The organism is Stenotrophomonas sp. 8(2023), assembly GCF_030345295.1.
Taxonomy (GTDB): Bacteria; Pseudomonadota; Gammaproteobacteria; order Xanthomonadales; family Xanthomonadaceae; genus Stenotrophomonas; species Stenotrophomonas muris.
Genome location: NZ_CP128404.1, coordinates 3,260,362 through 3,317,192, shown reverse-complemented (window position 1 = coordinate 3,317,192; position 56,831 = coordinate 3,260,362). Strand labels below are relative to the sequence as shown.

General features: G+C 67.5%; 51 protein-coding genes (2 of these 51 only partly in view). 28 read left to right on the top strand and 23 right to left on the bottom strand.

The features are described from left to right. Together QP609_RS15555 and QP609_RS15550 are read left to right on the top strand one after the other, a co-directional pair. Positions 1–360: the end of a siderophore-interacting protein gene (locus QP609_RS15555; protein WP_014648017.1), read on the top strand. Its footprint begins 534 nt before the window's first position; the window shows 360 of its 894 coding nt (coding positions 535–894); its start codon lies beyond the left edge, outside the window; its stop codon occupies positions 358–360. 68 nt (positions 361–428) lie between these two features. Beyond that, positions 429–821, top strand: a complete 393-nt coding sequence (locus QP609_RS15550) for a hypothetical protein (RefSeq protein ID WP_014648016.1) — start codon at positions 429–431, stop codon at positions 819–821. Positions 822–941: 120 nt separating this feature from the next. On the opposite strand, the gene QP609_RS15545 is transcribed toward QP609_RS15550, so the two are convergent. The 4 genes from QP609_RS15545 to QP609_RS15530 all read right to left on the bottom strand — a co-directional run bounded on the left by QP609_RS15545 (position 942) and on the right by QP609_RS15530 (position 7,732). After that, on the bottom strand, positions 942–2,906 hold the full coding sequence (locus QP609_RS15545; protein WP_142235298.1) for a M2 family metallopeptidase: 1,965 nt from the start codon (positions 2,904–2,906) through the stop codon (positions 942–944). A gap of 597 nt (positions 2,907–3,503) precedes the next feature. After that, positions 3,504–5,153, bottom strand: coding sequence for a phosphoethanolamine--lipid A transferase (locus QP609_RS15540; protein ID WP_197621824.1), 1,650 nt, complete (start codon positions 5,151–5,153; stop codon positions 3,504–3,506). After that, positions 5,150–5,917: a phosphatase PAP2 family protein gene (locus tag QP609_RS15535; protein WP_069116217.1), complete on the bottom strand. Its 768-nt coding sequence runs from the start codon at positions 5,915–5,917 to the stop codon at positions 5,150–5,152. Before QP609_RS15535 ends, QP609_RS15540 begins: the two co-directional genes overlap by 4 nt. 111 nt (positions 5,918–6,028) lie before the next feature. Continuing rightward, the gene (locus QP609_RS15530; RefSeq protein WP_050483544.1) at positions 6,029–7,732 is read right to left on the bottom strand and encodes a glycosyltransferase family 39 protein; all 1,704 of its coding nucleotides are present in this window, start codon (positions 7,730–7,732) and stop codon (positions 6,029–6,031) included. 131 nt (positions 7,733–7,863) lie between these two features. On the opposite strand from QP609_RS15530, the gene QP609_RS15525 reads away from it, so the two are divergent. Together QP609_RS15525 and QP609_RS15520 are read left to right on the top strand one after the other, a co-directional pair. Continuing rightward, on the top strand, positions 7,864–8,577 hold the full coding sequence (locus QP609_RS15525; RefSeq protein WP_014648011.1) for a response regulator transcription factor: 714 nt from the start codon (positions 7,864–7,866) through the stop codon (positions 8,575–8,577). Beyond that, positions 8,564–9,850 carry a HAMP domain-containing sensor histidine kinase gene (locus QP609_RS15520; protein ID WP_032958989.1) on the top strand — a complete coding sequence of 429 codons (1,287 nt, stop codon included), beginning with the start codon at positions 8,564–8,566 and terminating at the stop codon, positions 9,848–9,850. The genes QP609_RS15525 and QP609_RS15520 overlap by 14 nt, the downstream gene beginning before the upstream one ends. 86 nt (positions 9,851–9,936) lie before the next feature. On the opposite strand, the gene QP609_RS15515 is transcribed toward QP609_RS15520, so the two are convergent. Then, the gene (locus QP609_RS15515; protein WP_134809166.1) at positions 9,937–10,326 is read right to left on the bottom strand and encodes a VOC family protein; all 390 of its coding nucleotides are present in this window, start codon (positions 10,324–10,326) and stop codon (positions 9,937–9,939) included. Between the two features lie 158 nt (positions 10,327–10,484). On the opposite strand from QP609_RS15515, the gene QP609_RS15510 reads away from it, so the two are divergent. After that, the gene (locus QP609_RS15510) at positions 10,485–11,735 is read left to right on the top strand and encodes a DUF819 family protein (RefSeq protein WP_053496043.1); all 1,251 of its coding nucleotides are present in this window, start codon (positions 10,485–10,487) and stop codon (positions 11,733–11,735) included. Positions 11,736–11,852: 117 nt separating this feature from the next. Here QP609_RS15510 and QP609_RS15505 read toward each other — a convergent pair whose 3' ends face one another. Beyond that, positions 11,853–12,077: a CstA-like transporter-associated (seleno)protein gene (locus QP609_RS15505; RefSeq protein ID WP_032958992.1), complete on the bottom strand. Its 225-nt coding sequence runs from the start codon at positions 12,075–12,077 to the stop codon at positions 11,853–11,855. Next, positions 12,077–14,158, bottom strand: a complete 2,082-nt coding sequence (locus QP609_RS15500) for a carbon starvation CstA family protein (protein WP_014648006.1) — start codon at positions 14,156–14,158, stop codon at positions 12,077–12,079. The genes QP609_RS15505 and QP609_RS15500 overlap by 1 nt, the downstream gene beginning before the upstream one ends. Before the next feature lie 215 nt (positions 14,159–14,373). On the opposite strand from QP609_RS15500, the gene QP609_RS15495 reads away from it, so the two are divergent. Next, positions 14,374–15,225: a pirin family protein gene (locus QP609_RS15495; RefSeq protein WP_014648005.1), complete on the top strand. Its 852-nt coding sequence runs from the start codon at positions 14,374–14,376 to the stop codon at positions 15,223–15,225. 128 nt (positions 15,226–15,353) lie between these two features. On the opposite strand, the gene QP609_RS15490 is transcribed toward QP609_RS15495, so the two are convergent. From QP609_RS15490 to QP609_RS15475, 4 genes are all read right to left on the bottom strand, one after another. Next, a complete protein-coding gene (locus QP609_RS15490) occupies positions 15,354–15,812 on the bottom strand; it encodes a hypothetical protein (RefSeq protein WP_049441929.1) in 459 nt (152 codons plus the stop codon). 197 nt (positions 15,813–16,009) lie between these two features. Then, complete coding sequence (gene aqpZ / locus QP609_RS15485) at positions 16,010–16,729, bottom strand: aquaporin Z (RefSeq protein ID WP_197621724.1); 720 nt, start codon at positions 16,727–16,729, stop codon at positions 16,010–16,012. 121 nt (positions 16,730–16,850) lie between these two features. Further along, positions 16,851–17,714: a pirin family protein gene (locus QP609_RS15480; protein WP_005410608.1), complete on the bottom strand. Its 864-nt coding sequence runs from the start codon at positions 17,712–17,714 to the stop codon at positions 16,851–16,853. A 601-nt stretch (positions 17,715–18,315) separates the two neighbouring features. Beyond that, the gene (locus QP609_RS15475) at positions 18,316–20,379 is read right to left on the bottom strand and encodes a 3-hydroxyacyl-CoA dehydrogenase NAD-binding domain-containing protein (protein ID WP_069116210.1); all 2,064 of its coding nucleotides are present in this window, start codon (positions 20,377–20,379) and stop codon (positions 18,316–18,318) included. Between the two features lie 235 nt (positions 20,380–20,614). Here QP609_RS15475 and rpoE point away from each other — a divergent pair, with 235 nt between their 5' ends. The 9 genes from rpoE (at position 20,615) to recO (ending at position 29,275) form a co-directional block, all read left to right on the top strand. Continuing rightward, positions 20,615–21,235 (top strand): RNA polymerase sigma factor RpoE, encoded by a 621-nt coding sequence (gene rpoE / locus QP609_RS15470; protein WP_014038091.1) that lies wholly within the window; start codon positions 20,615–20,617, stop codon positions 21,233–21,235. Continuing rightward, positions 21,232–22,107 (top strand): sigma-E factor negative regulatory protein, encoded by an 876-nt coding sequence (locus tag QP609_RS15465; protein WP_169411371.1) that lies wholly within the window; start codon positions 21,232–21,234, stop codon positions 22,105–22,107. The genes rpoE and QP609_RS15465 overlap by 4 nt, the downstream gene beginning before the upstream one ends. Before the next feature lie 74 nt (positions 22,108–22,181). Further along, a complete protein-coding gene (locus QP609_RS15460) occupies positions 22,182–23,714 on the top strand; it encodes a DegQ family serine endoprotease (protein ID WP_169433036.1) in 1,533 nt (510 codons plus the stop codon). Between the two features lie 180 nt (positions 23,715–23,894). Beyond that, the gene (gene lepA, locus QP609_RS15455) at positions 23,895–25,688 is read left to right on the top strand and encodes a translation elongation factor 4 (RefSeq protein WP_032958997.1); all 1,794 of its coding nucleotides are present in this window, start codon (positions 23,895–23,897) and stop codon (positions 25,686–25,688) included. Between the two features lie 55 nt (positions 25,689–25,743). Further along, a complete protein-coding gene (gene lepB, locus QP609_RS15450; protein WP_014038087.1) occupies positions 25,744–26,538 on the top strand; it encodes a signal peptidase I in 795 nt (264 codons plus the stop codon). A 52-nt stretch (positions 26,539–26,590) separates the two neighbouring features. Further along, entirely contained in the window at positions 26,591–26,974 is a 384-nt protein-coding gene (locus tag QP609_RS15445; RefSeq protein ID WP_014647998.1) for a DUF4845 domain-containing protein, read from the top strand. Continuing rightward, complete coding sequence (rnc, locus tag QP609_RS15440) at positions 26,964–27,644, top strand: ribonuclease III (protein ID WP_046431951.1); 681 nt, start codon at positions 26,964–26,966, stop codon at positions 27,642–27,644. The genes QP609_RS15445 and rnc overlap by 11 nt, the downstream gene beginning before the upstream one ends. After that, a complete protein-coding gene (era, locus tag QP609_RS15435) occupies positions 27,641–28,537 on the top strand; it encodes a GTPase Era (protein WP_005410599.1) in 897 nt (298 codons plus the stop codon). The genes rnc and era overlap by 4 nt, the downstream gene beginning before the upstream one ends. An 18-nt stretch (positions 28,538–28,555) precedes the next feature. Beyond that, positions 28,556–29,275, top strand: coding sequence for a DNA repair protein RecO (recO, locus tag QP609_RS15430; RefSeq protein WP_197621790.1), 720 nt, complete (start codon positions 28,556–28,558; stop codon positions 29,273–29,275). A 521-nt stretch (positions 29,276–29,796) separates the two neighbouring features. Here the strand turns inward: recO and QP609_RS15425 are convergent. Further along, positions 29,797–30,525: a response regulator gene (locus QP609_RS15425; RefSeq protein WP_014647994.1), complete on the bottom strand. Its 729-nt coding sequence runs from the start codon at positions 30,523–30,525 to the stop codon at positions 29,797–29,799. 127 nt (positions 30,526–30,652) lie between these two features. On the opposite strand from QP609_RS15425, the gene rlmD reads away from it, so the two are divergent. From rlmD to QP609_RS15380, 9 genes are all read left to right on the top strand, one after another. Then, the gene (gene rlmD, locus QP609_RS15420) at positions 30,653–31,987 is read left to right on the top strand and encodes a 23S rRNA (uracil(1939)-C(5))-methyltransferase RlmD (RefSeq protein WP_032959001.1); all 1,335 of its coding nucleotides are present in this window, start codon (positions 30,653–30,655) and stop codon (positions 31,985–31,987) included. 34 nt (positions 31,988–32,021) lie between these two features. Continuing rightward, complete coding sequence (locus tag QP609_RS15415) at positions 32,022–32,507, top strand: CYTH domain-containing protein (protein ID WP_014647992.1); 486 nt, start codon at positions 32,022–32,024, stop codon at positions 32,505–32,507. Between the two features lie 115 nt (positions 32,508–32,622). Then, a complete protein-coding gene (locus QP609_RS15410) occupies positions 32,623–33,318 on the top strand; it encodes a DsbA family oxidoreductase (RefSeq protein ID WP_169412739.1) in 696 nt (231 codons plus the stop codon). Positions 33,319–33,447: 129 nt separating this feature from the next. Beyond that, the gene (gene nagZ, locus QP609_RS15405) at positions 33,448–34,455 is read left to right on the top strand and encodes a beta-N-acetylhexosaminidase (protein WP_014647990.1); all 1,008 of its coding nucleotides are present in this window, start codon (positions 33,448–33,450) and stop codon (positions 34,453–34,455) included. Continuing rightward, positions 34,455–35,009: a hypoxanthine-guanine phosphoribosyltransferase gene (locus tag QP609_RS15400; RefSeq protein ID WP_014038078.1), complete on the top strand. Its 555-nt coding sequence runs from the start codon at positions 34,455–34,457 to the stop codon at positions 35,007–35,009. Before nagZ ends, QP609_RS15400 begins: the two co-directional genes overlap by 1 nt. Before the next feature lie 82 nt (positions 35,010–35,091). Then, entirely contained in the window at positions 35,092–35,838 is a 747-nt protein-coding gene (locus QP609_RS15395; protein ID WP_006461208.1) for an S-methyl-5'-thioinosine phosphorylase, read from the top strand. 88 nt (positions 35,839–35,926) lie between these two features. Then, entirely contained in the window at positions 35,927–36,133 is a 207-nt protein-coding gene (locus QP609_RS15390; RefSeq protein ID WP_005410590.1) for a cold-shock protein, read from the top strand. A 125-nt stretch (positions 36,134–36,258) separates the two neighbouring features. Beyond that, a complete protein-coding gene (locus tag QP609_RS15385; RefSeq protein ID WP_014647989.1) occupies positions 36,259–37,527 on the top strand; it encodes an NAD(P)/FAD-dependent oxidoreductase in 1,269 nt (422 codons plus the stop codon). Between the two features lie 180 nt (positions 37,528–37,707). Further along, positions 37,708–37,977 (top strand): hypothetical protein, encoded by a 270-nt coding sequence (locus QP609_RS15380; RefSeq protein WP_014647988.1) that lies wholly within the window; start codon positions 37,708–37,710, stop codon positions 37,975–37,977. A gap of 1 nt (position 37,978) precedes the next feature. Here QP609_RS15380 and pdeM read toward each other — a convergent pair whose 3' ends face one another. Genes pdeM through QP609_RS15360 form a run of 4 tightly spaced genes read right to left on the bottom strand, consistent with a single transcriptional unit; the run spans position 37,979 to position 43,668 of the window. Continuing rightward, positions 37,979–38,620: a ligase-associated DNA damage response endonuclease PdeM gene (gene pdeM / locus QP609_RS15375; protein ID WP_014647987.1), complete on the bottom strand. Its 642-nt coding sequence runs from the start codon at positions 38,618–38,620 to the stop codon at positions 37,979–37,981. After that, positions 38,610–41,069, bottom strand: a complete 2,460-nt coding sequence (locus QP609_RS15370; protein WP_164077926.1) for a ligase-associated DNA damage response DEXH box helicase — start codon at positions 41,067–41,069, stop codon at positions 38,610–38,612. The genes pdeM and QP609_RS15370 overlap by 11 nt, the downstream gene beginning before the upstream one ends. Next, entirely contained in the window at positions 41,066–42,673 is a 1,608-nt protein-coding gene (locus QP609_RS15365; RefSeq protein ID WP_014647985.1) for an ATP-dependent DNA ligase, read from the bottom strand. Before QP609_RS15365 ends, QP609_RS15370 begins: the two co-directional genes overlap by 4 nt. Next, entirely contained in the window at positions 42,670–43,668 is a 999-nt protein-coding gene (locus tag QP609_RS15360) for a ligase-associated DNA damage response exonuclease (protein WP_046431930.1), read from the bottom strand. Before QP609_RS15360 ends, QP609_RS15365 begins: the two co-directional genes overlap by 4 nt. Before the next feature lie 113 nt (positions 43,669–43,781). Between QP609_RS15360 and QP609_RS15355 the strand changes: the two genes are divergently transcribed. After that, the gene (locus QP609_RS15355) at positions 43,782–45,419 is read left to right on the top strand and encodes an acyl-CoA dehydrogenase family protein (protein ID WP_046431928.1); all 1,638 of its coding nucleotides are present in this window, start codon (positions 43,782–43,784) and stop codon (positions 45,417–45,419) included. Positions 45,420–45,531: 112 nt separating this feature from the next. Here the strand turns inward: QP609_RS15355 and QP609_RS15350 are convergent, their stop codons facing one another. From QP609_RS15350 to QP609_RS15340, 3 genes are all read right to left on the bottom strand, one after another. Then, entirely contained in the window at positions 45,532–45,942 is a 411-nt protein-coding gene (locus QP609_RS15350) for a hypothetical protein (protein WP_014647982.1), read from the bottom strand. A 156-nt stretch (positions 45,943–46,098) separates the two neighbouring features. Next, positions 46,099–46,440, bottom strand: coding sequence for a hypothetical protein (locus QP609_RS15345; protein ID WP_005418203.1), 342 nt, complete (start codon positions 46,438–46,440; stop codon positions 46,099–46,101). 124 nt (positions 46,441–46,564) lie between these two features. Then, positions 46,565–47,740 carry a thiolase family protein gene (locus QP609_RS15340; protein ID WP_014647981.1) on the bottom strand — a complete coding sequence of 392 codons (1,176 nt, stop codon included), beginning with the start codon at positions 47,738–47,740 and terminating at the stop codon, positions 46,565–46,567. Positions 47,741–47,922: 182 nt separating this feature from the next. Here QP609_RS15340 and QP609_RS15335 point away from each other — a divergent pair, with 182 nt between their 5' ends. After that, positions 47,923–50,766 (top strand): autotransporter serine protease, encoded by a 2,844-nt coding sequence (locus tag QP609_RS15335; protein ID WP_197621579.1) that lies wholly within the window; start codon positions 47,923–47,925, stop codon positions 50,764–50,766. A gap of 47 nt (positions 50,767–50,813) precedes the next feature. Here QP609_RS15335 and QP609_RS15330 read toward each other — a convergent pair whose 3' ends face one another. Beyond that, on the bottom strand, positions 50,814–51,911 hold the full coding sequence (locus QP609_RS15330; RefSeq protein ID WP_008264553.1) for a Glu/Leu/Phe/Val dehydrogenase dimerization domain-containing protein: 1,098 nt from the start codon (positions 51,909–51,911) through the stop codon (positions 50,814–50,816). A gap of 278 nt (positions 51,912–52,189) precedes the next feature. On the opposite strand from QP609_RS15330, the gene QP609_RS15325 reads away from it, so the two are divergent. Continuing rightward, entirely contained in the window at positions 52,190–53,266 is a 1,077-nt protein-coding gene (locus QP609_RS15325) for an HDOD domain-containing protein (protein ID WP_014647979.1), read from the top strand. 3 nt (positions 53,267–53,269) lie between these two features. On the opposite strand, the gene QP609_RS15320 is transcribed toward QP609_RS15325, so the two are convergent. The 3 genes from QP609_RS15320 to QP609_RS15310 all read right to left on the bottom strand — a co-directional run bounded on the left by QP609_RS15320 (position 53,270) and on the right by QP609_RS15310 (position 56,217). Next, positions 53,270–54,862: a phospholipase D family protein gene (locus QP609_RS15320; protein WP_014647978.1), complete on the bottom strand. Its 1,593-nt coding sequence runs from the start codon at positions 54,860–54,862 to the stop codon at positions 53,270–53,272. 108 nt (positions 54,863–54,970) lie between these two features. Continuing rightward, complete coding sequence (locus tag QP609_RS15315) at positions 54,971–55,669, bottom strand: RNA pseudouridine synthase (protein ID WP_014647977.1); 699 nt, start codon at positions 55,667–55,669, stop codon at positions 54,971–54,973. A gap of 47 nt (positions 55,670–55,716) precedes the next feature. Further along, on the bottom strand, positions 55,717–56,217 hold the full coding sequence (locus QP609_RS15310; protein ID WP_014647976.1) for a M48 family metallopeptidase: 501 nt from the start codon (positions 56,215–56,217) through the stop codon (positions 55,717–55,719). A gap of 62 nt (positions 56,218–56,279) precedes the next feature. On the opposite strand from QP609_RS15310, the gene QP609_RS15305 reads away from it, so the two are divergent. Continuing rightward, positions 56,280–56,831 carry the 5' portion of a DUF2058 domain-containing protein gene (locus QP609_RS15305; RefSeq protein ID WP_014647975.1) on the top strand. The gene runs 6 nt beyond the window's last position, so the window shows 552 of its 558 coding nt (coding positions 1–552); the start codon lies at positions 56,280–56,282; its stop codon lies off the right edge, out of view.

Below are 56,831 nucleotides of genomic sequence, written 5' to 3'. Positions count from 1 at the left end.
GCCCTGCTGGAAGTGGCGCAGGCCGGTGATGCGGTTCGCCTGAAGGCGCCGGCCACGGCCGAGCTGGTCTGGTTGCCGCGCGGGCGGGCGGCGTACGGGGCGCCTCTGTTGCAGGCGGTGCAGGCGCGCCTGGCCGCCTCGAGCGTGGTCGCTGGCGAAGAACTGGAAGAGATCGACGTCGACGCGCAGATCCTCTGGGAACAGGCCGATGCCAGCGTGGCCGGGCCGCTGTATGCCTGGGTGGCAGGCGAGGCGGGAGCGGTGATGGCGATCCGTCGCCATCTGGTCCGCGAGTGCGGGCTGGACCGCCGCACGATCACCTTCATGGGTTACTGGCGGCACGGGAAAGTGTTGGACTGAGGGGGTGTGAAGCGGTGTGGCGGGCGGGGTGCGCTATCCTTGCGCCCCCCTCGCAGCGGTACCGCACCATGTCCACCAGCTCCAAGACCCGCCGCGACCAGCGCCGTCGCCAGGAAAAGCAGGCCGCCAACAAGGCCGCTGCCCAGGCCTCGCCGGTGGAGCCGCATGCGGAACTGCGCGACGCGCAGCGCACCCTGCTGGCCGGTGTCGTGCGCCGCGATGGCGAATGGGTGCTGGGCATGGACGGCCGTATCGCCGGCCACAGTGACTCCGCCGCGCAGGTACTGGCGCTGATCATGCAGGCCGGTGAACTGCACGAGCGCAACGGCACGCCGGTGCGCCTGATGTACTCCGATGCGCTGCGCGACGCCGCACAGGCCGAAGCGAAGGAAAAGGGCCAGACCTTCGAGGAGTTCAAGGCGGACCTGGCCGCGGCGATGGCGGCGAAGAAGGACAGCTGACAGGCATTCCGGTAGAGCCGGCCGCTGGCCGGCTGCCCGCGGGGTCTTCATCGCGTGGTTGCCGGCCAGCGGCCTGGCACTACCAGGAAGGGGCGGATCCTTGCGGACCCGCCCCTTTTCTCATTTCGCCGCCGGTGCCGCGTTGGCCTGCCAGCCGCACATCTGGCCTTCGTTCTGCTGCTTCAGCCACTCGTTGACCGGCGTGAAGTACTCGATCATCGGGCCGGCATCGAGCTTGTCGGTGCCGGTCAGCTCCTTCAGCGTGGCCTGCCACGGCTGGCTGGCACCCTTGCTCAGCATCGCCCAGTATTTCTGGCCGGCTTCCTTGTTGCCGTAGAAGGTGCACTCATGCAGCGGGCCCTTGTAGCCGGCCGCGTCGCACAGGCCCTTGTAGAACTGGAACTGCAGGATGCGCGCCAGGAAGTAGCGGGTGTACGGGGTGTTGCCTGGCACGTGGTACTTCGCGCCCGGATCGAAGAACTCCTCGCCACGGGTACTGGCAGGCGCCACGCCCTGGTACTTGGCCTTCAGGTCCCACCATGCCTTGTTGTAGTTGTCGGCGGTGATCGAACCATCGAACACACCCCAGCGCCAGCGGTCGATCATCAGCCCGAACGGCAGGAACGACACGCCCGACAGCGCCATGCGCATCTGGTTGTTGATGACCGCTTCGCGGCTTTCGGTCGGCGCATCGACCAGGCCGATCGAGCTGAGGTACTTGGGGGTCATCGCCAGCACGATGGTGTCGCCGATCGCTTCATGGAACCCATCGTTGGCACCGCCCTGGAACAGCGGCGGCAGCGGGTTGTAGGCCAGGTCGTAATAGATGTGGCCCAGCTCGTGGTAGATGGTGGTGAAGTTCTCTTCGTTCGGCTTGATGCACATCTTGGTGCGCACGTCGCCTTCCATGTTCATGTCCCAGGCGCTGGCGTGGCAGACCACATCGCGGTCATCGGGCTTGATGAACTGGGTGCGTTCCCAGTACGACTGCGGCAGCGACGGCATGCCCAGCGACACGTAGAAGTCCTGCGCGCGTTCGGTCATCTGCTTGGCGGTGCGCAGTTCGGCCTCGCGCTGCGCCTTGTACTGCGCGGCCACGTTGGCATCCTTGCCGGCCTTGGCCAGTGCCGCGCTCAGGTTGGTCTGGTACTGCTTCTCCAGCGCCGCGGTGATGTCCAGGCTGCCGGCGCCCGGGTACGGTTCCAGCTGGTCCCACAGGTTCGACCAGTCCTGCTGCCACATGTTGCCCAGCAGGTGCGCGGCGATCAGGCCGTTGCCCACTTCGGCCTTGTCCTTGCCGTAGGTCTTGTCCAGCTTGCCGCGTGCGTAGCAGTGCAGCTGCTCGTACATCGGCTTGACCTGTTCCCACAGGCGGTCGGTTTCCGGGCCGATCTGCTCCGGCGGCATGTCATAGCCGCTGCGCCACATCTGGCCGGCATCGGTGAAGCCCATGCCCTTGGCGCCTTCGTTCACCAGGCCGACGAACTTCTGGTAGTCGCCGCGCATGTTCTTGGTGGTGCTGTGCCAGCCCTGCCAGGCGTCGAGCTGCTTGTCGTAGTCGCGGCTGCGTGCCAGCACCTGCTCCAGCTCGCCCAGCTGGCGGCAGGAGCTCGGATCGTTGGCATCGGTGCAGTACTTGCCGGCGCCATAGCTGCCTTCCATGCGGGTGGCGATCTGGGTCAGCTCGGCCAGCTTGGCCGGGTCGCGCGGTGCCGGCATCGACGACATCAGCTTCAGCAGGTGGATCGCGCGCTTGCTGTCCTCGCTCATCGGCTTGCCGTCGAACTTCGCAGCCTGTTCGATCCAGCTGTTGAGCTGGGTCAGCGAGCGCTCGTTGGCCTTGGCTGCGATGCGTTCCGAATCACTGTTGATGTAGGTGGAGGACAGCCACTGCGCCGAGGTCATCTCCGGGTAGGCGGCCTTGAACTCGGCATTGATGCGGGCCACGAACTGGTCGGCGGTTTCGCCGGCCGGGGCGCTGCTGCTGGCGGTATCGGTGCCTGGGGCAGCTTCCTTCTTGCAGGCGGCCAGGGCCAGCGTGGCGGCGGCGATTGCCGAGGCCAGCAGGAGATGACGGTGTTTCACGGGCGGTCCTTGGGTGGTGAACGACGGCCGAAGGCTAGTGGGCAGCCGCTGCCTCCGCAAGTGGCGGAAGTCGGCCGGGCGGCGCCCGGCACCCGCAGAGGCCAGAGCACAAGCAACAGCAACCGCCGAAGCAACCGCAACAGCGGGGTATCCGTGGGATGGCGCGGCGGTGTGGGCTTGCAGGACACGCCGTAAACCCATCCATGGGGGCTCGATGGCGCCATCCATGGCGCCAACGGTCCTGCAAGCCCACACCGCCCCACCTCTGACAGATCGTGGCGGCTGTTGGTAGGTGTCGACCTTGGTCGACACATCTGTCAGGTATCGACAATCAAAATGGGGTCAGATCCGTTTTCCTCCGGAAAACGGATCTGACCACAAGATCGTTCCAACAGATCGCGGAAAACTGTCGAAGGCGGGGTGGGTCCGGTGGCGGGAGTGTCCGCGGCATGGATGCCGCGGCCAAGCCCCCAAGGATGGGTTTACGGCGTCTCCCGCCACCGGACCCACCCCACCATCCCACGGAATGCACGCTGTTGCTGTTGCTTCGGCCGTTGCCCCTGCAGGTGCAGGGCTGCAAGCCCTGCCGAACACCCCTCAACTCTCGCAGTTGGCGAACACGTCGCGGTCGCGTTCGTACAGCGAGGTCTTCACCTGCATCAGGCCCAGCACCGACGGGAACAGGTTGTCATGGTCGGTATACGCCGCCGAACGCTTGCGCACGCACTGCAGGTCCAGCCCACGGCTGCTGGCGAAGCCTGGCGAGAACCACATCGTCATCGGTACCCGGGTCTGCTCGGCCGGGGCGATGGCGTAGGGCACGCCGTGCAGGAACAGGCCCTTCTCGCCCAGCGACTCGCCGTGGTCGGACAGGTAGATCATCGCCGTGTCGTAATCCTGCATGCCCTGCAGCGTGCCGATGGTCTTTGTCAGGAAGTGATCGCTGTACAGCACGGCATTGTCGTAGCTGTTGGTGATCTCTTCGCGCGAGCAACGGCCAATGTCACGGGTATCGCAGGTCGGGGTGAAACGGCGGAATGCGGGCGGATAGCGCTCGAAGTAGGCCGGACCGTGGTTGCCCAGCTGGTGCAGCACCACCACCCGGTCGCCGGGCCTGGCGCGTACCTGGGTGGCCAGGTCCTGCAGCAGGATCTCGTCCATGCAGCGGCCATCGGCGCACAGGCCCGGCGTGGTGGCATCGGACAGCGACTGGAAGTCCAGGCCTTCGCACACGCCCTTGCAGCCGGACTGGTTGTCACGCCACAACGGTGCGATGCCGGCACGGTTCAATACGTGCAGCAGCGACTGGTGCGCGCGGATCTTCTTCTCGTCGTAGTCATGGCGGCCCCACGGCGAGAACAGGCACGGCAACGAAACCTCGGTGCTGGTGCCGCACGAATGCATGTCCGGGAAATTGATCACGCTGGCCTGCGCCAGTTCCGGGGTGGTGTTGCGGCCACCGTTGAGCCCCCAGTTCTGCGCACGCACGGTCTCGCCCATGACGATCACCAGCAGGCGCGGCTTGCTGGCCGGCGCGCGCGGGGTCGCCTTGGCATCGGTGCCGATCGGCAGCTTCGGCGCGCGCTGCACCGGATTGTCGCCACGCAATGCCCGCGGCATGCCCAACAGGACATTGGCCGGTGTCGCGAGATAGCGCACTTCACGCTGGTTGCGCATCAGTGCCGAGACATCCTGGAACGAGATCAACGCGCCGCCGACAGCCGTCACTGCCGCCACCACCAGGAAGCCGACGCGCCAGAGCAGGCTGCGGCCCCAGCTGCGGCGGCGCAGCTGCACGCGCCACAGCACCACCATCGGCAGCACTGCCAGCAGCAGTACCGGCCACAGCAGCGATACCGTCATCAGCTCGCGGCTTTCCTTGGGGTCGGTCGCCAGCACGTTGCGCAGCATGTCCGCATCCAGGTAGATGTGGTAGCGGCTCATGTAGTGTGCGGCGAATGCGGTCACCAGCAGCAGCAGGCTGATCACCACTTTGGCGTTCCAGCGCCAGACCAGGATGCCCAGCAGCACGCCGTGCGCACCCAGCAGCAACAGCAGCAGCGACAGCGCGTAGCGCAGGCTGCCCGGATGGCTGGCCATCGCGCTGTGCCAGAACAGGCCGTTGCCGGCCACCGCGAAGAACAGGCTGGTGAACGCGATCAGTGCTTCGGTGGACAGCTGTGGCCGCCAGTGGCGAAGACCCGCCAGCGCAGAAGCGCGGGCGGGGCGTTGGACCGATGCACTCATGCGTTTGCCTCCTGGCGGTTGGGACGGTCCAGCTGACGGCGGATCAGGATGCCTTTGACGATCAGGTACAGGCCGAGTGACAGCAGCCAACATATCAACGCGGTGGCAACGTCATGCGAAAGGAAATGCGCGCCGCGCAGCTGCTGGCTGATGCCGAACACCAGGCCGGTGCCGAGGCCGATCCACAAGCCTGCCCAGCGCCACGACGGGCGCCACAGCAGGGCGAAATAGTACAGGCACAGCCACGCATAGCCTGCGCTGGCGTGGCCGGCAGGGAAGCAGGCCTGTGCGGCCATGCCGGCCGGGCGCTGCGTGAAAAGCCCGATATAGGGCTGATGGCCACCGTAGCGCAGCAGGTCCCAGGGACATTCCATCGGCACCAGGGTCTTCAGCAGGGAGATCACGCCCGTACCCAGCGCCATGCCAATTACGACATAAAGCAGCGCCCATCGCAGGGTGCGATCGCCCCCCTTGCGCCAGTGGTGCACGCACAACAGGATCGCGACCAGCGCCGCCGACGTGCTCAGCCACTTGCCGGCCTTGTGCACCACCGTGCGGGTGACCCAGGCGTCCTGCAACGCCCAGTGGCCACCTTCGAGGCGGAACAGGTGATCGGCCACCCATTGATCACCGCCGAAACCCATCAGCAGCGTAAACACGGGCAGACCGATTGCGACAGGCAGCCAGAAGTGAGTTACGGCGAATCTTGACGCCAGTGGTGATGTCGCAAGCGGCGCTGCCGCATCAATGGGACGAACGGGCATGCTGGGAAGGGGCGGTTCGGGAATCCGCGCTCATGCTCGTCACCTCGATGTCGGAGAAGGGTCGGACGCTCGTTCGTGCCGGGTTAATGTTTGCCCATAACGTGTCAACGTTCAGTCTTCTTCGGCGGTCGATCCGGTCCGCTCGGCGTGGCACTTCGGGTCCCAGGCCGTACCGGGAAGCAGTTGCCAACGATTCCTGTTGGCAATGCCGATGTCGATCACCTTCGCCGGGTCCACGCAGGGGCTCATCGCATCGTCCAGCACCAGCACCCAGCGCTTGCCCGGCGCCTCGGCCAGCCACGGGCCGGCGTCATGCCATTGTTCGGCCCAGGGGCGCTTGAAGCCGAACTCGCGCACCGGCCGATCTGCCTGCAGCAGGTTCTGTTCGCGCCAGGCGACCAGTGCCAGCTCCGCGTCCGGGCCGATCCGCGCGCCCACCCGGCGCATCACCGCCGACGCTGATGCGTACGGATCCAGCGCCGGGATCAGCACCAGGCCGTAGAGCATCCACAGCATGCCGTGGGTCAGCAACACCAGCGTTGCGGCACGTCGCACCCGCAGCCACACGATCAACGTGGCCAGGGCAATGGCAAAGGTCAGCAGGCCATCTCCCAGCACCGGCAGCAGCGAATCGGGCATCGCCCGCCGTTCCAGCTGCGCCAGGGCCCACGGATGTTCGGTCATCAGCATCACGCCGAGCACACCGGTGGCCAGCATCAGCACCACGGTGTAGCCGAACAGGTAGCGCCGCACGCAAAGCCGTCGCAGCAGGCCAGGCAACAGCGGGGCCACCGCCAGCGCCATCGCCGGCAGCATTGGCAGCACATAGACCTCGCGCTTGCCGGGGCTGGCACTGAAGAACACCAGCACCAGCAGCGCCCAGCCCAACAGCAGCCATTGCCGGCAGTCACCACGGCGGATGCGGCGCCACCAGGGTTTGAACAGCATCGGCAGCAACAGGCTGCCCGGCAGCCACAAGGTCAGGATCACCTGCAGGTAGTACCAGACCGGCTGGCGGTGGTGCCAGGCGTTGGCGTAGCGGGTGCCGGTCTGCTTGAACAGCAGTTCGTGGGCGTAGGACTGCAGGGACGCGCTGGGCTCATGCAGCAATGCCCAGCCCAGCGGGGCAAGCCACACCGCCACGCCCAGCAGGAAGGCCGGGATCAGCCACAGCAGCGTTGCCGGGTGCGGACCGTCCACGCTGCGCCCGCGGCGGCGCTGGTACAGCCACCAGCCGAACCACGGCAGCACCATCAGCAGCGGCAGGAACCCCACGCCCTTGGTCACCGTGCCGAGGCCAGCGGCGAAACCGGCCAGCCACAGCGCGGGCAGGTTGCGGCGCTCGCACAGGTGGCGCATCAATCCCCACAGGGCCACCGTGGTCATGCCGACCAGCACCATGTCGATCTGCGCGCGCTTGGCCATCAGGCCGAACTGCAGGGTGCAGAACAGCGCCGCCAGGGCGTACAGGGAATGCCGCGGCGACCACAGCCGCCGTGCCAGGTCCGACACCAGCCACAGGCTGAGCAGGGCGCCCAGCAGCGACGGCAGCAGGAACGACCATTGCCAGCTGCCGACCACCTCGTAAGCGGCCGCCTGCAGCCACATGAAGACCGGCGGCTTCTCCGCGTACAGCTCCACGCCCCGGTGCGGCAGCAGCCATTCCCCACTTTCGACCATGGTACGGGCCGCCAGCACGAAGCGCGGCTCGTCCGGCGGCTGCGGCTGGCGCAGGCCGATACCGGCGGCCAACGCGGCGATGATCAGCAGCCACAACAGGGGCAGGCGCCAACGGCGGGGCAGGGCTACGGGCACAGCAGGCTCCGGGAGCAAAACCGCCACTCTGACGTGGCTGGGGTAGGAAAGGCGTCGGAGCGGGCGCAGGGCGACCGCATTCCGACATGGTCGGCGCTACCATGGTACGAACTTCCGTGGATCTTTCGTGCATGCGTCTGTTGGTGATCGAGGACAACCGCCAGCTGGTGGCCAACCTGTTCGACTATTTCGAGTCGCGCGGGCACGTGCTCGACGTGGCCCCGGATGGCATCACCGGCCTGCACCTGGCAGGCAGCCACCCCTACGATGCGGTGATCCTGGACTGGATGCTGCCGCGCATGGAGGGGCCGGAGGTGCTGCGTCGCCTGCGCGCCGAGCACGCGTCGGAGGTGCCGGTGATCATGCTGACCGCGCGCGACGAGCTGCCGGACAAGATCGCCGGCTTCCGCGCCGGTGCCGACGACTACCTGACCAAGCCGTTCGCCCTGCCCGAGCTGGAAGTGCGGCTGGAGGCGCTGCTGCTGCGCGCGCAGGGCCGCAATCCGCGCAAGCGCCTGCAGGTGGGCGACCTGGTGCTGGACCTGGCGACCCTGGAAGCCCAGCGTGGTGGCCAGGTGCTGCACCTGTACCCGGCCTGCCGCAAGCTGCTGGAAGTGCTGATGCGCGCCAGCCCCGGTGCGGTCACCCGCCAGCAGCTGGAGTTCGCCCTGTGGGGCGACGAGCCACCGGATGGCGATCTGCTGCGCTCGCATGTCTACGAGCTGCGCCGCAGCGTCGACGGCCCGTTTGCCGACAAGCTGATCCATACGCTGCCGCGGGTGGGCTATCGGTTGGCGCTGATGGACGCTGCCGACGCAGGCAGGAATGCTGATGAGGGCGCGTAAGCCGGGGCCGCTGTACCGGCGGGTGGTGTGGTGGTTGCTCGGGTACCTGGCGCTGCTGTCGATTGCAGTGTTCAGTGTCGGCAACTACGTGCACGAACACGCCGAGCACGCCGCGTGGCGCGCGCTGCTCAATTCCGAACTGGACAGCATCGTCGAGCATGTCGAGCACGAACCTCACTATCGCTGGCAGGACTCGGACACGCTGAGCCTGTACCGCTTTGACGCGGTCAATCTGCCAGAGAGCCTGCGCTCCCTGCATCCTGGGTTGCATGACGGAGTGATGGTCAAGGGCCGCGAGACGGCGGTGATGGTCCGTGAAACACAGTCGATGGGACGGGTGGCGCTGGCGCTTGACATCTCCGATTTCCATGACCTGGAACAGTTCGCCACGCGCTGGGTGATGCTGGCCGGGGTGATCATGATCTTCGTCACCGTGCTGATGGCGTCGTTCGGCATGGAGCGGATGGTGCGTCCGTTGAGCCTGCTGGCACAGCACATTGCCGGGCTGCGGCCGGGCGTGCAGGGCCAGCGTATCGAAGTCGATCCGCGCGGCAGCGCTGAGCTGCATACCATCGCCGGTGCGTTGAACGACTACCTGGACCGCAACGAGCAGTTCGTCGAGCGCGAGCGGGTCTTCATCAGCACCGCCAGCCACGAACTGCGCACGCCGATCGCGGTGATGACCGGTGCTGCCGAGCTCGCGCTGGAGCAACCGGGCCTGCCCGAGCGCGCCCGCCAGCAGATGCAGCGGGTGTTGCGCACAGCGCAGAGCGTGGAGCAGCTGATCGAGCTGCTGCTGGTGCTGGCGCGTGATCCGGCACGCCTGGCCGCGCGTGCCGAGCGCATCGCCCTGGACCAGCTGCTGCCGGAGATCGTCGACGACCATCGCCACCTGCTCGGTGACAAGGACCTGAGCATCGGCATCCAGGCGGCGCCGGTGGATATCGTTGCGCCGATGGCAGTGGTGCAGGCGGCGATCGGCAACCTGCTGCGCAATGCCATCGAGAACAGCGGCCGCGGCCATATCGAGCTGCAGTTGAGTGCGTCGGCGGTGCTGACGCTGCAGGACCCAGGGCATGGCATGAGCCCGGAGGAGATTGCCGCCATCCACGCGCGCATGGCCCGTGGCGGACGCGCCGATCGTGGCAGCGGCATCGGCCTGGACCTGATCGCGCGGCTGTGCGAACACCTGGGCTGGACCCTGCAGCTGCAGCCCTGCGAACCGCGCGGAACGCGTGTCACGCTCGATTTCAGTGCCTCGCGCCCGGCCTGATCCGGCCGTCCTGGTAGATGCCAACCTTGGTTGGCATGCGGCCCGTCGACCAAGGTCGACGCCTACCCGCGCAATGGCTGTTCGCATTACCGCCCGTTCGGCCGCGCCACGTGCTGGTCGATCAGGATCACGTTGCCGTCGGGATCGGCCAGCTGCAGGTCGCCGGTCCCCTGGCCATCGGGGGCGGTGCGGACTGCCAGTTCGATGCCCTTGGCATCCAGTTCCGCCTGCAGTTCACGCACATCCTGGAAGTGGGGCAGCTCCTGCCTGTGCTGGTCCCAGCCGGGGTTGAAGGTCAGCAGGTTGCCCTCGAACATGCCCTGGAACAGCCCGATGACCGTGCCGTTGCTGCGCATTACCAGCCAGTTCTGCGTGGGATCGCCACCGGTGACCGAGAACCCGAGGGCTTCGTGGAACGCGCGGGAGGCGGCCAGGTCCTTCACGGACAGGCTGACAGAGAACGCACCAAGCTGCATGGGCCTGCTCCACAACGGTGATGCCGCAATCGTCGTCAATGCAGGAGAAGGCGACAAGCAGCGCAGCATGACCAGGCGTGAAGACAATGTTAATCTCGACCTGCGCCGCTTCATGCGGCGCTTTTTTTTCTCCGCTCTTTCGATCGACAGAGGATCCCATGCCGACCGAACCCGCTACCGCCCTGATCAGCAACGACATCGTTGGACTGGGCCTGATTGCCGCCACCCTGGCCCTGATCTTCTGGGCCGCCAGTGGTCCGACCCCGTTGTTGAAGAAGATCTTCGCCTGGGTGCCGGCACTGCTGCTGTGCTACTTCATCCCCGCCATCTACAACACCGCCGGTGTCATCGATGGCCACAACACCTCGCTGTACAACCCGGTCGCGCGCGACGTGCTGCTGCCCGCTGCGCTGGTCCTGCTGACACTGTCGATCGACCTGAAAGGCGTCATCAAGCTCGGCCCAAAGCTGCTGATCGTGTTCTGCGCCGGTACCGCCGGCATCATGCTCGGCGCCATCGTCTCGTTCCAGCTGATGAAGCTGATCCATCCGGAAACGGTGGCCGGTGATACCTGGGCCGGCATGGCCGCGCTGGCCGGCAGCTGGATCGGTGGCGGCGCCAACATGGTGGCCATGCGCGAGGTGTTCGGCACCGATGCCACCACCTTTGGCCAGTTCGCGGTGGTCGACGTGGCCTGCGCCAGCCTGTGGATGGCGATCCTGCTGTTTTTGGCCAACCGCGCGCAGCAGATCGATACCCGCAACGGTGCCGACACCCGCGCCATCGACGAGATGAAGGCACGCATCAGCGCCTACGAGGCACAGAACGCGCGCATTCCCAGCATGACCGACCTGATGGTGATCGTTGGCGTGGCATTGGGTGGCGTCGGCCTGGCCCATGCCATCGCCGCGCCGTTGTCGGGCTGGTTCAAGGCCAATGTCAGCTGGGCCAGCCAGTTCAGCCTCGACAGCCAGTTCGTCTGGGTGATCCTGCTGTCCACGGCGATGGGCCTGGGCCTGAGCTTCACCCGTGCGCGACGGCTGGAAGCCGCAGGCGCTTCGCGGCTGGGCACGGTGTTCCTGTACTTCCTGATCGCCTGCATCGGCATGCAGATGAACCTGCTGTCGCTGCTGGATCGGCCGTGGCTGTTCCTGCTCGGCGCGATCTGGATGGCCACGCACGTGCTGGTGCTGTGGGGGGTAGCCAAGCTGCTGCGCGCGCCGCTGTTCTTCTTCGCGATCGGTTCGCAGGGCAACATCGGCGCGGCCGCCTCGGCCCCCGTGGTGGCCGCAGCCTTCCATCCGACGCTGGCGCCGGTGGGCGTGCTGCTGGGTACGGTGGGCTATGCCACCGGCACCGGGCTGGCGTATGTCACCGGCCTGATCCTGAAGTGGATGGCCGGCGCCTGAGTCCTGGCCGGACGATCCTGTTGCGGGTTCGCGGCGTGCGCCGCGAACCCGCTCTGCCCGTGTAGAGCCGAGCCCGCGCTCGGCTTTCTTTTGCCCGCTGAAAGGCAGGCCTGGCCCTCAGCAGCAGCGCCCGCCGTTGCGCCCGCCGTAACGCGCTTCCTGGCGCTCGCGGAAGAACGTCTTGTAGTCCATCGGCTCCTGGTCCGGGTGCTTATCCAGCATGTGCCGGACGTAGTTGTCGTAGTCAGGAATGCCACAGCACAGTCGTGCGGTCTGCACCAGGCGCCGCCAGATGCGGCGGTGCGCCTGGTACTGGCCGGCGGGAACCAGTTGCGTGCTCATCACAGATCCACCATTTCATGCGGCTTCAGCGCCACGTACGGGGTCTCGCGGTCGCTGCGCTGCGGGTTGCGGCGTGCCGCCAGGATGGTCTTGATCGAATACACCAGCACCGCGCCGACCACCAGCAGGAACAGCGCGGTCAGGCCGGTGTTGACGTAGGCGTTGACCACGATCTGCTTCATCTGCGCCACCGACTTGGCCGGTGCAGTGATCGTATCGCTGGCGAGCGCGGCCTGGAACTTGTGTGCCTGCGCCAGGAAACCCTGCGCCGGGTTGCTGTCGAAGATCTTGATGAAGCCGGCGTAGGTGGTGCAGATCAGCAGCCACACCGCCGGTACCGCAGTGACCCACGCATAGCGGTCACGCTTCATCTTGAACAGCACCACCGTGCCCAGCATCAGCGCGATGCCAGCCAGCATCTGGTTGGAGATGCCGAACAGCGGCCACAGCGTCTGGATGCCGCCGAACGGATCGACCACGCCGGTGTAGAGCAGGTAGCCCCACAGCGCCACGCAGCCGGCGGTACCGATGATGTTGGCGGTCCACGACTCGGTCTTCTTCAGGGCCGGCACGAAGTTGCCCAGCAGGTCCTGCAGCATGAAGCGCCCGGCGCGGGTGCCGGCGTCCACCGCGGTCAGGATGAACAAGGCTTCGAACAGGATCGCGAAGTGGTACCAGAACGCCATCATCGCGTCGCTGCCACTGGGAATCGCTTCGTGCAGGATCTGCGCGATGCCTACCGCCAGCGTCGGTGCACCACCGGCGCGGTGCAGGATAGTCGGTTCACCAATGGCGGCCGCGGTCGCGGTCAACTGCTCGGGGGTAATGGTGAAGCCCCAGGTGTTGGTGATGTAGTGCGCCGCCGAGGCTGCATCGGCACCGATCACGGCGGCCGGGCTGTTCATCGCGAAGTAGATGCCCGGATCGATGATCGAGGCCGCCACCAGCGCCATCACCGCCACGAACGATTCCATCAGCATGCCGCCGTAGCCGATGTAGCGCATGTGCGCTTCATTGGCCAGCAGCTTCGGCGTGGTGCCGGAGGAGATCAGTGCGTGGAAACCGGAGACCGCACCGCAGGCGATGGTGATGAACAGGAAGGGGAACATGCCGCCCTTCCACACCGGGCCATCACCGCTGGCGGCGAACTGGGTCAGCGCCGGCATCTTCAGTTCCGGCATCACCACCAGGATGCCGATGGCCAGCGCGATGATGGTGCCGATCTTGAGGAAGGTCGACAGGTAGTCGCGCGGGGCCAGCAGCAGCCACACCGGCAGCACCGAGGCGACGAAGCCGTAGCCGATCAGCATCCAGGTGATCTGGGTGCCGGTGAAGGTGAACGCCGGCCCCCACACCGGGTCGGCGGCGACCTTGCCGCCGTACCAGATCGCGGCCAGCAGCAGGATCAGGCCAACCACCGAAATCTCGCCGATCCTGCCGGGGCGGATGTAGCGCATGTACACGCCCATCAGGATCGCGATGGGCATCGTCGCGATCACCGTGAACATGCCCCACGGGCTTTCGGCCAGCGCCTTGACCACCACCATCGCCAGCACCGCCAGGATGATGATCATGATCAGGAACGCACCGAACAGGGCGATGGTGCCGGGTACCTGGCCCATCTCCTCGCGCACCAGGTCACCCAGCGAGCGGCCGTTGCGACGGCTGGACAGGAACAGCACCATGAAGTCCTGCACTGCGCCGGCCAGCACCACGCCCACCACCAGCCACAGCAGGCCGGGCAGGTAGCCCATCTGCGCGGCCAGCACCGGGCCGACCAGCGGGCCGGCGCCGGCAATGGCGGCGAAGTGGTGGCCGAACAGCACGTGCTTGTTGGTCGGCACGTAGTCCAGGCCATCGTTGTTGATCACCGCCGGGGTGGCCCGGGTCGGATCCAGCTGCATCACCTTGTTGGCGATGAACAGGCTGTAGAAGCGGTAGGCGACCAGGTACAGCGAGACCGCGGCCACCACGATCCACAGTGCGTTGATGTGCTCGCCGCGGCGCAGGGCGACGGTGCCCAGACAGAATGCGCCGAGCAGGGCGAGTGCCGCCCAGCCCAGTTTGGAAAACCCTTTCATGAGGTGCTCTCTCCCGGAAAGACAGTCAAAGAGTCCTGCTTGCCCACGACAGGGTCAATTGGCACAGGACGAATCGGCGGTAGTACTTTGGTCGTACGACGGTGGCGCTGACGTGCAGCCAACATCAGGGATGGAACAATTGGTTGCGGTGCCATCCATTGGCGTACGGCCATGTGGCGTCCATCTTCAGGGGCATCCATCCCACAGGAGTCGCCATGAGCCTTCCCGAACCGGTCCGCGTGCTGCGCACCATCCGTGGCATGCCCACCTCCGACGGTGCCGGCGTGCGCCTGACCCGCGTCATCGGCGGCCCGACGCTGCCGGACCTGGACCCGTTCCTGCTGCTCGATGAATTCGGCACCGACCGGGCCGAGGACTACATCGCCGGCTTCCCGGAACACCCGCACCGCGGTTTCGAGACCGTCACCTACATGCTCGACGGACGCATGCGGCATCGCGACAACCATGGCAACGAAGGCCTGTTGACCCCGGGCAGCGTGCAGTGGATGACCGCTGGCCGCGGCCTGGTGCACTCGGAGATGCCCGAGCAGGAAAGCGGGCAGATGCGTGGATTCCAGCTGTGGGTGAACCTGCCGGCGAAGGAGAAGATGACCGAGCCGAAGTACCAGGAGTTCGCGCCCGAGCGCATTCCCGTGGTGCAGCCGGCAGCCGGCGTGGAAGTGAAGGTGATCGCCGGCTCGGTCGACGGCACCCGCGGCCCGATCGTGCAGCCGGCCACCGAGCCGCTGTATCTCGACATCACGTTGGCGCCCGACCGGGCCTGGACTTACACGCTGCCGGAAGGCCACAACGCCTTTGCCTATGTATTTGAAGGCGGACTGACGGTGGGTGAACAGGACGCCGCCCGTGATGTTGCGCGCCAGGAGCTGGCGGTGCTGGGCGGCGGCGAACAGCTGCATGTTTCGGCTGGCAGCGAAGGCGCGCGGCTGATCCTGGTGGCCGGCCGTCCGTTGCGCGAGCCGGTGATGCGGCACGGCCCGTTCGTGATGAACACGCGGCAGGAACTGATGCAGGCCTTCGTCGATTTCCAGGAAGGCAGGTTCTGAGGTAGTGCCGGCCGCCGGCCGGCACCTGCTTTTGATCAGGACCGAAGGGTTTGCCGGCCGGCGGCCGGCACTACCTGCCGATCGAGGTGCATTGCGGGGATGCTGCCAGGCAGTCATCCCCGTCACCTTCAGCGCCCGGCGGCCACGGCCGAAGGGGTCAGGCTCATGCCCTGCGCCAGCTGCTGCAGTGAGCTCAGTTCCTGCGCGCTGTCCGGATACAGCGCAATCTGCGCATAACGCCCTTTGTCGATCTTGACCACGCTGATGCGCCGTTCGGCATATCCCGGCGGTTGCTGGCCGCCCAGGTCGGGCTGGTACCAGTACAGTGATTCACCGCCGAAGCTGCCTTTTTCCTGGCGCAGCGAGCGGCTCAGCGGAATGGCGGGGTCACGCGCGCTGAGCATCAGGCTCAGTACTTCGCGGCCATCAGGGGTGCTGGCGCGGCAGACCAGGAAATCGGCCTGCACCTGCTGCTGCCACTGCAGGCCACTGCTGGCTGGCAGCGAAGGACATTCGGACGGCGCCTGCGCGGCGGCCTGGGCCGCAGCGAACAGCAGGCTCGACAACATGACAGGCACGAACTTCATGCATCCCCCAAGGTGATGAGTTGTTTGGCTCCGCCAGCAGGGCCGGCGGCCATGGCATCCCATCCCCGGATGCCGCCCCATCCGGCATGTGCACGGACGGTCAACTCAACCTTAACGGAACGTGAGCAATCGCACAATTCGCGGTTACAGAAGTAACCATTGCGGCCGAGGGTCGGCCGCAATGGGAGTCGCGAGGATCAGCGTTCGCTGCCGATCCACTTGTAGATCAGGCCGCCGATCGCGCCGCCCAGCAGGGGAGCGACCCAGAACAGCCACAGCTGGCTGACTGCTCCGCTGCCGGCAAAGAAGGCCACGGCGGTGGAGCGGGCCGGGTTCACCGAGGTGTTGGTGACCGGAATGCTGATCAGGTGGATCAGGGTCAGCGACAGGCCGATCGCCAGCGGGGCGAAACCGGCCGGTGCCTTGCCGTGGGTGGAACCCATGATTACGATCAGGAACACCGCCGTCAGCACCACTTCGCACAGGAAGGCGGCTGCCACGCTGTAGCCGCCGGGCGACAGCGCGCCATAGCCATTGCTGGCGAACGCACCCGCCTGGCTGCCATCGATGGCGAAGCCACTGGCGCCGGAGGCGATCTGCAGCAGGATGAAGCCGGCCAGCAGACCGCCGGCAACCTGGGCGATGATGTAGGGCACCAGATCCCTGGTCGGGAAACGACCACCGGCCCACAGCCCGACGCTGACTGCCGGGTTGAAGTGCGCGCCGGAGATATGGCCGAACGCATAGGCGCCGGTCACCACGGTCAGGCCGAAGGCCAGCGCCACGCCGAGGAAACCGATACCCAGCGGATTGCCGTCGCCACCGAACTTGGCGGCCAGCACCGCACTGCCACAGCCACCCAGAACCAGCCAGAACGTGCCGAGGAACTCGGCGGACAAGCGTTTACCCATGCTCATGTGTTGCACTCCTTTGACGGTCGAAAGTGTGATTTATGTCACATTTCAATGATCAGCGGGTGACTGTAGCGTCAACGCCGGGTGCAGGGATACACCTTCAGATGTGTGCAACACGCGATGTTCAGTACTGCGGAAGCGGGATGAATTCCTTGTCGTCGCCCGGAATGGTGCCGAAGCGGCCGGCTTCCCAGTCGTGCTTGGCCTGCTCGATGCGCTCCTTCGAGCTCGACACGAAGTTCCACCACAGGTGGCGCGGGCCATCCAGCGGCTCGCCACCGAACAGCATCGCCTTCACCGGCGTCTTCGCGCGCAGGCGGCCGCGTGCACCGGCTTCGGGGATCACCAGGTGCTGCGCGGGAATATCCACGCCATCCAGCTGCGCGTCGCCCTCGAGGATGTACAACGCGCGCTCTCGGTGGCCGTCGTCGATATCGATTTCCGCATCGGGGTCGAGATCGATTGCCACGTTGAGGGTGTCGGCGAACACCTTCACCGGCGATTCCTCGCCGTACGCACGGCCGGCGATGACCCGCAGCCACGCGCCGTTGCGACGCTGCTCGGGCAGGGTGGCAGCGGCATGGTGGTAGAACGCCGGCTCGATCTCTTCATGCGACTTCGGCAGCGCGACCCAGGTCTGCATGCCGTGGATCGGGTTGTCGTGATCGCGGTCCGGCTGCGGCGTGCGCTCGGAATGGGCGATACCGCGGCCGGCGGTCATCCAGTTGACGTCACCGGGACGGATCACCTGATCCGAACCCAGCGTGTCGCGGTGGCCGATCGCGCCCGACCACAGGTAGGTGACGGTGGCCAGGCCGATATGCGGATGCGGGCGCACGTCGATGGCGGTGCCGGGGTGCATGAGTGCCGGGCCCATCTGGTCGACGAACACGAACGAGCCGATGCTGCGCGCCTGCAGGGTGGGGACGGCGCGACGGACTTCGAGGCCGCCGATGTCGTGCACGCGCGGGGCGATGATGGTGGTCATGCGGGCGTTCTCGCTGGCAGGGATCAGGTGGTGAGCATCGCATGCAGCTGTGACGGGCACATGCCCCGTATGGGTAACAGGGTGTTCCAGCCAACGGCGCAGCCCCTCGTGGCTGTGGGGGGCGCTGAAGGCGGAAGCAAGATCAAAAGCCGCGCTTGGCCGGGCGGGTGGGTTGCGCAGGACACGCCGTAAACCCGTCCATGGGGGCTCGATGGCGCCATCCATGGCGCCAACGGTCCTGCGCAACCCACCCGCCCGACCTCTGACAGTTTCCGTGTGCGTCCAGCCACGGAGAAGAAAAAAGAAAATCAAAATCAAACGCCGGTCGCTTCGCTCCTGGTGTCGACCAAGGTCGACACCTACCAGCCATCGCAGTTCAGCAACCGTCACCGGGAAACTGTCTGGGTGGGGCGGTGTGGGCTTGCAGGACCGTTGGCGCCATGGATGGCGCCATCGAGCCCCCATGGATGGGTTTACGGCGTGTCCTGCAAGCCCACACCGCCCCGCCCGCCTAACAGAAAAGCCAGAGCCGGCTGTTGCTCCGGCTCTGGCTTCGGCGGTTGCCTCTGCGGGTGCCGGGCCGCAGGCCCGGCCGATGAACTCAGACCACCGGTTCGCGCAGGACGGGGTTGTCCCAGCCGGGGCGCGGCGCGAAACGGTCGCCATGGCGCTGCTGCAGCGCCTTCAACCGCTCGACGATCGCATCGGCACCGACCGCACGGATGTGCTGGATCGGACCGCCGCGGAACGGTGCGAAACCGGTGCCGAAGATCACGCCGGCATCCAGCAGGTCCGCGTCGGCCACCACGCCCTCGTGAAGGCAGGCCACCGCCTCGTTCAACAGCGGCAGGATCAGGCGGTCCTCCAGATCGGCCGGGGCCTGGTAGTCGCTGGCCACGTCCGGCTTCTTCGGCTTGCCGTTCTCCCAGGTGTAGATGCCCTGGCCATCCTTCTTGCCGCGCTTGTCCGGTTCCACCGTCTGCAGTGCGGCCGGGATCTGCAGGCCCAGGAACGGCGCCAGTTCGCGGCCGACGCCGGCGGCCACGTCCAGGCCCACGGTATCGATCAGTTCGATCGGGCCCATCGGCATGCCGAACTTCACCGCGGCCTTGTCGATCACCGGGCCCGGAATGCCCTCGGCATACGCGGTGGCCGCTTCCAGCATGTACGGGAACAGCACGCGGTTGACCAGGAAGCCCGGGCTGCCGGCCACCGGCACCGGGAACTTGCCCAGCGCCTTGCAGAACGCGGCCAGGCGGCGCTCGGTCTCCGGCGCCATGCCGTCGTGATGGATGATCTCCACCAACGGCATCTGCGCTACCGGGTTGAAGTAGTGCAGGCCCGCGAACTGCGCAGGGCGCTGGATGTGGTCGCGCAGTTCCACCAGCGGAATCGACGAGGTGTTGGTGGTCAGCAGGGCGTCCTGCTTCATCTTCGGCTCAAGCGTCTGGTACAGCGCACGCTTGGCTTCGGGGTTCTCGATGATTGCCTCGATCACCAGGTCGGCCTCGGCCACGCCGTTGCCTTCCAGGTCGGCACGCAGGCGCGCGGCCACGGCCGGGCGCTTGCTCTCGTCGCGCACCTTCTTGGCGAACAGCGCCTGCGCGCGTTCCATGGCCGGGTCGATGAAGCGCTGCTCGCGGTCCTGCAGGGTCACCTCGAAGCCCTTGTAGGCGGCCCACGCGGCGATGTCGCCGCCCATCACGCCGGCGCCGACCACGTGCACGTGGCGGATGCCGGAATCACCGCCACCGAGGCCCTTCAGGCGTTCGGTCAGGAAGAAGATACGGATCAGGTTGCGCGCGGTCGGAGTACTGGCCAGCTTCACCACGGCACGCCGCTCGGCGTCCAGGCGGGCCTGGATCGGCTTGCCGCCACTGCGCTGCCAGGTGCTGATCAGCGCGTACGGCGCCGGGTACTGGTCCTTCTTCGCCTTGCGGGCGACCTGCTTGACCATCTGTGGTGCCAGCAGCGTGCGTGCCAGCCAGGTGTTGGTGGCCCAGGCCGTGGCGCGCTGCTTGAACGGGCGGGTGGTGCCGGACAGCGCCAGTGCAACGGCCGTGTCGAGCACCACCGCCGGTGCCACCACCTTGTCGACCAGGCCGATGCCACGCGCGGCCGAGGCCGACAGGGTGCGGCCGGTCAGCATCATGTCCATCGCTGCCGGGGCGCCCACCAGGTGCGGCAGGCGGGCGCTGCCACCCCACCCCGGGAAGATGCCCAGCTGGGTTTCCGGCAGGCCGATGCGGGTGCTGCTGTCATTGGAGGCCACGCGATAGCGGCAGGCCAGGGCAAGCTCGGTGCCACCGCCCAGGCAGTGGCCGTGGATGGCCGCCACGGTCGGGCAGGGCAGCTCGGCCAGCTTCTGGTAGGTGGCCTGGCCACGCCGGATCGCGTCGTTGACGGTGCCGCGACGGTCGAATTCCTGGAACTCCTTCAGGTCGGCACCGGCAATGAAGCCGGCCTTCTTCAGCGACTGGATGACTACGCCCTTGGGCGGGTCCAGGGCAATGCGCTCAAGCAGGTCGCCCAGTTCCAGCAGCACGTCCTGCGACATCGCATTGACGCTGCTGTCCTGGCGATCCAGGGAGAGAACCACCACGCCGTCGTCGCGGATCTCGGGGTGCCAGTGGCTGAAGCGGAGACCATCGAAGCCTGAGAGCATGGACGTTCCATCCGGTTGTGTATGGAGAAGCGGCTATGATCCAGAGGTTGTTTCCCCCGCGTCAAATCCCAATAGCAGGGGAGTGGCGCCCCCGGATCCATGGCCGTGGATCGGGACGCTAACCGAATGGTGGTTAAAAGCTGGTGCGGCGCCAGGTGATCGGCGACTGAACTTTTCCCGGGATTGGCAGTCTCATTGCCCGACGTCGGTTGGGCTGACAGGAGTGCGGCCCCTCATGGCCGATGTTGATACACCTCAGGAGCTGGATCTGGAGCTGGTCCGGCGCGTGCAGCACGGCGAGAGTGCCGCGTTCGATGTCCTGGTGCGCAAGTACCAGCATCGGGTCGTGGCCCTGGTCGGTCGCTACATCGCCGACTGGAGCGAATGTCAGGACGTCGCCCAGGACACTTTCATCCGTGCCTACCGCGCGATCGGGAGTTTCCGTGGCGATGCCCAGTTCTCAACCTGGTTGCATCGAATCGCCGTGAATACCGCCAAAAACTACCTGGCTTCACACAATCGTCGTCCGCCGACCGATGACATCGACATCGGTGACGCCGAGCAGTTCGACAGCGGTACCCGCCTGCGGGACACCGACACGCCCGAGCGCGAGTTGATGCGCCAGGAGCTGGAACAGACGGTCATGAAGGCCGTCAACGCGCTGCCGGAGGAACTCCGGTCGGCGATCACCCTGCGCGAGGTGGAAGGCCTGAGCTACGAGGATATCGCGCAGAAGATGGGGTGCCCGATCGGCACCGTGCGTTCCCGGATCTTCCGGGCGCGCGAGGCGATCGACACCGAACTCCGGCCGCTGTTGGACATCGGCAGCGCCACCCGTGAGAAGAGCCGCGTATGACCAGTAACCCGTTCAACGAATCGCAGAACCATCAATCGCCCGCCGGGCAGCGCCTGGACCAGCGCCATCGCGAGCAGCTGTCGGCCCTGGTCGATGGCGAGCTGGGTGCCGATGAAGCGCGCTTCCTGCTGCGCCGGATGGAACACGACCCCGAACTGGCCGGCTGCCAGGAGCGCTGGCAGCTGCTGGGCGACGTGATGCGCGGGCAGGCCCCGGCGTTGGCACCGGCCGGCTTCAGTGCCGCCGTTGCGGCCGCCATTGCGGCAGAGCCGACGCCGCAGGCCGAGCCGCGTCGCCAAGTGCGTCGCAGTGGCTGGCGCGCCTGGGGCGGCGGTGCTGCGCTGGCCGCATCGGTCGCCGCGGTCGCCCTGTTCATCGGCGGCGAGAAATTGAAGGAGGCGACGCCGGGTGAACCGCTGGCGCCGCAGGTGATCGCCAGCCAGGCGGAACTGGCACCGGCCGCGCCGACCCCAGTCACCGAGGCTTCGGTGGACACGGCCGCAGTGGCCGTGGCTGCTGCGCCGGCCGTAGCGATGGCCGCGGCGGGCCGCCGCCAGGACGCCCGCCGTGCCAGCGCTACGCGCAGCCAGCAGGCCGCGCGTGCCGCCCAGCGCGACGACACTTCGCAGCGCGCCATCGCGGCCGTGCAGGCACCGTTGACCCCGACCGTGCCGGCCAACGCCAACCGCAACCTGCCGTTCGGCGAGGTCAGCGGGCTGCAGGCCCGGCCATGGCCGCGCTCCAGCCTGGCGCCCGCCGCTGGCGGCGCGCTCAATGCCAGCTTCCCGTCCCACGCCGGTAGTGCCGCGTTCTATCCGTTCGAGCCGCGCCTGCAGGATGACCTGTCGGTGCCGCCGCGCCCGCGCGACTGAGCCGGGCGCCTTCACGCCCCGCCGTCGGCGGGGCCCGTATTCCTCTTTCCACCCGACCCGGAGGTTGCCGTCCGATGACTCCCCGACTCCGCACGCAGGCCATTGGCCTGCTGGCCCTGACCCTTCCCCTGGTGGCCTGCGCACAGGCGCCGGCGCCCGTCGCGCAGACCCAGCCCGCGGCAGCCGCGGCCGCGCGGGCACCGGCGCAGCCGCTGGTCAGTGGCCTGCCCGACTTCACCAACCTGGTCGAACAGGTCGGCCCGGGCGTGGTCAACGTCGACACCACCATCGTCCGCAACAACCGCCAGGCCGCGCGCGGCCCGATGGGCGACGATGACATGCCGGAGTTCTTCCGCCGCTTCTTTGGTCCCGACTTCCCGATGCCGGGGCAGGGGCCGGGTGGGCCAGACGGTGGCCCCAGCATCAAGGGCCGTGGCATGGGTTCGGGCTTCATCATCTCGCCCGATGGCTATGTGCTGACCAACTACCACGTGGTGGCCGACGCCAGTGACGTGAAGGTCAAGCTGGGCGACAGCCGTGAGTTCACCGCCAAGGTGGTGGGCAGCGACCAGCAGTACGACGTCGCCCTGCTGAAGATCGACGGGAAGAACCTGCCAACCGTCCGCGTGGGTGACTCCAACAGCCTGAAGCCGGGGCAGTGGGTTGTCGCGATCGGCTCGCCGTTCGGCCTCGACCACTCTGTCACCGCCGGCGTGGTCAGCGCCGTCGGCCGCAGTACGGGGGGCCCCGACCAGCGCTATGTGCCGTTCATCCAGACCGACGTGGCGATCAACCAGGGCAATTCCGGTGGCCCTCTTCTGAACACCCGCGGCGAAGTGGTCGGCATCAACTCGCAGATCTTCTCCGCGTCCGGCGGCTACATGGGCATCAGCTTTGCGATCCCGATCGACCTGGCGATGAGCGCGGTGGAGCAGATCAAGAAGAGCGGCAAGGTCACCCGCGGCCAGCTCGGCGCGGTCGTGGAGCCGATCGATTCGCTGAAGGCGCAGGGCCTGGGCCTGCCGGACAGCCGTGGCGCCCTGGTCAACCAGATCGTGGCCGGCAGTGCGGCCGCCAAGGCCGGCGTGCAGGTGGGCGACGTCATCCGCTCGGTCAACGGCAGCCCGGTCAACAGCTGGTCCGACCTGCCGCCGCTGATCGGTGCGATGGCGCCGGGCAGCAAGGTGAACCTGGTGGTGTACCGCGACGGCAAGCCGCATGACCTCAGTGCCACGTTGACCGCCCTGAGTGAAGACGGGCAGGCCAGTGCCCGCGGGCCGTCGGCCGGCGGTGCCGAGGCGGCGCCGCAGACCGGGGCCAATGCCCTGCTGGGGCTGGACGTGAGCGAACTGAGCGCAGCTCAGCGCAAGCAGTTCGGGCTCAACGGCAACGAAGGCGTGCGCATCACCGGGGTCAAGGGCCAGGCGGCGCGTGATGCCGGCCTGTCGCCGGGCATGGTGATCCTGCAGGTCGGCCGCGTCGCGGTCGGCAGTGTGGATGCCCTGAACCGGGCGCTGTCCAGCTTCAAGAAGGACGACGTGGTCATGCTGCTGGTCCGCACGGCCAATGGCAACAGCGCCTTCGTGGCGGTCAAGGCCGGCCAGTAGGGCCTGCCGGGGCCGCTCCGGCGGCCCCTGGGCCTCCCCCGAAGCCCCGCCCCGGCGGGGCTTCGGTCGTTCCGGGCCGGTGCCCGGCAGCCGGTTTTCGCGGCCGGGCGCTGGGCGTGCGATAATCGACCGTTACCCTGACGACGCCGCGCGCCGCCGCCACCTATGTCTTCTGATTCGATGCGGAACATCCGCAACTTCTCCATCATCGCCCATGTCGACCACGGCAAGTCCACGCTGGCCGACCGCATCATCCAGCTCTGCGGTGGCCTGCAGGCCCGCGAGATGGAAGCGCAGGTGCTCGATTCCAATCCGATCGAGCGCGAGCGTGGCATCACGATCAAGGCGCAGTCGGTGTCACTGCCGTACCTGGCCAAGGACGGGCAGACCTACCACCTGAACTTCATCGACACCCCCGGCCACGTCGACTTCTCCTATGAAGTCAGCCGCTCGCTGGCCGCCTGCGAAGGCGCGCTGCTGGTGGTCGATGCGGCGCAGGGCGTGGAAGCCCAGTCGGTGGCCAACTGCTACACCGCCGTGGAGCAGGGCCTGGAAGTGGTGCCGGTGATCAACAAGATCGACCTGCCCACCGCCGACATCGAGCGCGCCAAGGCCGAGATCGAGGCCGTGATCGGCATCGATGCCTCCGACGCCGTGCCGGTCAGTGCCAAGACCGGCCTCAACGTGCAGGACGTGCTGGAAGCGATCGTGCACCGCATCCCGCCGCCGGCGCCGCGCGACACCGACAAGCTGCAGGCGCTGATCATCGACTCGTGGTTCGACAACTACCTCGGCGTGGTGTCGCTGGTGCGCGTGATGCAGGGCGAGATCAAGGCCGGTGACAAGCTGCAGGTGATGTCGACCGGCCGCAACCACCAGGTCGACAACGTCGGCGTGTTCACGCCGAAGCGCAAGGTGCTGCCGGCGCTGCGTGCCGGTGAAGTGGGCTGGGTCACCGCCAGCATCAAGGACGTGCATGGTGCGCCGGTCGGCGACACCCTCACCCTGGCCGGCGACCCGGCGCCGAAGCCGCTGCCGGGCTTCCAGGAAATGCAGCCGCGCGTGTTCGCCGGCCTGTTCCCGGTCGATGCCGAAGACTACCCGGACCTGCGCGAAGCGCTGGACAAGCTGCGCCTGAACGATGCCGCGCTGCGTTTCGAGCCGGAAAGCTCCGAGGCGATGGGCTTCGGCTTCCGCTGCGGCTTCCTGGGCATGCTGCACATGGAAATCGTGCAGGAGCGCCTGGAGCGCGAATACAACCTGGACCTGATCAGCACCGCGCCGACGGTGGTGTATGAGGTCCTGAAGACCGATGGCTCGATCATCAACATGGACAACCCGGCCAAGCTGCCGGCGGTGAACCAGGTCGAGGAAATCCGCGAACCGATCATCCGCGCCAACGTGCTCACCCCCGAGGAGTACATCGGCAACATCATCAAGCTGTGCGAAGAAAAGCGCGGCAGCCAGATCGGCATCAACTACCTGGGCAGCCAGGTGCAGATCAGCTACGAGCTGCCGATGGCCGAGGTGGTGCTGGACTTCTTCGACAAGCTGAAGTCGGTCAGCCGCGGCTATGCCTCGCTCGATTACCACTTCGTGCGCTTCGACGCAGGCCCGTTCGTGCGCGTGGACGTGCTGATCAATGGTGACAAGGTCGATGCGCTGTCGTTGATCGTGCACCGCAGCCACGCTGACCGACGTGGCCGCGAGCTGTGCGAGAAGATGAAGGACCTGATCCCGCGCCAGATGTTCGACGTGGCCATCCAGGCTGCCGTCGGTTCGCAGATCATCGCCCGCACCACGGTCAAGGCCATGCGCAAGAACGTGCTGGCCAAGTGCTATGGTGGCGACGTTTCGCGCAAGAAGAAGCTTCTGGAAAAGCAGAAGGAAGGCAAGAAGCGCATGAAGCAGGTCGGACGCGTGGAGATTCCGCAGGAAGCGTTCCTGGCCGTCCTGCAGATGGACAACAAGTAAGGCCCGCACCGGCCCTGCGGGGCCGGTCGTCTGGTGACGTTGCAAAGGACCCTGAATGAAACTGTTTGAGATCCTCCTGGTCGTGCTGACCCTGGCCTCGGGCCTGATCCTGCTCGCGGACAAGCTGTACCTCGCCAAGCGTCGCGCCCAGCGCGCGGGCCTGCTCGACTCCGAGCCGGTGCTGGTGGATTACTCGCGTGCGTTCTTCCCGGTGCTGGCGATCGTGCTGATCGTGCGCAGTTTCATCGCCGAGCCGTACAAGATCCCGTCCAGCTCGATGATGCCGAACCTGCTGATCGGCGACTTCATCCTGGTCAACAAGTTCTCCTACGGCCTGCGCCTGCCGATCAGCAACACCAAGATCGTGCCGTTTGGCGAGCCGTCGCGCGGCGACGTGGTGGTGTTCCACTTCCCCGGCCACAGCGACAACGATCCGGCCAAGGGTGAGAACTTCATCAAGCGCGTCATCGGCGTGCCGGGCGACACCGTGGTCTTCGAAGGCGACGGCGTGATCCTCAACGGCGAACCGCTGAAGTACGACAACAAGGGCATCTATGCAGGCCACAAGGGCCAGGGCGAGGGTGCCAACCTGCTGGTCGAACACCTGCCGGGTCGAACCCACACCGTGCTGGAGACCGACTATCCGCGTGGCCAGGGCCAGTGGACCGTGCCGGCCGGCAAGTACCTTGTGATGGGCGACAACCGTGACAACAGCGACGATGGCCGTTTCTGGGGCCTGCTGCCGGAAGAAAACCTGCGCGGCAAGGCCTTCCTGATCTGGCTGAACTGCCAGGGCTGGTTCTGCAAGGATGGCTTCGAGCCGTCGCGGATCGGCTCGAGCATCAACTGATCGGGCATCAACCGAGTATTTTCACATCCAACGCGTATCTGGGGAGAACGCAATGAAGACGATGAACACGCAGCGTGGCATGACCCTGACCTCGTTCCTGGCGGTCCTGATCGTGGTCGGTTTCTTCCTTTACATCGGCATGAAGCTGTTCCCGATGTACCAGGAGTATTACGCGGTGCGCTCGGCGATGAAGAGCCTGGCCAACGAGCCGGGTGTGGGCAGCATGGAACCGGCCCGGATCCAGGATCTGTTCTTCAAGCGGCTGTACATCAACTACTCGGAAAACGTGAAGCCGGCCAACGTGAAGTTCGACCGCCGCGACAATGGCTGGACCCTCAAGGTCAACTACGAAGTGCGCCGTCCGCTGGTCGGCAACCTGGACGTGGTTGGCAAATTCGATTCATCCCAGGACCTGACCCGAAGCGGTGCCGAATAAACCTTTCCAACGTGGTGACCTGATCGGTCATCCCTTCCGCGACCCGGCGCTGCTGAAGCAGGCGCTGACGCATCGCAGTGCCGGTGCGCCACACAACGAGCGCCTGGAGTTCCTGGGCGACAGCATCGTCAACATGATGGCGGCCGAGGCGTTGTACCAGCGCTGGCCCAAGGCTGACGAAGGCGCGATGACCCGTGCCCGCGCCGAGCTGGTGCGTGAAGGCGCGCTGGCGGTGATCGGGCGCACCCTGGAACTGGGCGATCGACTGATCCTGGGTCCGGGCGAAATGAAGTCCGGCGGCCACCGTCGTGATTCGATCCTGGCCGACGCGGTGGAAGCCGTGGTGGCTGCGATCTACCTGGATGCCGGCTTCGAGGCCTGCCGGGCGGTGGTACTGCCCTGGTTCAGCGCTTCGATCGAGGCACTGCCGGCCTCCGGCCGGCCCGAGAAGGACCCCAAGACCCGCCTGCAGGAATGGCTGCAGGCCCGACAGAAGGCGTTGCCGCAGTATGAACTGGTGTCAGAATCCGGTGACGACCACGCCAAGCACTTCCGGGTACGCTGCAACGTAGCCGACCCGGCCGCCAGCACCGAGGGCGAAGGCGCCTCGCGGCGGCTTGCCGAACAACAGGCGGCTGCGGCCGTCCTAGAACAACTGGATTCCAAGTGAGCGAACAAACTCCCCATCATTGCGGCAGCGTGGCCGTCATCGGCCGCCCGAACGTGGGCAAGTCGACCCTGACCAATGCCCTGGTCGGCGCCAAGGTCAGCATCGTCTCCAACCGTCCGCAGACCACGCGCCATCGCCTGCTGGGCATCGCCACCTATCCGGAAGGCCAGCTGGTCCTGGTCGACACCCCTGGCCTGCACAAGGTGCAGAAGCGGGCGATGAACCGGGTGATGAACCGCGCCGCGCGTGGCTCGCTGGAAGGCGTCGATGCAGGGCTGCTGGTGATCGAAGCCGGTCGCTGGGATGAAGAGGACAGCCTGGCGTTCAACGTGCTGCGCGACGCCGGCATCCCGGTGGTGCTGGTGGTCAACAAGATCGATCGCCTGAAGGAAAAGGGCGCGCTGCTGCCGTTCCTGCAGCAGGTGACCGAAGGGCGTGATTTCGCCGCCGTGCACCCGATCTCGGCGCAGAAGCGCAACGGCCTGGAAGCACTGGTGCGCGACGTGCTGAAGCTGCTGCCGGAAGCCCCGCCGATGTTCGGCGAGGACGAGATCACCGATCGCAGCCAGCGTTTCCTGGCCGGTGAACTGGTGCGCGAGCAGTTGATGCGCCAGCTCGGCGAGGAACTGCCGTACGCAACCACCGTCGAGATCGAGCGCTTCACCGAGGATGGCAACCTGCTGCGCATCGGTGCGGTGATCTGGGTCGAGCGCGAGGGCCAGAAGGCCATCGTGATCGGCAAGGGCGGCGCCCGCCTGAAGGAGATCGGCGCCAAGTCCCGCCTGCAGATGGAGCGTCTGTTCGGGGCCAAGGTGTTCCTGGAAACCTGGGTGCGCGTGCGTGAAGGCTGGTCCGACGACGAGGCCGCGCTGAAGGCCTTCGGCTACGAATAAGCCGCGACGGTCGCTTCGATGATGATCGAGGACGACACCGGCTTCGTGCTGCACGCACGGGCCTACCGCGAGACCAGCCTGCTGGTCGAAGTGTTGAGCGCGCAGCATGGCCGTATCGGCCTGCTGGCGCGTGGCGTGTCCACCGCCAAGGGCCAGGTGCTGCGCGCCGCCCTGCAGCCGTTGCAGTGGATCCGCTTCAGTGCCCAGCAGCGGGGTGAACTGGCCCAGCTGCGGGGTGCCGAGGCGCTGGATGCCGCGCCACGCTTGGTCGGCCAGGCGATGTTGGCCGGCTTCTACCTGAGTGAACTGACCCTGCGCCTGGCCCCGCGCCAGGACCCGCTGCCGGAGCTGTACCTTGCCTACGGTGAGGCACGCGCGCGGCTGGCGGTCGGTGCCGGCCTGGCCTGGACCCTGCGCCGTTTCGAGCGCGAACTGCTGTCCGCGCTGGGCCTGGGTCTCGAGCTGGACAGTGCCAGTGATGGCCAGCCGATCGACCCGGCGGCGCGCTACGAGCTGGACCCGCAGGAAGGGGCGCAGCGCCTGCTGAGCGAGCGTGGCGGGGAGCGCCGGGCGGCGGCCACTGGCTCGGCGCTGCTGGCCCTTGCGGCCGACGAAGAACCGGATGCCGCCGATCTGGCCAGCCTGCGCCTGCCGATGCGGCGGGTGCTGGCCCATCACCTGGGCGCGCGCGGGCTGAAGTCCTGGGAAATGCTCGAGCAGCTTGCGCCGCGCAAGTAGGGGGGGGGGGCGGCAGGGCTTGCAGCCCTGCACCTGCCGAATCAACGTCAACGGCAAAAGCTGGCTATCCTTGGGTAGGCGGGGTGGGTCCGGTTGCGGGAGACGCCGTAAACCCGTCCCTGGGGGCTTGGCCGCGGCATCCATGCCGCGGACACTCCCGCAACCGGACCCACCCCGCCTTCGACAGTGTTCCGCGAACTGTCGGAACGGCGTGGGGTCGGATCCGTTTTCCGCAGGAAAACGGATCCGACCCCAGATTGATTTCGATATCTGACAGAAATTCATCCACGCATGGCGTGGATCTACCCGATCGCGGAAAACTGTAAGAGGTGGGGCGGTATCGGAGGGCGGGGTGTCAGCCGCATGGATGCGGCTGCCAAGCCCCCAAGGACGGGTTTACGGCGTCCCCGCCCTCCGATACCGCACCGCCAACCCACGGAATGCATGCCGTTGCTGTTGCTGTTGCCTTGGCTTGGCTTGAAGCCTCTGCGGGTGCAGGGCGCAGCCTTGCCGAAAAACCCTCAATGCAGCAGGGCAGCTACCGCGGCGCGGAACCCGTCCTGGGCCTGCCCGGACTCGGGTGCATGATGCAGCTGGCGCACCGCCCGGCCCAACCGTGCCGCCCCCACGAAGCCACAGCTCGCCTGCAACCGGTGCAACTGGCTGCGCAGCTGGCGCTCGTCGTGCTGGTCCACCGCCTGCTCGACCGCGTCGCGCACACCGGGCAACTCGGCCAGGAACAGCTCGCGCAGTGCGATCAGGTGGTTGCGCTGGCCATTGAGCGCGGCCAATGCCGCAGTCTCGTCCCAGTCCTGAACGGCCAGCTCGACCGCGGCCGGGGCCTGTGCCACGAAGATTCCCGCCGGGCTGTTGACCAGCGCACGGCGCACGGCCTTCAGCAGCTGGTCGCGGCCCAGCGGCTTGACCAGGGTGTCGCTGAAACCGGCTTCGCGCAGGCGGGCGTGGATGGAGGTATCGCCGTCGGCCGTATGTGCCAGCGCCGGTGTGTCGGGATGTGAGCGGCGTAGCTCACGCAGCAGTTGCGCGCCATTGCCATCCGGCAGGTTGACGTCGATCAGCCACAGATCATGCGCGCCGGGTTCGGCACTGGCCAGGGCACTGGCCAGCGAATCTGCGGTATCCACATCCGCCGGTAACGTTTCCAACGCCGCCTTGAAAAAACCGCGGCTGATGATGTCGTCCTCGACAAGCAGGAAGCGGGGCCGTGCGGCCCGCGGGGTCATCTGCATCAGGGCTGCCTCCATGTCAGCTGGCCCAATCATCAAGCACGACGGCCACGGGCGCAAGCGGGTCCAGGCCCCGTCGGTCAGGATCTGCGACAATACGCCCCCATTTTTGCCCGCAGCCTGTTGCCACGTGGCCCGATCCCGTTCCCGCACTGACCGTACCCCATTCCAGACCGAGATCCTCGACCTCAGCCATGATGGTCGCGGTGTCGCCCGCCGTGAAGGCGAGGGCGGCAAGGTCACCTTCGTCAGCGGCGCGCTGCCCGGCGAGGTGGTGATGGCTGAACAGACTGCCCGCAGCCGCCATTTCGACGAGGCGCGCACCCTGGAGGTGCTGCAGGCCTCGCCGCAGCGGGTGACCCCCAAGTGCCCGCATTTCGGCACCTGCGCCGGCTGCGTGCTGCAGCACCTGGACGAAGACCAGCAGATCGTGGCCAAGCAGCGCGTGCTGATGGACAACCTGGAGCGGATCGGCCATGTGAAGCCGGGCACCGTGCTGGCGCCGCTGGTCGGTGAGAGCTGGGGCTATCGCCGCAAGGGCCGTTTCTCGGTGCGCCGGGTCGAAAAGAAGGACAAGACCCTGGTCGGCTTCCGTGAACAGGATCCGCGCTTCGTTGCCGACCTCAGCCAGTGCCTGACCGTGATCCCCGAGATTGGTACCAAGGTCGAGGCGCTGTCCACCTTCATCGAGTCACTCGATGGCAAGCGTGACATCCCGCAGATCGAATTCATCGCCGGTGACCAGGCCGTGGTCCTGACCGTTCGCCATCTGCAGCCGCTCAGCGATGCCGACCGCGCGGCCTGGGCGGCCTTCGGCCAGCAGCATGGCTTCGTGATCTACCTGCAGTCCGGCGGCGTGGATACCGTGCAGCCGCTGGACGGGCAGGGTGTGCCGCTGTCGTTCCGTCTGGCGCCGTGGGATGTCGAGCTGGCGTTCCGCCCGCTGGACTTCATCCAGGTCAATGCCAAGCTCAACGAGAAGATGATCGCCCACGCCCTGGACCTGCTGGAACCGGGTGAGGACGAGCGTGTACTGGACCTGTTCTGCGGCCTGGGCAACTTCACCCTGCCGCTGGCGCGCCGCGTGCGCGAGGTGGTTGGCGTGGAAGGCGATGCCGGCCTGGTGGCGCGTGCGCGTGAGAACGCCGAGCGCAACGGCCTGGCCAACGCGCAGTTCTTCAGCGCCGACCTGACCCAGGACCAGCGCAGCACCCCGTGGATGCGCCAGGGCTTTGACAAGCTGCTGCTGGACCCGCCGCGCTCGGGTGCGATCGAAGTGCTGCAGCAGCTGCCGCTGAAGCAGTTCAAGCGCATTGTCTACGTCAGCTGCCACCCGGGCTCGCTGGCGCGCGATGCCGGCTATCTGGTCAACGAACAGGGCTTCACCCTGGTCAGCGCCGGTGCCATGGACATGTTCCCGCATACCGCGCACGTGGAAAGCATCGCGGTGTTCGAGAAGCGCTGACAGGTTGTCATCACCCATCGCGCATAATGGCGCGATGGGCATCGAAATCGAACGCAAATTCCTCGTCAGCAGTGATGGCTGGCGCACCGCCGCGCATCGGGTGATCCCGATGGCGCAGGGCTACATCAACGACATGGGCGCGCTCGACCGCGGCACCCAGAACGCCTCGGTGCGCGTGCGCATCGAAGGCGACCACGCCGCGCTGAACCTGAAGTCGCGCACCATCGGCCATACCCGCCAGGAGTTCGACTACCCGATCCCGGTGGAGGATGCGCGCGCCCTGTTGGCGCTGTGCGTCGGTGGCCTGATCGACAAGCGCCGCCACCTGGTCGAACACGCCGGCCTGACCTGGGAGGTGGACGAGTTCTTCGGCGACAACGCCGGCCTGGTCGTGGCCGAAGTCGAGCTGGACAGCGCCGACCAGGCGATCGAACTGCCGGACTGGGTGGGTGCCGAAGTCACCGACGACGCGCGCTACTACAACGTCGCACTGGCCAGTCACCCCTATTCACAGTGGTGAAGCCCCCAAAAAAGGGGACGGAGGGGATTAAGTCGTCTTTACCCCAGCTGTGCTGGAAACGACTTAATCCCCTCCGTCCCCTTTTTTCGAGGGAGGCGGGCCCCATGTGGTGGGGATGAGAATCGACATCTACTCCGACGTGGTCTGCCCCTGGTGCTGGATCGGCAAGCATCGCTTCCAGCAGGGTGTGCAGTTGCTCCGCGCCAATGCGCCTGAACTCGATATCCACTGGCAGCCGTTCCAGCTGGACCCGGACGCGGACGCCACCCCGGTGCCGCTGCGCGAGGCCTATGTGCGCAAGTTCGGTGGCGTCGAGCGCACCGAGCAGATCCTCGGCCAGACCCAGACCACCGCGCGGGCCGAGGGCCTGCCGATGGATTTCAGCCAGGGCCAGGTGCGGGTGACCACGCTGCCGGCCCATCGGGTGTTGTGGCTGGCCGGCCAGCACGGCGTGCAGGATGCGGTCGGCGAAGCACTTTTCCGTGCCCACTTCGAGCATGGCCAGAATCTGGCCGATACTGCAGTGCTGGTGAAGGCCGGCGTGGCTGGCGGCCTGGACGGTGCTGAAATCGCGCAGATGCTGGGCTCCGACCGCGGCCTGGCCGAGGTCGAAGCCAGGCTGGCGCAGGCCCATGCACTGGGCATTTCCTCGGTGCCGACTTTCGTCATCGATGGGAAGTGGGCCATTTCCGGGGCCCAGCCGCCAGAGGCCTTCGCCAACGCCCTTCGCCAGATCGCAGCCGAACAGGGCGCCCCGGCAGCTTCGGCTGACGGCGACGAGGCCTGCGGCCCGGACGGCTGCAAAGTCTGAGCAGATCGGGGTCAGATCCCCGCAGGGGCTCTGACCCCACACTCCCCTTCGTCTGACCCCTGCGCCTGTCGGCCGGTTCTGCGACAATGCGGCACTGCGCCATGCGGGCGCGCGTTGTGGAGATCGACCATGCTGCTGATCGGCGTTGCCGGCACCGAACTGACCGCCCAGGAACGTGACTGGCTGCAGCACGACGCCGTGGCCGGGGTGGTGCTGTTCAAGCGCAACTTCGCCTCGCGCCAGCAGGTGACCGATCTGAGTGCGGCGATCCGTGCCGCCGCCCCGCGCCCGCAGCTGATCTGCGTGGACCAGGAAGGCGGCCGTGTGCAGCGTTTCCGCGAGGGCTACAGCGCGCTGCCGCCGCTGCAGGACATCGGCGCGCTGTACGCCGCCGACCCGCAGCAGGCGCTGGCCCTGGCCGAGCAGCATGCCTGGCTGATGGCCAGCGAAGTACGTGCCAGCGGCCTCGACCTGAGTTTCGCGCCGGTGGTCGACCTTGGCCGCGGCAACCGCGCCATCGGCAACCGTGCCTTCAGTGAAGACCCGCAGGTGGTGGCCGCGTTCACCGCCGCCTATGTGCGCGGCATGCATGCGGTCGGCATGGCCGCCACGCTCAAGCATTTCCCCGGCCACGGCACCGTGCTGGAAGACACCCACGTCGATACCGCGATCGACCCGCGCGCGCTGGACGAACTGCGCGCCCAGGACCTGGTGCCGTTCCAGGCCGGCATCGCCGCCGGTGCCGATGCGGTGATGATGGCGCACGTGATCTATCCGCAGGTGGCGCCGGAGCCGGCCGGCTATTCCCCGCGCTGGATCCAGGACATCCTGCGTGGCGAGCTCGGCTTCCGTGGCGTGGTGTTCTCCGATGACATCGGCATGGCCGCCTCGCACAGTGCCGGTGGCGTGCCGGCACGCGTGCACGCGCACCTGGATGCCGGCTGCGACGTGGTGCTGGTCTGCCACCCGGAACTGGTCGATGAAGCCCTGCACGCGGTGCAGGGACGCTCCCTCAATACTGCTGCGCTGCTGGGCCTGCTTGGCCGCGGCGCGCTCGGCTGGGACGGCCTGCTGGCCGACGCCCGCCATGGCGACACCCAATCCCGTCTGCTTGAAACCCTTGGAAGAACCGTCTGATGCCCAACCTCACCATTTCCCAGGCCCTGGCCCAGGCTGACCTGCTGGTCGACCGCCCCACCATCGACAAGGCCATCGCCGGTATCGCCGACGCCATCGCGCGCGATTACAAGGGCGAGGTGCCGCTGTTCCTGTCCATCATGCATGGTGCGCTGCCGTTCGCCGGCCAGCTGGCGCTGGAACTGGGCGCGCGCGGCCAGGACGTGCAGTTCGATTACCTGCACGCGACCCGCTACCGCGGTGAAACCACCGGCGGTGACCTGGTCTGGAAGCACAAGCCGGCCACCTCGCTGTTCGGCCGCCGCGTGCTGCTGATCGACGACATCCTCGACGAGGGCTACACCCTGCAGGGCGTCCGCACCTGGTGCCTGGAGCAGGGCGCGACCGACGTGCGCATCGCCGCGATGACCGTGAAGAAGCACGACCGCGCACTGCCGGACGTGACCGCCGACTACGCCGGCATCGAGCTGCCGGACCGCTACGTGTTCGGCTTCGGCATGGACGTCAACGAGACCCTGCGCTGCGTGCCGGCGATCTACGCAATGAAGGAGTAACGGCGCAGCTGCCTGCGGCGCGTCTTCTTCCACCGCCGGCATCCTCGGGTGCCGGCGTTCGTCTTTCCATGGAGTGCTTTGAATGCAACAGATCGCCCTGGCCGTGATCGGCGGTACCGGTGTCTACAACCTGGCCAAGCTCGACGACGTGCAGACCCACGAGGTCGACACCCGCTTTGGCCGCCCGTCCGGCCCGGTGCGCGTGGGCACGCTGCTCGGTCATCGCGTGGCGTTCCTGGCGCGGCATGGCGAGGGGCACTCACTGCCGCCGCACAAGATCAACTACCGCGCCAACCTGGCCGCACTGCAGCAGCTGGGCGCGCAGCGCGTGCTGGCATTGAACACGGTGGGTGGCATCACCGAAGACTTCGGCCCGCGCGTGCTGGCCTGCCCGGACCAGATCATCGACTACACCTGGGGCCGCATCAGCACGATCTGTGAAGAAGAAGGCACCGACGTGGTCCACGTCGATTTCGGCCACCCCTATACGCCGATGCTGCGCAGCAAGATCCTGGCGGCAGCGAAAGTGACCGGCGTCACGGTCCATGACGGTGGCTGCTACGGCGCGACGCAGGGCCCGCGCCTGGAGACCATCGCCGAGATCGCCCGCATGCGCCGTGACGGCTGCGACCTGGTAGGCATGACCGGCATGCCGGAGGCCGCGCTGGCACGCGAGCTGGGGCTGGATTACGCCTGCCTGGCAATCATCGCCAACTGGGCCGCCGGCTGCGGTGATGGCGAGGAGATTACGATGGCCGAAGTACTGGCGAACGTGCAGGCGGCCAGCAACGGACTTCCGGAACTGGTGGGCGAATTGGCGCGGGGGTGATTGTCTTCCCCGAGCAAGCTTTGCATACTCAGCTTGTGCGCGGGTTCAGCGTACACCACCCATTCATTGCATAAGGTCTCGCATCACCATGCCGAACGGTACCGTCAAGTGGTTCAACGACGCCAAGGGATTTGGCTTCATCTCGCCGGAGGATGGCAGCGCCGACGTGTTCGCGCACTTCTCCGCCATCAACTCCAAGGGCTTCCGCAGCCTGCAGGAAGGCCAGCGTGTCACCTATGACGTGACCCAGGGCCCGAAGGGTGCCCAGGCTTCGAACATCACGCCGGCCGAGTGATCCACTCGACAGTGCGTTGAAAACCCCGCTCCGGCGGGGTTTTTTTTGCGTCGCGACGGGGATTGCGGCGCTGTGGGCAGGGTTCCAGGTGGCCATCCGGATTTGCGCTCGGGCACAATGCGCCGATGAAGGAACGACTGCGCATCGCCGTGATCGGCTACGGCACCGCTGGACAGGCATTGTCCATCCTGCTCTCTCGTGATGGCCACGAGGTGGAGATCTTCGAACGCGTGCCCTCGCCGGGGCCGGTTGGCGCCGGCTTCCTGCTGCAGCCCAGCGGCCTGCAGGTGCTGTGGCAGATGGGCCTGCTTGACGCCGTGCGCGCGCATGCGGCGCCGGTGCACCGTCTGTATGGCGATACACCGTGCGAGCGCACGGTGATGGACATGCGCTATGACGGCCTGGACGCGCGCCTGCACGGCCTCGGCATGCAGCGTGGGGCGCTGTTCTCGCTGCTGGACGGGGCGCGTGCGGGTGCGGGCCAGCTGCATGCCGGCGTCACCATCGCCGCAGTGGATGCCGCACAGGGCCGCCTGCATGACAGTGAGGGCCGCATGCATGGGCCGTTCGACCTGGTGGTGGCCGCCGATGGTGCGGCTTCGACGCTGCGCGGCTCGATCGAAGGCGGCACCGGGCTGGACCGCGTGTATCCCTGGGGCGCACTGTGGTGCCTGCTGCCGGCCGAGGACTGGCCGCACCTGCAGGAGCTGCGGCAGCGCTACGTGGCCGCGCGCAAGATGATCGGGCTGCTGCCGGTCGGTACGCGGCCCGGTGATGACACGCCGCGCCTGAGCTTCTTCTGGAGCCTGCCACGCGCCGACTTCGAACGATGGCAGGCCGATGGCATGACGCCCTGGCTGGACGAGCTGCACGCGCTGTGGCCGCAGGCCAGCGCGCGCTTTGCGCATCTGCATGATGCCGGCCAGCTGGCGCGCGCGGTCTACCGTGACGCCGTGATGACGCGCTGGCATTGCGGCCGCATGGTGCTGGCCGGCGATGCCGCACATGCGATGAGCCCGCAGCTGGGGCAGGGCGTGAACATGGCGCTGCTCGATGCGCTGGCATTGCGCGATGCCGTGCGCGCACATGGCGGGGGAGGCGCTGCATTGCAGGCCTACCAGGCGCAGCGCAGGGCGCACGTTGCGGTCTACCAGCGCTGGAGCCGTTGGCTGACGCCGCTGTTCCAGTCTGATCGCGATGCCTGGGCAAAGGCGCGAGACGTGCTGCTCGGGCCGATGGGGCGCCTGCCGGGTGGGCGTGGCCACATGCTGCGCGTGCTCAGCGGTACCCAGCATGGCTGGTTCGGTTCGCTTGCGCTGGATCCGGCATTTGTCGACGCGTTGGCTGCAGGGGCGCAGATGCCTGGCATCAGCGCGATCACTGCGAATGCGTGAAGCGCGCTGTCACGCGAATTAACGGTTGCCTCACCGTGTATATGCGAGAAGTAGGTTGCACGCGATTGCGCGTCGCCCGTTTTCCTTTCCGTGATTGACATCGCGCGTGGCCCGGGCGGCGCTGCCGTTGCGGCCTGTCGCGGCCCGGACGTGCCGCCTGTTGTTGAAGAGGAGGACGCCATGTGGTTCGCGGTCGAGGAGCTGGAATCGGAAATCTGCAAGCTGCGCGGACTGTTGCAGATGCTGCACGAGGACCAGCCCGACGTACTGGAGGACGTGTTCGAATTCCATGTGGGCAGCTTGATCAGTCATGCATCGCCGGAGCACCACGGACGCATCCGCGCCTGCGCACAGGAGATGCTGGCGGCAATCCAGGCCTTGCCGCGGCGACGTGAAGTTGACACGCCTGAGTTCCAGTTGATGCCGCAGCTGGACATTCGTCCGGCCTGATTCAAGCCACTGGCAGTTCCACCAGGCCGTTTTCCACGCAGGCGATCATCTGTTCGCCGCTGGCGGGAGCAGGCACGATTCCGGCGGTGAACCCGGAAAAGGCCGGCAGGACCGTCATCCGCTCGCGCAGCCAGAAGGCCGGGAAGCGCCGGCGCAATGCGGGCAGTGCGACCTGCGGATGCAGGTGGCCTGCGAGCACGTGCCACGCCGGATCTGCGCACGGTTCATGGCGCAGCAGGAACGGCGCCAGCCGCACCTCCTCGTGGATCTGCACCTGCAGCTGGGCATGCGGTAGCTGCCGGTCATGATTTCCGCGCAGGACATGCACGTCCAGTGCGGTGTTGCGTTCGCGCCAGCCGAGCCATTGCTGGTACCAGGCGGCGCGATGCGCCGGCCCATGCAGGATGTCGCCCAGGATCCACAGTTCGCGGCAGGCATGCCTGTCCAGCAGACCCTGCAGGCGTTGCAGGTCTTCGCCGGTTCCGCCGCTGGGCAGCGCGATGCCGGCGCGGCGGAACACATCGGCCTTGCCCAGGTGCAGGTCCGCGATCAGCAGCGCCTGCCGCGCCGGCCAGTAGAGTGCGCGTGCGCCCGCCAGGGTCACCGGTTCGCCGGCAAGCAGCAGCGGTATTTCATCGGCCATGGCGACGTTCCAGCTGCTGGGCCGCGCGTTGCACGCGGGTACGCCAGTCCTCGTTGCTGAACTGCCCGCGCAGGCGTTCGGCCCACAGTGGAAAGCCCAGGGGCGTCAGCGATGCAGGGCGCTGCATCGACATGCGTCGCGCGCCGATCCGGACCAGCACCTGGCGCAGCCCCGGCAGGTCGAGGCTGTCATGCAGCACTTCGCGTTCGGCGAGCGCCAGCAGCAGGTGCTCGGGGTCATGCTCGCGCAACACGTCATACAGCAGGCCCGCCGAGGCCTGCAGTTGGCGCAGCGATCGCGGCATGCCCCCCGGCAGGCTGGGTACCAGCAGGCCTGCGACGCGCGCGATGCCACGGAACTGGCGCCGCGCAAGCTCGCCCAGGTTCACCGCCGCACGCAGATCGTCCAGCAGCTGATCGGTGGTGAACAACGCATGCCATTGCGCCGCGTCCAGGTCGATCGCCTGCGCCGGTGCCAGCACCAGGCCGTGATCATTCACGGCATAGCCGATGCTGTTGCGTTGCTGGCGGGTGCAGCGCAGTGCCAACAGGGCGGCCAGCGCCTCGTGCACGTGGCGTCCGGCGAAGGGATAGACGAAGAGGAACTGGCCTTCGCGGCGGCGTACGTCTTCCAGCAGCACGTGGTCCGGGCCGGGAAGCGCCGACGCCTGCTGCTGAAGTGCCAGCAGCGGTGCCAGCCAGCGCGCTTCCGCACTGTCGTCGGCGCCTGACAGCACCGACTCCAGTTCGCTGCCCAGTGCCATCGACAGCGGCAGCTGGCCTCCCTGCCAGCGGGGCACGACACCTTCACCGCGCCCTCGTGCCAGCCGCACGAAGGCGGTCATGTCGCGCAGCTGCACCAGCTCCAGCAGGCGCCCGGCGAACTGGAAGCGGTCTCCGCGGCGCAGGCGGCTGGCGAACTGTTCCTCCACGGCGCCGAGGCCGGCCCCGCGCAGGAACTGCACGCGCACGCTGCCATCGCTGCTGATGGTGCCGATCGACAGCCGGTGGCGTAGTGCCTGGCGCCGGTCGTGCATCCGGTAGCGGCCATCGGCGTCCTGCACGACCTTGTGGAAGTCAGGGTACTGGGCCAGGGCCTGGCCTCCCTGCACGATGAAAGTCAGCACGGCCTGCCACTGGTCCTCGGCCAGGGATGCGAACGCATGGGTGCGCCGGACCTGCGCCAGCAGCGCATCACCGTGGAAGCCACCGGCCAGGGCACGGCTGACCGCATGCTGGGCCAGAACGTCCAGCGACAGCATCGGTGGCCTGCGTGCTTCGACCACGCCTTCGGCCAGTGCGCGACGCACGGCTGCGTACTCGGCCAGTTCCAGCGCATGGCTCGGCACGCAGAGGATCGCGCCACTGGCACCGGGACGATGGCGCGCACGTCCGGCGCGCTGGCGCAGGCGGGCGACGCCCTTCGGGCTGCCCAGCTGCAGTACCTGTTCGACCTCGGGAAAGTCCACGCCGAGGTCGAGGCTGGAGGTGGCGACCACGCAGCGCAGCGTTCCTGCACGCAGCCCGTCCTCCACCTGCTGGCGCAGCGCCGGATCCAGCGAACCGTGGTGCAGCGCAAGCGTGTCGTGTTCCTCGGGCCAAACCGACGCCAGCGCCTGATGCCACAGTTCTGCCTGTGCACGGGTGTTGGTGAAGAGCAGGCTGCTGCGTGCCTGCATCAATGCGTCCAGCACCCGCGGCAGTTGGGCCAGGCCCAGGTGCCCGGCCCAGGGAAAGCGTTCACCGGGTTCGGGCAGCAGGCTGCGCACCGTGGTCGCACGCGGGCGCACGCCCTGCACGATCGGCGCGTCGGGCTGTCCGGGCAGCAGCACGTCGCGCGCCTCATCCAGATTGCCCAGCGTGGCCGACAGCCCCCACAGCTGCAATGCAGGCGCGGCATCGCGCAGCACGGCCAGATTCAACTGCAGCAGGACGCCGCGCTTGTTGCCCAGCAGTTCGTGCCATTCGTCCACCACCACGCAGCGCAGCTGGCGCATGCGCGGCAGCGTATCCGGATAGCTCAACAGCAGCGCCAGCGATTCCGGCGTCGTGACCAGTACGTCGATGCGGCCCTCGCGTGCCTGTCGTCGTTCGCGGTTGCTGGCGTCACCGCTGCGCAGGCCGACACGCCATCCAAGCTGCAACCCATCGACCACGGCCTGCAGCGCACGCGCGGTGTCGCTGGCCAACGCGCGCAAGGGCGTCACCCACAGCACCTGCAGCGGGCGTACCGCACTGGCGCGGCGGGGCGAAGGCGGTGGGTCGATCATGGCCTGCAGCAGCGGTCCCCCGAACATCGCCAGTGTCTTGCCGCTGCCTGTGGGCGTGTGCAGCAACCCGGATCCGCCGGCGAGATAGTGCCGCCACATCGCGCGCTGGAACGGCAACGAGCGCCAGCCTTTCGACGCGAACCAGTCTTCCAGCCGGCGTAGTGCCTGGCTGCGGTTCATCGCGCCAGCGCCTGCAGGGTAGCCAGCTGATCGGCCTCGCTGGCTGGCTTGTCGTGGCGCCAGCGCAGGATGCGTGGAAAGCGTACGGCGATACCGGACTTGTGCCGGCTGCTGCGGTTGACCGCCTCGAAGCCCAGTTCGAAGACGTGTTCGGGGCGTACGCTGCGCACCGGGCCAAAGCGCTCGCGGGTATTGGCGCGGATCCAGCGATCAAGCGCGAGGATCTCCTTGTCATCCAGGCCCGAATAGGCCTTGGCCACCGGTACCAGCGTGTCGCCGTCCCAGACGCCGAAGGTGTAGTCGGTGTACAACGTGCTGCGCCGCCCATGGCCAGCCTGCGCGTACAGGAGCACTGCATCGATGGTGAGCGGATCGACCTTCCATTTCCACCAGTCACCGCGGCGTCGCCCGGCCTGGTAGGGTGAGGCACGACGTTTCAGCATCAGCCCTTCCACGCCACGTTCGCGTGCCACATCGCGCATCGCCGCCGCCTGCGGCCAGTCTTCGGCGGCAACGTCGGGTGAGAGCTGGATCCGTGCATCACCCAGGGCACCGACGACGTCGGCAAGCCGTGCACGCCGTTCCCGCAACGGCAACTCACGCAGGTCCGCGCCATCGTGTTCCAGCAGGTCATAGGCGAGCACGCGCACCGGCGTGTTGCGCAGGGTAGCCGCACCGGGCTTGCGGCGCTGGATGCGGGTCTGCAGCGCGGTGAATGCACGCGGCAGGTCCGTGGCTTCGTCCCAGGCCAGCAGCTCTCCGTCCAGCACGCAGCCATCGGGAAGCGCCATCGCCGCCTGTTCGATTTCGGGGAAGCGACCATCCAGCCGCTCTTCGCCGCGTGACCACAATGCGACCTCGCCGCGCCGGCGCAGCAGCTGCAGGCGGATGCCATCCCACTTCCATTCCAGCAGCCAATCTTCGATGGAGCCGAGGCGTTCGGCAGGATCGCCTTCCAGTGGTGAGGCGAGAAAGAACGGGTAGGGTTGCTGCCGGTCCAGTGGCAGCTCATCCGGCGACAGCAGCTGGCCCAGCAGTGCGGGCGAGGGCACCCACTCGCCAAGCATGCGCTGGGCGATGCGCGCGATGTCCAGCCCGGACCACTCCGCCAGTGCCTGCTGCACCAGCCGCTGCGAGACGCCAACGCGCAGGGCGCCGGTCAGCAGCTTGTTGAACACCAGGCGTTCGCTGCTGCACAGCTGCTGCCAGCCCGCGACGACCGCCGCACGGCGTACCGCTTCGGGCTGGTTGGCCACCGCCAGCAGATGCTGTTCGATCCAATCCGCCAACGCACGGTCGGCGGCCGGCTGGGATGGATCATCCAGCAGCAGGGTCAACGTTTCGGCCAGGTCACCGACCTGCGCATAGCTGTCTTCCACCAGCCATGGCGGCAAGCCGGATTCTTCGGCAATCCAGGCGCGCAGTTCGCCACTGGCGGCGATCTTGCGGCGTGCGCCGCCCACCTTGCCACCGCTGAGCAGGTACAACGCCCACGCCGCATCGTGCGCGCCTGCCTGGCGGAAGTAATCGATCAATGCCGCACGCTTGTCCAGCGTGGCGGTGCTGCGGTCCAGGCGCTGGTAGAGCGCCGCGAAGGCCTTCATTCCTCGCTCCCGAAATCGGTACGGAAGGCTTCAGCCGCTACGCCGCGCTCGCGCAGGAAGGGAATCAACGCATCGGTATTGCCATGGGTCGCGATCACCCGCTGCGCGCCGGTCTGTTCGATGGTCTGCAGCAGTGCGGGCCAATCGGCGTGATCGGAAATGACGAAGCCACGATCGACGTTGCGGCGACGCCGGTTGCCGCGCAGCTGCATCCAGCCCGAGGCGAAGCCCAGCTGGTAGCGGCCGAAGCGGCGCATCCACGGCGTGCCGGCGGCCGAGGGCGGGGCGAGGATCAACTGGCCGGCGGCATCCGGCTGGCGACCCTGCTCGGCCACCGCCAGCGTCTCCAGCATTGGCACGTTGGCCTGCCGATACACCTCCACACCATTGGCGATGGCACCGTGCAGCCAGGCCGGGCGATCGTCCAGCGGCAGCAGTTCGGCCAGTACCCGTTGCGCCTTGCCCAGTGCATAGCACAGCAGGATGGCAGCTTCGCCGCGCTGTTCGCATTCGCGGCGCCACGCCACGATCTCCGCAGCGACGGTGGGCGTGTCCGGCCAACGATAGATCGGCAGGGCAAAGGTGGCCTCGGTGATGAAGGTATCGCAGGGCACCACTTCGAACGGCGCACAGGTTGGATCAGGCTGGCGCTTGTAGTCGCCGGACGCCACCCAGACCTGCTGCCCGTCGTCGATGCGCACCTGCGAAGACCCCAGTACATGGCCGGCGGGATGCAGCGATACCTGCACCCGGCCCAGGCGGAACGGCACGCCCTCGGCATGCGCCTGCACCGGCACATCGCCCAGGCGCCAGCGCAGGATCGGCAGGCTGCCGTCGCTGCAGTGGTACTCGCCCATGCCCGGGCGTGCGTGATCGCCGTGGCCATGGGTGATGACCGCGCGCGGGACCGGTCGCCAGGGATCGATGTGGAAATCACCGGCGGCGCAGTACAGCCCTTCTGGGCGCAGGACCACCAGATCGTCATTGACTGCCATGCGGTCACTGTGGCCGGCCGCTCGTGCACAGGGTGAGAATCGGCCTGAACACGGGCTTGGCAGGCGATGCGGCACAATCGAACCGCAGATCTCTTGCCGCCAGGACGGACCGGATGAGTGGACCCAGCTTCAGCAGCAATGCGCCCTACGAAACCCATGTGGTGCTGAACCAGCCGCCGTCGTTCGCGGGGCGCCAGTTGTGGACCGATGACGTGGCGCTGATGGAGGCGGTGCAGCGCGAAGGCGCTGGCGGCTTCGCGCCGCGGCTGGCGGTCTATGGTGCGCTGGCGGGTGACGAACTGTACCGGCTCGGCTTCGATGCCAACCGCGATCGGCCGCGCCTGCGCACGCATGATGCGCAGGGCCATCGCATCGATACGGTGGAGTTCCATCCGGCCTATCACCAGTTGATGGGCACAGCGAAATCGCACGGGGTCGCCGGGTTGTCCTGGCACGAGCCGCAACCGGGCGGGCATGTCGCGCGCGCGGTGTTGAGCTACCTGCACCACCAGGCCGAGGCTGGCACCAGTTGCCCGTTGACGATGACCCATGCGGCAGTTGCAGTGCTGCACACGCAGCCGCACCTGGCCGAGTGGGCGCGCAAGGCCGCAGCGCCGGTCTATGACCCGCGCGATGTACCGGTGGCGGACAAGGCCGGCATCACGCTGGGCATGGGCATGACCGAGAAGCAGGGAGGCTCGGATGTGCGTGCCAACAGCACGCGCGCTGAACCGATCGATGGCGAGCGCTATCGCCTGGTCGGTCACAAGTGGTTCTTTTCCGCACCGATGTGCGATGGCTTCCTGGTGCTGGCGCAGGCGCCGGGAGGACTGACCTGCCTGCTGATGCCGCGCCGGCTGGCCGACGGCGACCGCAACGCATTCCGGTTGATGCGCTTGAAGGACAAGCTTGGCGATTGGGCCAATGCCTCCAGCGAAGTCGAGTTCTGCGGGGCACAGGCGTGGCGCGTGGGCGAGGAGGGGCGGGGTGTGGCCACCATCATCGGCATGGTGATGATGACCCGCCTGGACTGCATGCTGGGCGCGGCGGCGGAAATGCGCATGGCGCTGGCGCAGGCGCTGCATCACGCACGTCATCGCCGCACGTTCGGCAAGCTGCTGGTCGAGCACCCGTTGATGACCAATGTGCTGGCCGACCTGGCACTGGAGTCGGAAGCGGCCACAGTGCTGTCGATGCGCATCGCGCGTGCGGTGGACCGGGCCGGCGTGGATGCCAACGAAGCCGCGTTGGCGCGTGTGGGGACGGCGCTGGGCAAGTACTGGTTGTGCAAGCGCGCGCCGGCCTTCGTCAATGAAGCACAGGAATGCCTGGGCGGCGCGGGCTATGTGGAGGAATCGATGCTGCCGCGGCTGTACAGGCAGGCACCGTTGAATTCGATCTGGGAAGGAAGCGGCAACATCCAGTGTCTGGACGTGCTGCGCGCGCTGGCGCGCGAACCGGAGGCGCTGGCGGCGCTGCGCGCTGAACTGGCGGCGGTGGCCGATCGTGATGCGCGCTACGCAGCGGCTTTGCAGCGGTGGGCAGCAGCACCGCCACCGGATGAGTCGCAGGCGCGGCTGTTCTGCGAGCGCACAGTGCTGTTGTTGCAGGCCGCGCTGCTGTTGCGTGCGCAAAGTCCGATGGCAGAGGCGTTCGTGCGCAGCCGGCTGCAAGCGGAGCATGGGCTGGTGTTCGGGACCCTGCCGACGGGCGTGGATCTGTCGGCGATGCTGGTGCGCGCGCTGCCGTAGGAGCGCCCACCACGGAATCAACGGAAAAAACGCAAAGCGAAAAGCAGAAAAGCCGCGGCAGTGCCGCGGCTTTTCCTGTAGCGCCGGGCCCATGCCTGGCTGCCGGTACGCCTCAGTGCTTGGCTTCTTCCTTGGCGGCGTTCGCCTTCGCGTCATTGGCGACATCGCGGGCCTTGTCGGCCACCTTCTGTGCGGCGTTGGCAGTCGCGTCGCTGGCGTGTGCGGCGGCGTCGGTTGCGGCGTCCTTGGCCTTGTCGGCAGCGTTGGCGGTGGCGTCTGCAGCCTTGTCCAGCGCCTGCTGGGTATCGGCGGCGGCCTGCTCGGAGGCTGCAGCGGTCTTGTCGGCGGCGTCACGGGTAGCTTCTGCCGCCTTGTCGACGGCATCGCGGGCAGCCGCGCCGGCGCTGTCAGCGGCCTGCTGCGCGTCCTGCTTGGCCTGTTCGGCTTCCGGGCCCTTGCAGGCGGCCAGGGCCAGCAGCAGGGAGGCGGCCAGCAGGGTGGTGGTGATCGGGCGAATCTTCATGGCGGTCTCCGGTACTGCAATGGATGGGGACGCCAGCCTATTCATGCCGTTGTGAAGGCGGGGTCGCGATGCCCGCGCCGCGAGGTCGCAGTGGCGCAAAGAAAAAGCCGCTGGCGAACCAGCGGCTTTTCCGGAACAGCGTGAAGAAAGAAGTTATTACTTCTTGGCTTCTTCAGCAGCGTCCTTGGCCTGCTCAGCGGTAGCTTCGGCAGCCTTGGCAGCGTCCTTGGCTTCGCCAGCAGCAGCGTCGGTCGCGGCAGCAGCGGTGTTGGCAGCAGCGTCGGTCGCAGCGTCAGCAGCGGTGGCGGCGGTGTTGGCAGCCTGCTGGGCAGCGTCGGCGGTCTGGGCGCCGGCAGCGGCGGCCTGGTCGGCAGCAGCCTGGGCTTCGGTGGCGGCTTCGTTGGCCGAAGCAGCGGCGTCCTGGGCAGCTTCCTGCTTCGAGCAGGCGGCCAGGGCCAGAGCCAGGGACATCGCGACCAGCAGCTTGTTGATGCTCATTGTGTAAATCCTCGTCGTTAGAATTAGGCAACGCGCATGCTGCGCGCCGACAACATGATGACAAGCCAAGATTGGGTGTCAAGCGATCCCGCATTCATTTTTGCGAAATCATCGTTAAATCTTTTTAAATCAATTCGATGGCGATTGCCGTTGCTTCGCCGCCACCGATGCACAGGGTGGCAATGCCGCGCTTGCCACCGCGCGTGCGCAGGGCGTTGACCAGGGTCACCACCAGGCGTGCACCGGAGGCACCGATGGGATGACCCAGCGCGCAGGCACCGCCATTCACGTTCAGCTTGTCGTGCGGGATGCCCAGCTCACGCATCGGCGCCATTGCCACCACGGCAAAGGCCTCGTTGATCTCGAACAGGTCGATCTGGTCCAGCGACCAGCCGGTCTTGGCCAGCAGCGTGTGGATCGCGCCGATCGGGGCGGTGGTGAACCACTCCGGTTCCTGCGAATGGGTGGCGTGGCCGACGATGCGGGCCAGCGGAGTGATGCCACGGGCGGCCGCGTCTTCCTCGGTCAGCAGGACCACCGCGGCGGCGCCGTCGGAGATGCTGGAGGAACTGGCGGCGGTGACGCTGCCGTCCTTCTTGAAGGCCGGACGCAGGGTCGGGATCTTGGCGATATCCGAGCGCCCCGGCTGCTCGTCGGTGGCGACCTCGACGTCACCCTTGCGGGTGGCTACCTTCACCGCGACGATCTCGTCGGCGAACGCACCGTTGGCCTGTGCGGCCTGCGCGCGCTTGACCGATTCGATCGCGTAGGCGTCCTGCTCCTCGCGGCTGAACTGGTACTTGTCCACGGCGCATTCGGCGAATTCGCCCATGGCCTTGCCGTCATAGGCGTTGACCAGGCCGTCGTGGGCCATGTGGTCGACCGCCTGGAAGTTGCCGAAGCGGTTGCCGGTACGGGAGTTCGGCAGCAGGTGCGGGGCGTTGGACATCGATTCCATGCCACCGGCGACCACGATGCTGGCCGAACCGGCCTTGATCAGGTCATGGCCGAGCATGATGGTCTTCATGCCCGAGCCGCACACCTTGTTGAGGGTGGTGGCGCCGGTCGACAGCGGAATGCCGGCGGCGATCGCCGCCTGGCGGGCGGGCGCCTGGCCGAGGTTGGCCGGCAGCACGCAGCCCATGAGGACCTCGGAGACGTCGCTGGCCGGTACGCCCGACTGTTCCAGGGCGGCAGCGATGGCGGCCGCGCCGAGGGTGGGGGTCGGCACGCCGTTGAACTGGCCGAGGAAGGAGCCGATGGCGGTGCGCTTGGCGGCGGCGATGACGATGTTGGACATGGCAATCTCGTTGATGCGTAAGCAATGTTCGGAAAGGAGACCGCGGACGTTGGAAGCGCCCCGGTTTCCCGGCAGACTGCGTGGGGGTCGGCCCAAGTATAGAGGGTCGGGGAGGGCCGCCGCTGGGCGGCACCGCACGCCTGCCGGGATGTAGGCAGGTCAACGTTCATGGGAAGGAATCGATGGAACGCACGACGATGGTTAGGTCCGCGCTGGCAACGGCGCTGGCGATGGCAATGACGGCATGTGGCGGCGGCGGAGGCGGCGGCAATGTCCGCATCGATCCCCCTCCGACCACCCCCACACCCCCAACGACGCCCCCTCCGACGGCACCGCCTCCGGCCAAGCCGCAGGAACCGGCCTTCGACGCGCACCTGTCAGTGACCAATGCGCGTGCCGCACAGGCCGCCGGCCTGACCGGGCAGGGCGTGCGCATCGGCATCGTCGACTCGGGCGTGCAGCGCAACGCAGCGGCATTGAACGGGCGGGTGGTGGGCAACCTCAACTACATCGATCCGGCGCGCAACAACCTGCTGGTGGACGACGTGGTGGGCCACGGCACGGCGGTAGCCAGCCTGGCCGCCGGCGCGCCGGTGGGAACCTGGCCGGGCGGCATCGCCCCCGGTGCGCAGATCGTTTCGGCGCGGATCATCGCCGACAAGCCGCCGGTCGATGACGGCAGCGGCAAGGGCAATTCCTTCAGCGGTCCGCTGGGCGTGGCGCAGGTCCACCAGGACCTGATCAGCTACAACGTGAAGGTGATGAACAACTCGTGGGGCGGCCTGTACTGGACCGACCTGCCGACCACCGCGCAGGTGGCGGCCGAGTACCGCCCGTTCGTCATCAACCATGGCGGCCTGGTGGTGTTCGCGGCCGGCAACGATGCGCGCACCGAACCGAGCAGCCTGGCCGCCCTGCCCAGCCAGCTGGGCGTTGCCGGCTCGCTGCCGGCGGCCGACCTGGAGCGCGGTTGGCTGGTGGCGACCGCAGTGGATCCCTATGCACCGGGCACGCTGGCCAGCTACGCCAATGCCTGCGGGCAGGCGGCGCGCTATTGCCTGGCGGCGCCGGGCAGCGCGGTCTATCCCGATGCCAATGGCAGCACCTACTACTGGAACTACGGGACGTCCTTCGCCGCCCCGTTGATCTCCGGCGCCGCCGCGCTGGTCTGGCAGCGCTACCCGTACTTCGACAACAACCTGGTGCGGCAGACCCTGCTGGGCACGGCCAAGGACATCGGCGCGCCCGGCGTGGATGCGGTGTTCGGCTACGGCCTGCTCGACATCTCGCGGGCGATCAAGGGCCCGGGCCGCTTCGACTGGGGTGATGTAGTGGCCAATGTCGATGCGCCATCGAGCGGCTCGCTGTGGAGCAACGACATCGTCGGCAGCGGCGGCCTGGTCAAGCAGGGCGGGGGCACCCTGGTGCTCGCAGGCAACAACAGCTACAGCGGCGCCACCCGCATCGAACGCGGCATCCTGTCGCTGCAGAACGGCAGTGTCATCCGTTCCAACGTGACCATCCTCGGCCAGCCCGACCCGGATTCGACCGGCCTGCAGTTCAATGGCGGCACGCCGCGCGTGATCGGCAACGTGGTCAACGGCAGCAGCGTGTTCCTGACCACCGGCAGCACCACCGGCACCATCGAGGGCAACTACACGCAGCAGGCGGGTGGCCAGTTGATGATCGCGCTCGGTGCCAATGCGCTGCAGGTGACCGGCACGGCCTCGATCAATGGTGGCGTGCGTGTGCATGGCTTCGTCTCCGGCTACGTGCCGCAGAACGGCAGCCGCCAGGACCTGGTCCATGCGGCCGGTGGCCTGAGCGGCACCTTCAGCAGCCCGGCCTCCTCCAGCGGCCTGCAGGGCCTGTCGCTGCTGCAGAGCAGCTATGGCTATGACAGCAACACTGCCTGGTTGAACCTGACCCAGGTGAGCGTGACGGCGGCGGCGACCGGGCTCGCGGCCTCGGCGCAGTCCGCGGCGCAACGACTGGAAGGTGCGTTCAGCGCACTCGATGGCAGTCCTGCGCTGCAGGGCTCGGCCTTCGGCACGGCGGCCGGTGCGCTGCAGTGGACCGGCGGTGGCAGCGAGGGCCTGGCAGCCAGCCTGCAGAGCCTGTCCGGGCAGGCGCATGCGCGGGCCGAGTCGGCCACCTTCGACAGCATCGACATGTCGCGCCGTGCGATCGCCGAGCGCTTCGATCGCGTGCAGGCGGCGCCGCGCCTGCGCGGGGCCTGGCAGAGCGCGCTCGGTGAGGCCGGGCAGGGCAGTTTTGCCGGCAATGCCGCCGACAGCCGTGGCTGGATGGCCGGCCAGGACCTGCCGCTGGGCAGCAATGGGCTGATGGGCGTGGCCTTTGGCGAGACCCGCAGCAATGGTGGCAGCAGCTTCGGCGGCGATCGTGGGCGTGATCGCCAGGCGCAGGCACAGTTGTACGCCGGTTGGAACCTGGGCCGGGGCTATGCGCTGGCGCAGGTCGGCAGCGGCCAGTTCACCCGTGCGCTGGATCGCCAGTTGCTGCTGGGCGCCGGTGCCTATGGTGTTTCCGCACGTTACGGCGGACGCTTCAGCAGTGCCAGCGTCGAAGGCGGCTATCGTTTTGGCCGCGCGGGCGCGTCGTTGACACCGTATCTGGGTGCCAGCACCACGCGCGTGGATACCGATGCCTTCAATGAGCTGGGTGGTTTCGGCTTCGGCCTGCGTGGCGACGCCAACCGCGTGCAGCGCAGCCAGATGCTGGCCGGTATCCGTGGCGAGCGCGGCTGGGGGCGCTGGACGCTGCGCGGGCACGCCGAGTGGCAGCAACGGCTCGACGGTGCCGATGCGGACTGGCAGGCCAGCTTCGTTGGTGTCGATGCCTGGGCACCCCTGGCGGGATGGGACGCACCGCGTGGCAGTGCGCTGTTCGGCGTGGCGCTGGAGTCGTGGTGGGGCCGCAATGGCCGCCTGAGCCTGGGCTTCGACCAGCGCGTCGGTGGCGAGGGCGCGCGCCAGGCGGCGCTGCGCTACAGCACCGGGTTCTGAGCGGGAGGTCGCGCCGGGACGTCAGCTCCGGCGCGACATCGGCAGGCTCAGCCGCCGCGCAGGTTGCCCAGGCGCGGGGTGCTGCGGCCCAGCGGCATCTTCAGCTTGCCGATCGACAGGATGCGGCTTTCGGCGATGCGGTCGGCCGCACGCTGCGGCGCGATGTTCTCGCGCTGCGACAGTTCGAAGATGCGGGTGAGGTTGTGATAGATGCTGCGGATCAGGCGCATCGCGCGTTCGCGGTTGTAGCCATCGATCTCCAGCGACACGTTCATCACGCCGCCAGCGTTGACCGCATAGTCCGGCGCATACAGGATGCCGCGCGCGTGCAGTTCATCGCCGATTTCCAGGCTCGACAGCTGGTTGTTGGCGGTACCGCAGATGATCTTGGCCTTGATCCGCGGCAGGGTGTCGGCGTTGATGGCGCCTTCCAGCGCGCACGGTGCGAACACGTCGGCGTTCACTTCGTGGATCTCGTCGGGCTTGACCGCTTCGGCGCCGAAATCGCTGACCGCGCGATCAACCAGTGCGCTGTCCAGGTCGGTGACATACAGCTTGGCACCGCGGTCGCGCAGCAGTTTCACCAGCTCCATGCCGATGTGGCCCAGGCCCTGCACCGCGATGCTGGTCTTGCCCACTTCCTCGTGGCCGAACTTGAAGCGCATCGCCGCCATCAGCGCCTGCAGCGCACCGTAGGCGGTGAACGGGGCCGGATCGCCGGAGCCGCCATGGACCTGGTGCACGCCGGTCACGAACTGGCTCTCCAGGTAGATGTTCTCCATGTCGTTGACGTCGGTGCCGACGTCTTCGGCGGTGATGTAGCGGCCGCCCAGCGAGTCGACGTAACGGCCGAAGGCGCGGAACAGCACCTCGGTCTTGTCCACCTTCGGGTCGCCGATGATCACCGCCTTGCCGCCACCGACGTTGAGGCCGGCCAGCGCATTCTTGTAGGTCATCGTCCGGCTCAGCCGCAGCACGTCGGCCAGTGCCTCGTCGGTGCTGGCGTAGGGGCGCATGCGCACGCCGCCCAGGGCCGGGCCCAGGGTGGTGTTGTGAATGGCGATGATCGCCTTCAGGCCGGCATCGTGGTTGTGGCAGAACACCACTTGTTCGTGGCCGGTGGTGGCGAGGGTTTCGAATAGCATGGCGTCTCCGATGGCGCGAACAGCGGCGAACTGCAGCGAACGGCCAGTGAACGGTAGGGTCCCAAAACAAAAAAAGCGACGTCGTCATGGCTGGGGGACGGGTCGCGCGGCGCCATTCTAGTCCATTCGCCCGGCCGTTGCCGTCGACGTCGGCGGCCGTCCGGTTAAAGAAGATGAAAGTGCGGCCGATGCTGCGACGACGGCGGGTGGCCGGATGGGCGTGAAGAGGCAGGGCGGTCAGTGACGGCAAGGGCATCACAACGACAGGGCGGGCGGCGATGACAGCGGCATGGTGGCGATCGCTGCGCGGCTGGCTGACACGTTCGACCGGGGCGGCACCGGCGCGGCTGGTTGCCGCATCCCGCCAGGCGGTGGCCGCCGCAGCCGCAAGCCTGCAGGGCGAGGCGCTGCCGTCGCCGGAGATCGCCGCTCACCTGCAACGCGGGCTGCATGCGCTTGCGTTGTACCCACGGCTGGCCGGCGAGCCAACGCCGGTGCAGGACCCAGGCCTGGGCGAGGCGGTGGCGCGCGCGCTGCAGGACCGCGACTGGGCGGCCAGGCAGCTGCCCCGCCGGCCGCAGCTGCTGCCGCAGCTGATCCAGACCGTCAACGACGATGCCGCCTCGGCCCGGGTGATGGCCGCGATCATCGGCCAGGACCCGGTGCTGACCGGCAACCTGCTGCGCATCGCCAACAGCCCGGCCTACAAGGTCCACGAGCGCCCGGTAGAGAGCCTGCAGCGGGCGGTGACCCTGGTCGGCACCGAGGGCGTGCGCCAGATCATCAGTGCGGTACTGGTGCAGCCGGTGATGCAGGTGCAATGCGAGGTGTTCCCGCAGTTCAGCGCGATCATCTGGGAGCACGCACTGCTGGCATCGCGTGCAGCGGCCGACCACGCACGCACGGTCACCTTCGGCGATGCCTTCGCCGCGCAGTGGCTGGGCCTGGTGCAGGGGCTGGGTGCGGCGCTGGTGATGCGCCAGCTGCTGCAGGAGGCACAGGCCCGTGGCGAGCCCGTGGAGCCGGCGTTGGCCCTGCAGCTGTTGCAGCAGTGGTCGTTGCCGCTGGCGCAGCGGGTCGCTGCCGCATGGGAGTTGCCTGAGCCGGTTCACCAGGCCTTGGCGGTGGATGCGGAAGGACCGTTGGCCGACAGCCTGCGCCTGGCCAGCGCGGCCGCAGCGGCCAGCCTGTTGTGCCGCCATGGGCATGCCAGCCAGAGCCGCATGCTGGCCCTGCTGGAGCAGCTGCCTTCGGCACCGCCGCATGCATTGCGCTGGATCTGGCGGCGCCTGCATGGGCGCAACGTGGAAACGCTGGATGAGGCCGGACAGGATGAGGCCGCTCCGGCGTCCTGAGCGCTACAGCTGCGATTCCACCGGCAGCCAGCTGATCACCCGCGACAACCAGCGCTTGCGCGCCGTTGCCCCTGGCTCGGCCTCCACCCAGTGCGGTGGCGGTTCGCGCTCCAGCCAGCGCAACCGGCGGCGGTCGTCCAGTGCCAGCCACCAGCTGTGCCTGGGGTCAGCCAGGCGCAGGTATTCGTCCCGCAGCTGTGTACCCAGCACCGGATCGTCGAACAGCACACCCATTTCAGTGTTCAGGTAGGCCGAGCGCGGGTCCAGGTTGAAGGAGCCGACGAAACCGCGGCGGTCATCGATCAGGAATGCCTTGGTGTGCAGGCTCGCGCCGCTGCTGCCGAACACGCCGGCATCGCCCGACTGACCCTGTGCCTTCAGCTCGTACAGGTGGACGCCGGCTTCCAGCAGTGGCACGCGGTAGCCCATGTAGCCCCCGTGCACGGCGGCGACGTCGTTGGCGGCCAGCGAGTTGGTGACCACGCCCACCTGCACGCCCCGCCCGGCCATTGCCGAAAAGCCATCGAGGCCCTCGTTGCCGGGCACGAAGTAGGGCGAGATCAACAGGGCCTTGTGCCGGGCGGCCTGCAGCTCGCTGATCAGGGTCGACACCAGCCAGGTGGCGCGATCATCCCTGCGGTGCTTCATCGGCGGGTCCGACACGATGCGCACGGCACCGCTCCAGTGCAACGGCTCGGGGCTCGGGCGCTGCCGCTGGCGTGATTCGGCCACGCGCGCAAGGTAGGGGCGGGCCACGTCCCGCTGCGCCTCGTGGTCCGATTCGCGCACCAGCAGGCGCAGTTGTGCGTCGGTATGGAAGGCAAGCGCGGATACCGGGATGGCGGTTTCGCTGTTCCAGTAGTCGTCGAAGATCCGGTTGGCCTGCTCCACGGCGGGGCCGGCGACCAGCAGGTCCAGATCCTGGAAGTTCACGTCGGTGCGCGCGCTGAAGTACTCCTCGCCGATGTTGCGGCCACCGACGATCGCGACGCGGCCATCGGCGATCCAGCTCTTGTTGTGCATGCGGTGGTTCACGCTGAAGAAGCGCTGCACCATCTCCACCATGCGCAGGATGCCGGTCCGGTTGCGGAACGGGTTGTACAGGCGGATCTCGATGTTCGGATGGGCATCGAGCGCCATCATCAGCGCGTCCTTGTCCTTGGCATTCATGTCATCGAGCAGGATGCGCACGCGCACGCCGCGCTCGGCGGCGTCGTACAGCGCCTTGGCCATCAGGTGGCCGATCAGGTCGTCGTGCCAGATGTAGTACTGCAGGTCCAGGCTGCGGCCGGCCTGGGTGGTAATCATCGCGCGGGCGGCGAAGGCATCCATGCCATCGCTGAGGAAGGCCACGCCCGACTGGCCGGGATGGGCCGCCTGCAGCGGCACGATCTGCTGGTCGATGCGGGTCTGTGCCGGCTGCAGCGGCAGCACGTGCGAAGGCGCGCCATGCACCTGCGGCGTGAGATGGTCGGCCAGCAGCAGCCCGGACAGGACCAGCAGCACCAGCACGGCGAGGATGATCGCAGCAACACGCAGCAGGCGTCGCCACAGCGGCTTGGGCAGGCTCATGCCCCGATGGTAGAGCCACGCCATGCGTGAAGGAATGCCTGCAGGATCGACAGGGGGTCAGAGCCCCTGCCTTCGGCACGGGATCCGACCCCCGGATCCCTCTCCACGGGAAAGGGCCCTGACCCGCACACCTCAGAACCGCTCGTCGCTGCCCAGGTAGCGCCACTGCCCCGGCGGCAGCGGCCCCAGCGCCACGCGTCCGATACGCAGGCGGCGCACGGCCGTGACCTCCAGGCCGGCGGCGCTGACCGCCACACGCAGCCCCTTGGCCGTCAGGCCCTTGCCGGCGAAGCGCAGGCGCTGCTCGCTCTGCCAGCTGACCTTGGCGCCGCCCGATTCCTGCTGCAGCCGCGCCATCAGCCACGGCCCGCGCTCGGGACCGCCTTCGGCCACTTCGATCAGGTATTCCTGCTCGGTACGGCCCAGGTTGCGCTGCAGGTGGGCCAGCGTGGCCGGATCCTGGCTGACCACCACCAGCCCGCTGTCGCTGGCCGGCAGCGAGGCGGCCAGCTGCAGGCCGTGGAAGTGACGCTGCAACGGACGGATGTCGCTGGCATCAAGTTCGCTGCGGCTGTCACTGCTGACCAGGGCACACAGGGTTTCGGCGGCGACACCGGCCGGCTTGTGCAGCAGCATGCTGACCCGCTCGGCCTTTTCATCGCTGGCCTGTTCGGCCACCACGATCACCGCGCTGCCATCGACCGGGCGCTGCGGCTGTTCCACCACGTCGCCGTTGACCGTGACCCAGCCGCCTTCGATGTAGCGCCGCGCTTCGCCGCGCGGGATGCCGAGCAGGGCGGACAGGCGTTTGTCGAGACGGATCGGTTCCATGGCAGGCAGGTCGGGCAGGGGGCGCGCAGTGTAGCTGCTGCGGCCGGTCAGCGCTGGCCGCGGTTGGCCAGCTCGGTCAGGTACAGGCGGGTATCGAACTCCAGCTGCAGGTAGTCCGGCTCCATGTGCTGGCACAGCTGGTAGAAGGCCTTGTTGTGGTCGGCTTCCTTCAGGTGGGCCAGCTCATGCACCACGATCATGCGCAGGAACGCCGCGGGTGCCTGGCGGAACACGGTCGCGATGCGGATCTCGCGGCTGGCCTTGAGGCGGCCGCCGTGCACGCGGGAGATGGCGGTGTGGGTGCCCAGCGCGTGCTTGATCACTTCCAGCGTATTGTCGTAGCAGACCTTGTTGAGCGGCACCGACTTGCGCAGGTAACGGTCCTTCAGCTCCTGGGTGTAGTCGTACAGCTGGCGGTCGCTGCGCACCTCGTGCGGGTCGGGGTAGCGCTGCTGCAGCCAGGGGCCGAGCCTGCCCTGCGCCAGCAGCTCGCTGACCTGGGCAACCAGGGGTTCGGGATAACCGGTGAGGTACTTCAGGACTGCCATGCAGGGCCGGCGGGGCGTCGGTAGAATGGGGCATCCAAGATTACACGCGGTACGCACCGACCATGGCAAAGCCCAACGCGCTGCAGGAACAATTGCTCAAGGCCGGCCTGGCCAAGAAGTCGCAGGCCAGCGCCGCCGCACGCGAGCAGGCCAAGGCCCGCCAGGGCAAGGCCGAATCGACCTCGGCCGAGGTCCAGCGCGAGGCTGAACGTGCCCGCGCCGAGAAGGTCGAGCGCGACCGCGCACTGGCCGCCGAACGCAATGCCCAGGCCAGGCAGGCTGAACAGAAGGCCCAGGCCAGGCAGATCATCACGGCCCATGCCGTACCCCATAAGGGCGACGACGAGTACCGCTTCAGCGATGGCGCGGCGATCCGTACCCTGCTGATCGACCCCAAGCTGCGCAAGGCGCTGTCGGTAGGCGTGCTGGTCATCGTTGCCCACGGCGAGGGCTATGCGTTGCTGCCCCGCGCCGCCGCCGAAAAGGTGCGTGAACGCGCACCCGAAGCAATCATCGTCGACCACGGCCAGCCGGGCTCGACCGCCGAGATCTCCACCGGCAACGCAGAAGACGACGCCTATTACGCGCAGTTCCAGGTGCCCGACGACCTGGTC

Coding starts and splice junctions, on each gene's coding strand:
- QP609_RS15550 (WP_014648016.1), top strand. CDS start 429: ATGTCCACCAGCTCCAAGACCCGCCGCGACCAGCGCCGTCGCCAGGAA.
- QP609_RS15540 (WP_197621824.1), bottom strand. CDS start 5,153: ATGAGTGCATCGGTCCAACGCCCCGCCCGCGCTTCTGCGCTGGCGGGT.
- QP609_RS15535 (WP_069116217.1), bottom strand. CDS start 5,917: ATGCCCGTTCGTCCCATTGATGCGGCAGCGCCGCTTGCGACATCACCA.
- QP609_RS15525 (WP_014648011.1), top strand. CDS start 7,864: ATGCGTCTGTTGGTGATCGAGGACAACCGCCAGCTGGTGGCCAACCTG.
- QP609_RS15520 (WP_032958989.1), top strand. CDS start 8,564: ATGAGGGCGCGTAAGCCGGGGCCGCTGTACCGGCGGGTGGTGTGGTGG.
- QP609_RS15515 (WP_134809166.1), bottom strand. CDS start 10,326: ATGCAGCTTGGTGCGTTCTCTGTCAGCCTGTCCGTGAAGGACCTGGCC.
- QP609_RS15510 (WP_053496043.1), top strand. CDS start 10,485: ATGCCGACCGAACCCGCTACCGCCCTGATCAGCAACGACATCGTTGGA.
- QP609_RS15505 (WP_032958992.1), bottom strand. CDS start 12,077: ATGAGCACGCAACTGGTTCCCGCCGGCCAGTACCAGGCGCACCGCCGC.
- QP609_RS15500 (WP_014648006.1), bottom strand. CDS start 14,158: ATGAAAGGGTTTTCCAAACTGGGCTGGGCGGCACTCGCCCTGCTCGGC.
- QP609_RS15495 (WP_014648005.1), top strand. CDS start 14,374: ATGAGCCTTCCCGAACCGGTCCGCGTGCTGCGCACCATCCGTGGCATG.
- QP609_RS15490 (WP_049441929.1), bottom strand. CDS start 15,812: ATGAAGTTCGTGCCTGTCATGTTGTCGAGCCTGCTGTTCGCTGCGGCC.
- aqpZ (WP_197621724.1), bottom strand. CDS start 16,729: ATGAGCATGGGTAAACGCTTGTCCGCCGAGTTCCTCGGCACGTTCTGG.
- QP609_RS15480 (WP_005410608.1), bottom strand. CDS start 17,714: ATGACCACCATCATCGCCCCGCGCGTGCACGACATCGGCGGCCTCGAA.
- QP609_RS15475 (WP_069116210.1), bottom strand. CDS start 20,379: ATGCTCTCAGGCTTCGATGGTCTCCGCTTCAGCCACTGGCACCCCGAG.
- rpoE (WP_014038091.1), top strand. CDS start 20,615: ATGGCCGATGTTGATACACCTCAGGAGCTGGATCTGGAGCTGGTCCGG.
- QP609_RS15465 (WP_169411371.1), top strand. CDS start 21,232: ATGACCAGTAACCCGTTCAACGAATCGCAGAACCATCAATCGCCCGCC.
- QP609_RS15460 (WP_169433036.1), top strand. CDS start 22,182: ATGACTCCCCGACTCCGCACGCAGGCCATTGGCCTGCTGGCCCTGACC.
- lepA (WP_032958997.1), top strand. CDS start 23,895: ATGCGGAACATCCGCAACTTCTCCATCATCGCCCATGTCGACCACGGC.
- lepB (WP_014038087.1), top strand. CDS start 25,744: ATGAAACTGTTTGAGATCCTCCTGGTCGTGCTGACCCTGGCCTCGGGC.
- QP609_RS15445 (WP_014647998.1), top strand. CDS start 26,591: ATGAAGACGATGAACACGCAGCGTGGCATGACCCTGACCTCGTTCCTG.
- recO (WP_197621790.1), top strand. CDS start 28,556: ATGATGATCGAGGACGACACCGGCTTCGTGCTGCACGCACGGGCCTAC.
- QP609_RS15425 (WP_014647994.1), bottom strand. CDS start 30,525: ATGCAGATGACCCCGCGGGCCGCACGGCCCCGCTTCCTGCTTGTCGAG.
- QP609_RS15415 (WP_014647992.1), top strand. CDS start 32,022: ATGGGCATCGAAATCGAACGCAAATTCCTCGTCAGCAGTGATGGCTGG.
- QP609_RS15410 (WP_169412739.1), top strand. CDS start 32,623: ATGAGAATCGACATCTACTCCGACGTGGTCTGCCCCTGGTGCTGGATC.
- nagZ (WP_014647990.1), top strand. CDS start 33,448: ATGCTGCTGATCGGCGTTGCCGGCACCGAACTGACCGCCCAGGAACGT.
- QP609_RS15400 (WP_014038078.1), top strand. CDS start 34,455: ATGCCCAACCTCACCATTTCCCAGGCCCTGGCCCAGGCTGACCTGCTG.
- QP609_RS15395 (WP_006461208.1), top strand. CDS start 35,092: ATGCAACAGATCGCCCTGGCCGTGATCGGCGGTACCGGTGTCTACAAC.
- QP609_RS15390 (WP_005410590.1), top strand. CDS start 35,927: ATGCCGAACGGTACCGTCAAGTGGTTCAACGACGCCAAGGGATTTGGC.
- QP609_RS15385 (WP_014647989.1), top strand. CDS start 36,259: ATGAAGGAACGACTGCGCATCGCCGTGATCGGCTACGGCACCGCTGGA.
- QP609_RS15380 (WP_014647988.1), top strand. CDS start 37,708: ATGTGGTTCGCGGTCGAGGAGCTGGAATCGGAAATCTGCAAGCTGCGC.
- pdeM (WP_014647987.1), bottom strand. CDS start 38,620: ATGGCCGATGAAATACCGCTGCTGCTTGCCGGCGAACCGGTGACCCTG.
- QP609_RS15370 (WP_164077926.1), bottom strand. CDS start 41,069: ATGAACCGCAGCCAGGCACTACGCCGGCTGGAAGACTGGTTCGCGTCG.
- QP609_RS15365 (WP_014647985.1), bottom strand. CDS start 42,673: ATGAAGGCCTTCGCGGCGCTCTACCAGCGCCTGGACCGCAGCACCGCC.
- QP609_RS15360 (WP_046431930.1), bottom strand. CDS start 43,668: ATGGCAGTCAATGACGATCTGGTGGTCCTGCGCCCAGAAGGGCTGTAC.
- QP609_RS15355 (WP_046431928.1), top strand. CDS start 43,782: ATGAGTGGACCCAGCTTCAGCAGCAATGCGCCCTACGAAACCCATGTG.
- QP609_RS15350 (WP_014647982.1), bottom strand. CDS start 45,942: ATGAAGATTCGCCCGATCACCACCACCCTGCTGGCCGCCTCCCTGCTG.
- QP609_RS15345 (WP_005418203.1), bottom strand. CDS start 46,440: ATGAGCATCAACAAGCTGCTGGTCGCGATGTCCCTGGCTCTGGCCCTG.
- QP609_RS15340 (WP_014647981.1), bottom strand. CDS start 47,740: ATGTCCAACATCGTCATCGCCGCCGCCAAGCGCACCGCCATCGGCTCC.
- QP609_RS15335 (WP_197621579.1), top strand. CDS start 47,923: ATGGAACGCACGACGATGGTTAGGTCCGCGCTGGCAACGGCGCTGGCG.
- QP609_RS15330 (WP_008264553.1), bottom strand. CDS start 51,911: ATGCTATTCGAAACCCTCGCCACCACCGGCCACGAACAAGTGGTGTTC.
- QP609_RS15325 (WP_014647979.1), top strand. CDS start 52,190: ATGACAGCGGCATGGTGGCGATCGCTGCGCGGCTGGCTGACACGTTCG.
- QP609_RS15320 (WP_014647978.1), bottom strand. CDS start 54,862: ATGGCGTGGCTCTACCATCGGGGCATGAGCCTGCCCAAGCCGCTGTGG.
- QP609_RS15315 (WP_014647977.1), bottom strand. CDS start 55,669: ATGGAACCGATCCGTCTCGACAAACGCCTGTCCGCCCTGCTCGGCATC.
- QP609_RS15310 (WP_014647976.1), bottom strand. CDS start 56,217: ATGGCAGTCCTGAAGTACCTCACCGGTTATCCCGAACCCCTGGTTGCC.